This window comes from Campylobacter subantarcticus LMG 24377 (assembly GCF_000816305.1).
Lineage (GTDB): Bacteria > Campylobacterota > Campylobacteria > Campylobacterales > Campylobacteraceae > Campylobacter_D > Campylobacter_D subantarcticus.
This window is the reverse complement of sequence record NZ_CP007773.1, coordinates 634,387-690,489: the sequence shown is the minus strand read 5'-3', so window position 1 is coordinate 690,489 and position 56,103 is coordinate 634,387. Positions and strand designations below refer to the sequence as shown.

At 26.6% G+C, this 56,103-nt stretch carries 73 protein-coding genes and 1 tRNA gene (2 of these 74 cut by a window edge); 28 read left to right on the top strand and 46 right to left on the bottom strand.

Features of this window, described 5'->3' with window-relative positions; translation table 11 throughout:
• The 12 genes in view from CSUB8523_RS03735 to CSUB8523_RS03680 are tightly spaced (at most 55 nt apart) and all read right to left on the bottom strand, a layout consistent with a single transcriptional unit that may run on beyond the window.
• On the bottom strand, positions 1-1,082 hold the 5' portion of the coding sequence (locus tag CSUB8523_RS03735) for an N-acetylmuramoyl-L-alanine amidase family protein (protein ID WP_043019664.1). Its footprint begins 778 nt before the window's first position; the window shows 1,082 of its 1,860 coding nt (coding positions 1-1,082); its start codon is at positions 1,080-1,082; the stop codon falls past the left edge of the window.
• Positions 1,075-2,172 (bottom strand): nitronate monooxygenase, encoded by a 1,098-nt coding sequence (locus CSUB8523_RS03730; protein WP_043019663.1) that lies wholly within the window; start codon positions 2,170-2,172, stop codon positions 1,075-1,077. Before CSUB8523_RS03730 ends, CSUB8523_RS03735 begins: the two co-directional genes overlap by 8 nt.
• Positions 2,172-3,374 carry a tyrosine--tRNA ligase gene (gene tyrS, locus CSUB8523_RS03725; protein WP_043019662.1) on the bottom strand — a complete coding sequence of 401 codons (1,203 nt, stop codon included), beginning with the start codon at positions 3,372-3,374 and terminating at the stop codon, positions 2,172-2,174. Before tyrS ends, CSUB8523_RS03730 begins: the two co-directional genes overlap by 1 nt.
• Before the next feature lie 12 nt (positions 3,375-3,386).
• Positions 3,387-5,576, bottom strand: coding sequence for a RelA/SpoT family protein (locus tag CSUB8523_RS03720; RefSeq protein WP_039663340.1), 2,190 nt, complete (start codon positions 5,574-5,576; stop codon positions 3,387-3,389).
• Entirely contained in the window at positions 5,560-5,778 is a 219-nt protein-coding gene (locus CSUB8523_RS03715) for a DNA-directed RNA polymerase subunit omega (protein WP_043019661.1), read from the bottom strand. Before CSUB8523_RS03715 ends, CSUB8523_RS03720 begins: the two co-directional genes overlap by 17 nt.
• Positions 5,779-5,791: 13 nt before the next feature.
• Entirely contained in the window at positions 5,792-6,511 is a 720-nt protein-coding gene (gene pyrH, locus CSUB8523_RS03710; protein WP_039663335.1) for a UMP kinase, read from the bottom strand.
• 55 nt (positions 6,512-6,566) lie between these two features.
• Positions 6,567-7,745 (bottom strand): murein hydrolase activator EnvC family protein, encoded by a 1,179-nt coding sequence (locus CSUB8523_RS03705; protein WP_043019660.1) that lies wholly within the window; start codon positions 7,743-7,745, stop codon positions 6,567-6,569.
• On the bottom strand, positions 7,742-8,548 hold the full coding sequence (locus tag CSUB8523_RS03700; protein WP_043019659.1) for an ABC transporter permease: 807 nt from the start codon (positions 8,546-8,548) through the stop codon (positions 7,742-7,744). The genes CSUB8523_RS03705 and CSUB8523_RS03700 overlap by 4 nt, the downstream gene beginning before the upstream one ends.
• Positions 8,535-9,191 (bottom strand): cell division ATP-binding protein FtsE, encoded by a 657-nt coding sequence (locus CSUB8523_RS03695; RefSeq protein ID WP_039664784.1) that lies wholly within the window; start codon positions 9,189-9,191, stop codon positions 8,535-8,537. Before CSUB8523_RS03695 ends, CSUB8523_RS03700 begins: the two co-directional genes overlap by 14 nt.
• A 45-nt stretch (positions 9,192-9,236) precedes the next feature.
• Positions 9,237-10,427, bottom strand: coding sequence for a tRNA (guanosine(46)-N7)-methyltransferase TrmB (gene trmB, locus CSUB8523_RS03690; protein ID WP_043019658.1), 1,191 nt, complete (start codon positions 10,425-10,427; stop codon positions 9,237-9,239).
• Positions 10,427-11,641, bottom strand: coding sequence for a fibronectin type III domain-containing protein (locus tag CSUB8523_RS03685; protein ID WP_039663327.1), 1,215 nt, complete (start codon positions 11,639-11,641; stop codon positions 10,427-10,429). Before CSUB8523_RS03685 ends, trmB begins: the two co-directional genes overlap by 1 nt.
• Positions 11,595-12,557, bottom strand: coding sequence for an RluA family pseudouridine synthase (locus CSUB8523_RS03680; protein WP_043020368.1), 963 nt, complete (start codon positions 12,555-12,557; stop codon positions 11,595-11,597). The genes CSUB8523_RS03685 and CSUB8523_RS03680 overlap by 47 nt, the downstream gene beginning before the upstream one ends.
• A 70-nt stretch (positions 12,558-12,627) precedes the next feature.
• On the opposite strand from CSUB8523_RS03680, the gene CSUB8523_RS03675 reads away from it, so the two are divergent.
• The 3 genes from CSUB8523_RS03675 (at position 12,628) to CSUB8523_RS03665 (ending at position 15,262) form a co-directional block, all read left to right on the top strand.
• Entirely contained in the window at positions 12,628-13,737 is a 1,110-nt protein-coding gene (locus tag CSUB8523_RS03675) for an FtsW/RodA/SpoVE family cell cycle protein (protein WP_039663325.1), read from the top strand.
• Between the two features lie 52 nt (positions 13,738-13,789).
• Positions 13,790-13,866, top strand: a tRNA-Ile gene (locus CSUB8523_RS03670).
• A gap of 202 nt (positions 13,867-14,068) precedes the next feature.
• Positions 14,069-15,262, top strand: a complete 1,194-nt coding sequence (locus CSUB8523_RS03665; protein WP_043019657.1) for a tyrosine-type recombinase/integrase — start codon at positions 14,069-14,071, stop codon at positions 15,260-15,262.
• Positions 15,263-15,311: 49 nt separating this feature from the next.
• On the opposite strand, the gene CSUB8523_RS03660 is transcribed toward CSUB8523_RS03665, so the two are convergent.
• Together CSUB8523_RS03660 and CSUB8523_RS03655 are read right to left on the bottom strand one after the other, a co-directional pair.
• On the bottom strand, positions 15,312-15,554 hold the full coding sequence (locus CSUB8523_RS03660; protein ID WP_235362570.1) for a WGR domain-containing protein: 243 nt from the start codon (positions 15,552-15,554) through the stop codon (positions 15,312-15,314).
• A gap of 13 nt (positions 15,555-15,567) precedes the next feature.
• The gene (locus tag CSUB8523_RS03655) at positions 15,568-15,804 is read right to left on the bottom strand and encodes a mobilization protein (RefSeq protein ID WP_152822553.1); all 237 of its coding nucleotides are present in this window, start codon (positions 15,802-15,804) and stop codon (positions 15,568-15,570) included.
• Between the two features lie 260 nt (positions 15,805-16,064).
• Here CSUB8523_RS03655 and CSUB8523_RS03650 point away from each other — a divergent pair, with 260 nt between their 5' ends.
• On the top strand, positions 16,065-17,006 hold the full coding sequence (locus CSUB8523_RS03650; protein ID WP_043019655.1) for a tyrosine-type recombinase/integrase: 942 nt from the start codon (positions 16,065-16,067) through the stop codon (positions 17,004-17,006).
• A gap of 68 nt (positions 17,007-17,074) precedes the next feature.
• On the opposite strand, the gene CSUB8523_RS10165 is transcribed toward CSUB8523_RS03650, so the two are convergent.
• The 26 genes from CSUB8523_RS10165 to CSUB8523_RS03520 form a co-directional block, all read right to left on the bottom strand.
• Positions 17,075-18,781, bottom strand: a complete 1,707-nt coding sequence (locus CSUB8523_RS10165) for a DUF4209 domain-containing protein (RefSeq protein ID WP_043019654.1) — start codon at positions 18,779-18,781, stop codon at positions 17,075-17,077.
• Positions 18,782-18,911: 130 nt separating this feature from the next.
• Positions 18,912-20,429, bottom strand: coding sequence for a hypothetical protein (locus CSUB8523_RS10160; protein WP_167333022.1), 1,518 nt, complete (start codon positions 20,427-20,429; stop codon positions 18,912-18,914).
• A gap of 78 nt (positions 20,430-20,507) precedes the next feature.
• Entirely contained in the window at positions 20,508-20,783 is a 276-nt protein-coding gene (locus CSUB8523_RS03630; RefSeq protein WP_043019653.1) for a hypothetical protein, read from the bottom strand.
• Between the two features lie 16 nt (positions 20,784-20,799).
• A complete protein-coding gene (locus CSUB8523_RS03625) occupies positions 20,800-21,093 on the bottom strand; it encodes a hypothetical protein (RefSeq protein WP_043019652.1) in 294 nt (97 codons plus the stop codon).
• A 97-nt stretch (positions 21,094-21,190) separates the two neighbouring features.
• Positions 21,191-21,670 carry a thymidine kinase gene (locus CSUB8523_RS03620; protein ID WP_043019651.1) on the bottom strand — a complete coding sequence of 160 codons (480 nt, stop codon included), beginning with the start codon at positions 21,668-21,670 and terminating at the stop codon, positions 21,191-21,193.
• 3 nt (positions 21,671-21,673) lie between these two features.
• Positions 21,674-23,239 (bottom strand): DUF4942 domain-containing protein, encoded by a 1,566-nt coding sequence (locus tag CSUB8523_RS03615; RefSeq protein WP_043019650.1) that lies wholly within the window; start codon positions 23,237-23,239, stop codon positions 21,674-21,676.
• 84 nt (positions 23,240-23,323) lie between these two features.
• Entirely contained in the window at positions 23,324-24,475 is a 1,152-nt protein-coding gene (locus CSUB8523_RS03610) for a hypothetical protein (protein ID WP_043019649.1), read from the bottom strand.
• Positions 24,476-24,477: 2 nt separating this feature from the next.
• Entirely contained in the window at positions 24,478-24,684 is a 207-nt protein-coding gene (locus tag CSUB8523_RS03605; RefSeq protein WP_043019648.1) for a hypothetical protein, read from the bottom strand.
• Between the two features lie 92 nt (positions 24,685-24,776).
• Positions 24,777-25,358: a hypothetical protein gene (locus CSUB8523_RS03600; protein WP_043019647.1), complete on the bottom strand. Its 582-nt coding sequence runs from the start codon at positions 25,356-25,358 to the stop codon at positions 24,777-24,779.
• Between the two features lie 77 nt (positions 25,359-25,435).
• Positions 25,436-26,050 (bottom strand): hypothetical protein, encoded by a 615-nt coding sequence (locus tag CSUB8523_RS03595; protein WP_043019646.1) that lies wholly within the window; start codon positions 26,048-26,050, stop codon positions 25,436-25,438.
• Between the two features lie 101 nt (positions 26,051-26,151).
• Positions 26,152-26,442, bottom strand: coding sequence for a hypothetical protein (locus tag CSUB8523_RS03590; RefSeq protein WP_043019645.1), 291 nt, complete (start codon positions 26,440-26,442; stop codon positions 26,152-26,154).
• A 262-nt stretch (positions 26,443-26,704) separates the two neighbouring features.
• Positions 26,705-26,851, bottom strand: coding sequence for a hypothetical protein (locus CSUB8523_RS10045; RefSeq protein ID WP_158336967.1), 147 nt, complete (start codon positions 26,849-26,851; stop codon positions 26,705-26,707).
• 115 nt (positions 26,852-26,966) lie between these two features.
• Positions 26,967-27,338 carry a type II toxin-antitoxin system PemK/MazF family toxin gene (locus CSUB8523_RS03585; RefSeq protein WP_043019644.1) on the bottom strand — a complete coding sequence of 124 codons (372 nt, stop codon included), beginning with the start codon at positions 27,336-27,338 and terminating at the stop codon, positions 26,967-26,969.
• Positions 27,325-27,570, bottom strand: coding sequence for a hypothetical protein (locus tag CSUB8523_RS03580; protein ID WP_043019643.1), 246 nt, complete (start codon positions 27,568-27,570; stop codon positions 27,325-27,327). Before CSUB8523_RS03580 ends, CSUB8523_RS03585 begins: the two co-directional genes overlap by 14 nt.
• A 58-nt stretch (positions 27,571-27,628) precedes the next feature.
• Entirely contained in the window at positions 27,629-28,747 is a 1,119-nt protein-coding gene (locus CSUB8523_RS03575; protein WP_043020364.1) for a toprim domain-containing protein, read from the bottom strand.
• A gap of 29 nt (positions 28,748-28,776) precedes the next feature.
• Complete coding sequence (locus CSUB8523_RS03570; RefSeq protein WP_043019642.1) at positions 28,777-28,995, bottom strand: hypothetical protein; 219 nt, start codon at positions 28,993-28,995, stop codon at positions 28,777-28,779.
• Between the two features lie 103 nt (positions 28,996-29,098).
• The gene (locus CSUB8523_RS03565) at positions 29,099-29,683 is read right to left on the bottom strand and encodes a hypothetical protein (RefSeq protein WP_052243663.1); all 585 of its coding nucleotides are present in this window, start codon (positions 29,681-29,683) and stop codon (positions 29,099-29,101) included.
• Between the two features lie 101 nt (positions 29,684-29,784).
• Positions 29,785-30,174 carry a hypothetical protein gene (locus tag CSUB8523_RS03560; RefSeq protein WP_043019641.1) on the bottom strand — a complete coding sequence of 130 codons (390 nt, stop codon included), beginning with the start codon at positions 30,172-30,174 and terminating at the stop codon, positions 29,785-29,787.
• Between the two features lie 320 nt (positions 30,175-30,494).
• The gene (locus tag CSUB8523_RS03550; RefSeq protein WP_043019640.1) at positions 30,495-31,454 is read right to left on the bottom strand and encodes a Dna2/Cas4 domain-containing protein; all 960 of its coding nucleotides are present in this window, start codon (positions 31,452-31,454) and stop codon (positions 30,495-30,497) included.
• Between the two features lie 285 nt (positions 31,455-31,739).
• The gene (locus tag CSUB8523_RS10155; RefSeq protein WP_167333021.1) at positions 31,740-31,886 is read right to left on the bottom strand and encodes a hypothetical protein; all 147 of its coding nucleotides are present in this window, start codon (positions 31,884-31,886) and stop codon (positions 31,740-31,742) included.
• The gene (locus tag CSUB8523_RS03545) at positions 31,883-32,311 is read right to left on the bottom strand and encodes a hypothetical protein (protein ID WP_043019639.1); all 429 of its coding nucleotides are present in this window, start codon (positions 32,309-32,311) and stop codon (positions 31,883-31,885) included. The genes CSUB8523_RS10155 and CSUB8523_RS03545 overlap by 4 nt, the downstream gene beginning before the upstream one ends.
• Before the next feature lie 162 nt (positions 32,312-32,473).
• Positions 32,474-33,454, bottom strand: a complete 981-nt coding sequence (locus CSUB8523_RS03540; RefSeq protein ID WP_052243662.1) for a BspA family leucine-rich repeat surface protein — start codon at positions 33,452-33,454, stop codon at positions 32,474-32,476.
• 139 nt (positions 33,455-33,593) lie between these two features.
• Positions 33,594-34,418, bottom strand: coding sequence for a phage recombination protein Bet (gene bet, locus CSUB8523_RS03535; RefSeq protein WP_043019638.1), 825 nt, complete (start codon positions 34,416-34,418; stop codon positions 33,594-33,596).
• Positions 34,419-34,862: 444 nt separating this feature from the next.
• On the bottom strand, positions 34,863-35,318 hold the full coding sequence (gene ssb, locus CSUB8523_RS03530) for a single-stranded DNA-binding protein (RefSeq protein WP_043019637.1): 456 nt from the start codon (positions 35,316-35,318) through the stop codon (positions 34,863-34,865).
• 305 nt (positions 35,319-35,623) lie between these two features.
• Positions 35,624-36,055, bottom strand: coding sequence for a type 1 periplasmic-binding domain-containing protein (locus CSUB8523_RS03525; protein ID WP_043019636.1), 432 nt, complete (start codon positions 36,053-36,055; stop codon positions 35,624-35,626).
• A gap of 1,266 nt (positions 36,056-37,321) precedes the next feature.
• Positions 37,322-37,831 carry a helix-turn-helix domain-containing protein gene (locus CSUB8523_RS03520; protein ID WP_043019635.1) on the bottom strand — a complete coding sequence of 170 codons (510 nt, stop codon included), beginning with the start codon at positions 37,829-37,831 and terminating at the stop codon, positions 37,322-37,324.
• A gap of 292 nt (positions 37,832-38,123) precedes the next feature.
• Here CSUB8523_RS03520 and CSUB8523_RS03515 point away from each other — a divergent pair, with 292 nt between their 5' ends.
• The 7 genes from CSUB8523_RS03515 to CSUB8523_RS03485 are packed head-to-tail and all read left to right on the top strand — an operon-like array spanning position 38,124 to position 44,166.
• Positions 38,124-38,810 carry a hypothetical protein gene (locus CSUB8523_RS03515; RefSeq protein ID WP_043019634.1) on the top strand — a complete coding sequence of 229 codons (687 nt, stop codon included), beginning with the start codon at positions 38,124-38,126 and terminating at the stop codon, positions 38,808-38,810.
• Between the two features lies 1 nt (position 38,811).
• A complete protein-coding gene (locus CSUB8523_RS03510; protein WP_043019633.1) occupies positions 38,812-39,609 on the top strand; it encodes a hypothetical protein in 798 nt (265 codons plus the stop codon).
• An 8-nt stretch (positions 39,610-39,617) separates the two neighbouring features.
• Positions 39,618-40,979: a conjugative transfer system protein TraD gene (locus CSUB8523_RS03505; protein ID WP_043019632.1), complete on the top strand. Its 1,362-nt coding sequence runs from the start codon at positions 39,618-39,620 to the stop codon at positions 40,977-40,979.
• 10 nt (positions 40,980-40,989) lie between these two features.
• Positions 40,990-43,134 carry an HD domain-containing protein gene (locus CSUB8523_RS03500; protein WP_043019631.1) on the top strand — a complete coding sequence of 715 codons (2,145 nt, stop codon included), beginning with the start codon at positions 40,990-40,992 and terminating at the stop codon, positions 43,132-43,134.
• The gene (locus CSUB8523_RS03495; RefSeq protein ID WP_043019630.1) at positions 43,121-43,432 is read left to right on the top strand and encodes a hypothetical protein; all 312 of its coding nucleotides are present in this window, start codon (positions 43,121-43,123) and stop codon (positions 43,430-43,432) included. Before CSUB8523_RS03500 ends, CSUB8523_RS03495 begins: the two co-directional genes overlap by 14 nt.
• A 32-nt stretch (positions 43,433-43,464) precedes the next feature.
• Positions 43,465-43,644, top strand: a complete 180-nt coding sequence (locus tag CSUB8523_RS03490) for a hypothetical protein (RefSeq protein ID WP_052243661.1) — start codon at positions 43,465-43,467, stop codon at positions 43,642-43,644.
• Positions 43,645-43,665: 21 nt separating this feature from the next.
• Positions 43,666-44,166: a hypothetical protein gene (locus CSUB8523_RS03485; RefSeq protein WP_043019629.1), complete on the top strand. Its 501-nt coding sequence runs from the start codon at positions 43,666-43,668 to the stop codon at positions 44,164-44,166.
• 33 nt (positions 44,167-44,199) lie between these two features.
• Here the strand turns inward: CSUB8523_RS03485 and CSUB8523_RS09915 are convergent, their stop codons facing one another.
• The 5 genes from CSUB8523_RS09915 to CSUB8523_RS03460 form a co-directional block, all read right to left on the bottom strand.
• Positions 44,200-44,727, bottom strand: a complete 528-nt coding sequence (locus CSUB8523_RS09915) for a hypothetical protein (RefSeq protein WP_043019628.1) — start codon at positions 44,725-44,727, stop codon at positions 44,200-44,202.
• Between the two features lie 41 nt (positions 44,728-44,768).
• Entirely contained in the window at positions 44,769-45,338 is a 570-nt protein-coding gene (locus CSUB8523_RS03475) for a hypothetical protein (protein ID WP_043019627.1), read from the bottom strand.
• A gap of 87 nt (positions 45,339-45,425) precedes the next feature.
• Positions 45,426-45,878 (bottom strand): hypothetical protein, encoded by a 453-nt coding sequence (locus CSUB8523_RS03470; protein WP_043019626.1) that lies wholly within the window; start codon positions 45,876-45,878, stop codon positions 45,426-45,428.
• A gap of 20 nt (positions 45,879-45,898) precedes the next feature.
• Positions 45,899-46,225, bottom strand: a complete 327-nt coding sequence (locus CSUB8523_RS03465) for a hypothetical protein (RefSeq protein ID WP_043019625.1) — start codon at positions 46,223-46,225, stop codon at positions 45,899-45,901.
• A gap of 13 nt (positions 46,226-46,238) precedes the next feature.
• Positions 46,239-47,153, bottom strand: a complete 915-nt coding sequence (locus CSUB8523_RS03460; RefSeq protein ID WP_043019624.1) for a plasmid segregation protein ParM — start codon at positions 47,151-47,153, stop codon at positions 46,239-46,241.
• A 449-nt stretch (positions 47,154-47,602) separates the two neighbouring features.
• Between CSUB8523_RS03460 and CSUB8523_RS10040 the strand changes: the two genes are divergently transcribed.
• From CSUB8523_RS10040 to CSUB8523_RS03405, 14 genes are all read left to right on the top strand, one after another.
• Positions 47,603-47,776, top strand: coding sequence for a hypothetical protein (locus tag CSUB8523_RS10040; protein WP_158336965.1), 174 nt, complete (start codon positions 47,603-47,605; stop codon positions 47,774-47,776).
• The gene (locus CSUB8523_RS10035) at positions 47,763-47,924 is read left to right on the top strand and encodes a hypothetical protein (protein ID WP_158336963.1); all 162 of its coding nucleotides are present in this window, start codon (positions 47,763-47,765) and stop codon (positions 47,922-47,924) included. Before CSUB8523_RS10040 ends, CSUB8523_RS10035 begins: the two co-directional genes overlap by 14 nt.
• Positions 47,921-48,463 (top strand): hypothetical protein, encoded by a 543-nt coding sequence (locus tag CSUB8523_RS03455; RefSeq protein WP_043019623.1) that lies wholly within the window; start codon positions 47,921-47,923, stop codon positions 48,461-48,463. The genes CSUB8523_RS10035 and CSUB8523_RS03455 overlap by 4 nt, the downstream gene beginning before the upstream one ends.
• A gap of 9 nt (positions 48,464-48,472) precedes the next feature.
• Positions 48,473-48,733 carry a hypothetical protein gene (locus tag CSUB8523_RS03450; protein ID WP_043019622.1) on the top strand — a complete coding sequence of 87 codons (261 nt, stop codon included), beginning with the start codon at positions 48,473-48,475 and terminating at the stop codon, positions 48,731-48,733.
• Between the two features lie 14 nt (positions 48,734-48,747).
• Positions 48,748-48,870 (top strand): hypothetical protein, encoded by a 123-nt coding sequence (locus CSUB8523_RS10540; protein WP_256378641.1) that lies wholly within the window; start codon positions 48,748-48,750, stop codon positions 48,868-48,870.
• Complete coding sequence (locus tag CSUB8523_RS03445; RefSeq protein WP_043019621.1) at positions 48,867-49,259, top strand: hypothetical protein; 393 nt, start codon at positions 48,867-48,869, stop codon at positions 49,257-49,259. Before CSUB8523_RS10540 ends, CSUB8523_RS03445 begins: the two co-directional genes overlap by 4 nt.
• A 36-nt stretch (positions 49,260-49,295) precedes the next feature.
• A complete protein-coding gene (locus tag CSUB8523_RS03440) occupies positions 49,296-49,733 on the top strand; it encodes a hypothetical protein (protein ID WP_052243660.1) in 438 nt (145 codons plus the stop codon).
• Positions 49,733-50,131, top strand: a complete 399-nt coding sequence (locus CSUB8523_RS03435; protein WP_043019620.1) for a YopX family protein — start codon at positions 49,733-49,735, stop codon at positions 50,129-50,131. Before CSUB8523_RS03440 ends, CSUB8523_RS03435 begins: the two co-directional genes overlap by 1 nt.
• Entirely contained in the window at positions 50,128-50,574 is a 447-nt protein-coding gene (locus tag CSUB8523_RS09765; RefSeq protein ID WP_082019365.1) for a YopX family protein, read from the top strand. Before CSUB8523_RS03435 ends, CSUB8523_RS09765 begins: the two co-directional genes overlap by 4 nt.
• Positions 50,575-50,600: 26 nt before the next feature.
• On the top strand, positions 50,601-51,074 hold the full coding sequence (locus tag CSUB8523_RS03425) for a hypothetical protein (RefSeq protein WP_043019619.1): 474 nt from the start codon (positions 50,601-50,603) through the stop codon (positions 51,072-51,074).
• Position 51,075: 1 nt separating this feature from the next.
• A complete protein-coding gene (locus CSUB8523_RS03420) occupies positions 51,076-51,549 on the top strand; it encodes a hypothetical protein (RefSeq protein ID WP_043019618.1) in 474 nt (157 codons plus the stop codon).
• Positions 51,550-51,551: 2 nt separating this feature from the next.
• Positions 51,552-52,076, top strand: coding sequence for a hypothetical protein (locus CSUB8523_RS03415; protein WP_043019617.1), 525 nt, complete (start codon positions 51,552-51,554; stop codon positions 52,074-52,076).
• A 110-nt stretch (positions 52,077-52,186) separates the two neighbouring features.
• Positions 52,187-52,420 (top strand): hypothetical protein, encoded by a 234-nt coding sequence (locus CSUB8523_RS03410; RefSeq protein WP_148308415.1) that lies wholly within the window; start codon positions 52,187-52,189, stop codon positions 52,418-52,420.
• Positions 52,417-52,611 (top strand): hypothetical protein, encoded by a 195-nt coding sequence (locus CSUB8523_RS03405; RefSeq protein WP_043019615.1) that lies wholly within the window; start codon positions 52,417-52,419, stop codon positions 52,609-52,611. Before CSUB8523_RS03410 ends, CSUB8523_RS03405 begins: the two co-directional genes overlap by 4 nt.
• Before the next feature lie 115 nt (positions 52,612-52,726).
• Here the strand turns inward: CSUB8523_RS03405 and CSUB8523_RS09760 are convergent, their stop codons facing one another.
• A complete protein-coding gene (locus CSUB8523_RS09760) occupies positions 52,727-53,224 on the bottom strand; it encodes a hypothetical protein (protein ID WP_052243659.1) in 498 nt (165 codons plus the stop codon).
• A 913-nt stretch (positions 53,225-54,137) separates the two neighbouring features.
• Here CSUB8523_RS09760 and CSUB8523_RS03395 point away from each other — a divergent pair.
• The 3 genes in view from CSUB8523_RS03395 to CSUB8523_RS03385 are tightly spaced (each overlapping or abutting the next) and all read left to right on the top strand, a layout consistent with a single transcriptional unit that may run on beyond the window.
• Complete coding sequence (locus CSUB8523_RS03395) at positions 54,138-54,893, top strand: conjugative transfer system pilin assembly protein TraF (RefSeq protein WP_052243658.1); 756 nt, start codon at positions 54,138-54,140, stop codon at positions 54,891-54,893.
• Positions 54,893-55,537 (top strand): conjugative transfer system pilus assembly protein TraW, encoded by a 645-nt coding sequence (locus tag CSUB8523_RS03390; protein ID WP_043019614.1) that lies wholly within the window; start codon positions 54,893-54,895, stop codon positions 55,535-55,537. The genes CSUB8523_RS03395 and CSUB8523_RS03390 overlap by 1 nt, the downstream gene beginning before the upstream one ends.
• Positions 55,534-56,103: the 5' portion of a TraU family protein gene (locus tag CSUB8523_RS03385; RefSeq protein ID WP_043019613.1), read on the top strand. Its footprint extends 426 nt past the window's final position; 570 of the gene's 996 nt are visible here — the first part of the coding sequence; it begins with the start codon at positions 55,534-55,536; its stop codon lies off the right edge, out of view. The genes CSUB8523_RS03390 and CSUB8523_RS03385 overlap by 4 nt, the downstream gene beginning before the upstream one ends.

The following is a 56,103-nucleotide window of genomic DNA, read 5'->3' as shown; positions in this document are numbered from 1 at the left end:
TCAAGATTAGTTTTAAAATCACTAGTAGAATTTAAAACAACTCTTACTGTTGTTTTATTAAACTGCACTATCGTAATGGATTGATTTCTATTAATATCAATTTTTTTTCTATCGCCTTCTAAAATAGCTTCAAAACTCACAATAGAACGATATATTTTACCATCTTTAAAAGAATTGATTTTAATGTCTTCAAATTCAATATCGTTATTTAATTTTAGATTAATACCATTTTTATCTTTACTTGATTTTAAAACATACAAAGGTTTGTTTTTAACTTCTGTTTTTTTAACTTTATCTTGTCTTTTAACTATAGGCTTGAGCTCTTCTTTTTTTTCTACTTTTTCAAGTCCCATAAAAAGGCTTTGATCTTTAAGCTCTATTTTTACCTTTAACTCTTTTTTTGAACTTAAAACCAAACGCATACTTGTTGGATTAAATTGTGACACAATAATATCAAAATCTTTAAATTCGAAATTTTTCTTAGGTCCTTTTAAAATTCCATCAAAATCTGCAACATAACGAAAATTATTATCACCTTTAAGAGTAAAGTTTTTAATATCTTTTTGGTTGATTCTTTCACTCAAATCAAGTAAGATACCATTATCTAATTTTTTAACATCGAGCACAAAAAGCTCTTTTTGCACCGAAGTTTTTTTATCTTCTTTTTTATCTTCTTTTTTATCTTCTTTTTTATCTTCTTTTTTATTAATAGATATTGTAGTGGTACTAGTTTTATTTTTTACCTGTTCTTTTTTTATTTTTTGATCCTGTATAACCCTTAATGCATTTTTTAAACGTGAAATTTCTTCTTCGCTTACTCCACTTTCTTCAAGCTCTTGCACGTAAGCTTTATCATCAAAGCCTAAAGAATTTGAACTTATAATTAATCTTTTTAAAATCTCATTTTTTTCTTCATTATTATCATTAATCACACTTTGTATATACAAAGATTTTAATTGTTGATGCAATTGTAGTTTTTCTTCTGAATTGGAAGTTAAAAAAAATTGGTCAAATTTCTTAATTTCTACATTAGCAAAAACATTAAGATAAAAAAACAAAACAACAAAAAATATTCTAAGCATCTTCGCCATTAACTAATTTTTTCATTAGCTCTTCTACGCTGATAAGTTTTTCAAGCCTATATCCATTTGCACCGGTAAAAAACAAGCCTGTATCTTTTTTACCACTCCAAGCATCATATAATCTATCTGCTATGCAATAGCCCACTTTAGTAGCTTCTTTACCTCTACCACATGGTGCAACACAATTACTCACACAAGAAATTTTTGGCCCCATTCTTCTATCTACCAAATTTAAAAGATTAGTCCTTACTCCTCTTGCAGGATATCCAACTGGAGATTTTAAAAGCTCAATATCTTCTTTTTTACAATCAAGCAATATTTGTTTAAAATTATCACTTGCATCACATTCAAAAGTTCCTATAAAACGAGTTCCCATTTGAACACCACTTGCACCTAAAGAAATCATTTTTTCTATATCTTGCTTATCCCAAATTCCACCTGCAGCAATTAGTGGCATATCACCCCAACTTTTAATTTCTTGTGCAACTTGTGGTACCACATTTTCTAATTGATACTCATCCATTAAACATTGTTCATACGTAAAACCTTGATGTCCTCCGCTTTTTGGCCCTTCAACAATAACTGCATCAGGCAAACGATTATATCTACTTTGCCATCTTTTACAAATAATTTTTAAAGCTTTAGCTGATGATACAATGGGCACCAAAGCAACATCAGGATAATCTTGTGTAAATTCAGGCAAATTTGTAGGAAGCCCTGCTCCTGAAACTATCACATTAAAACCAACCTCACAAGCATTACGAGCAATTTGTGCATAATTATTACTTGCGTATAAGATATTACAGCCTAAAGGCGCATCTTTGCAAACCTTTCTAGCATTATCTATCAAAGCTTTCAAGCCCGCTTTAGAGTAAAAATTATCACTACCATAAGGCTTTGCGTTTAATTCTTTGTCAATGTGTGTTCTATTTTCATAATACCCAGTTCCCACTGAAGAAATAATCCCCAAACCACCATTTAAAGAAACTGCAGAAGCAAGTCTATCCCAGCTTATACCAAGACCCATACCACCTTGAAATATAGGATATTTTATCTCATGCTTTCCAATTTTTAAAGTTTTAAAACTCATCATACAACCTTTAATTTCGCAAATTTTCTTTTTCCAACTTGTAAAACATATTCACCATTTTCTAGCTGGAGTTGTTCATCTTGAACTTTTTCACCATTAATACTTACCGCGTTTGAATTAATCAGTCTTCTTGCAGCTGAAGTAGAACTTTCCATTTTACATTCCACTATGGCTTTTGCCAACCAAATTCTACCATCTAAAGTAAAACTTGGCATATCACTAGGAAACTCTTTTGCACTATGAACTTTATCAAATTCTTCTTTAGCTTTTAATGCACATTCGTTAGAGTGAAAACGCATAATAATTTCTACAGCCAAGTTTTCTTTAGCTTTTTTAGGATGCAACAAACCATTGTTAATATCTTCTTTAATTTGCGAAATTTCCATTAAACTTTTTTCACTCAAAAGCTCATAATATCTAAACATTAATTCATCACTTATACTTAAAACTTTAGCATACATATCTTTTGCATCTTCACTCACACCGATATAATTTCCCAAGCTTTTACTCATTTTGTTTACACCATCAAGACCTTCAAGTAATGGCATCATCACAACTGCTTGTTCTTTTTTACAGCCATACATCCTTTGAAGCTGCCTGCCCATCAAAAGATTAAACTTTTGATCAGTTCCACCCATTTCTATGTCACTTTTTAAAGCTACACTATCATAACCTTGCAAAAGTGGATACAAAAACTCACAAATTGATATAGAGCTTTGCTCTTTAAAACGCTTAGTAAAATCATCTCTTTCAAGCATTCTAGCAACACTAAAAGTTGAAGTTAACTCCACTATACCACTCGCGCCTAATTCATTTAACCATGTAGAATTAAAATGAATTTGAGTTTTACTAGGATCTAGAATTTTAAAAACTTGTTCTTCGTAAGTTTTAGCATTTTTTAATACCTCTTCTTTGTCAAGTTTTTTTCTCGTTGCGCTTTTTCCTGTAGGATCGCCTATTTGCGCAGTAAAATCGCCTATTAAAAACTGAACAATAGCACCATGCTTTTGAAGCAAAGCCATCTTATTCAAAACTACTGTGTGTCCTAAGTGCAAATCAGCCGCTGTTGGATCAAAACCAGCTTTTACAAAAAAGTTTTCACCTTTTTCATAGTAATTCTTTACCAAAGAAACTAATCTTTCCTCATCAATAATTTCTACAATTCCTCTTTTAATTTCTTTAATAATTTTGTTAATATCCATAAAAAACCTTTTTTAGTGATTATTATATGCATCATTTAAAGATGTAAAGTCTAAAATTTTATATCTAGCCTTTAATCTTTCTTTTACGCTTTCGACATCCATATTATTAGGCAGTTCAACCTGCACTTCAAAATAATTTGCCACCACAGGTTCTGAATCGGCTGAATTAATACTTAAAACATTAATCTGCATTTTAGCTAAAGTAGTTAAAAAATCTGCTAAAGAGCCTTTTTTATTTTCTATTGAAACAATAATTTTGTAACTTTTTATCGAACTATCATTCCAAAAAACAAAAATCATTTCTTTGTTATTTTCTATCATTTTCACTGCATGTTCACAAAGCTTATGGTGTATTGTTGCTCCAGCTGAGTGTCTAAAAGCAATGATCTCATCTCCTCTTTTAGGTCTACAACAATAATCAAAATTAATCGTGGTTATTTTATAATTAGAACCAATTACTATATTTTCAAATTTTTGCTCATTTTGCTCAAATTTAGCCGCTTGGTTTTGCCCCATATACTTTCTCAGAGCTATAATTACATCCTTAAAATAATTAAAGTCTAAAGCAATTTGTCTAAGTTTTTTATTAAAATTTTCTTTTTCAAGCCATTCTTCTATAAGTTTAGAATCTTTGTTAAATACCGTAGATAAAAGATTTATGGCGATTTTATTATTTAATTCTTTTTTCTTTTGCTTACAAAAATCTCTTATGCTGGCTCTAGCCTTTCCTGTTTTTACACTATCTATCCATGAACATCTATAAAATTCTTCTTCTGAAGTTTCAATACTAACTATATCTCCATTTTTGAGTACAGTTAAAAGTGGCACTCTCATGCGATTTACAAAAGCAGTTTTAGCATGAAGCCCTACTTTAGTATGAACCTCATAAGCAAAATCTAAAGCCGTAGCTCCACGCGGTAAAGTAAAAATTTCTCCCTTTGGAGAGTACACTGCAATATCTTCTATATATAAACTATCTTTTGCATATTCATAAAGTTCAATAGCATCGCAATCTTGCACAACATTACCATCTTCTTTTCCATGCATAGAAATATCTGCAAGCCAATCTAAATTTGGTGTTGTTATATTTCCTTCTTTATATTTCCAGTGCGCTGCTACGCCAAATTCAGCAGTTTTATGCATATCAAAGGTGCGAATTTGAGCTTCTATAATATTTTTTGCATCAAAAAGCGTTGTGTGTAAAGTTTGATACCCATTTTGTTTTGGCAAGGCTATATAGTCTTTAAATCTTGAGATTAAAGGATTAAAACGCGTATGTAAAATTCCCAAAGCCAAATAACAATCATAAACTTTTTCAACCAAAATTCTTACACCTAAGAGGTCTAAAACTTCATCAAGCCCCACACCTTTTCTTTGCATTTTTAAATAAATAGAATAATTATGCTTAATTCTTTTATGCACAATGAAGCTACCTTGTCTAAAACCATTTTCTAAAAATAACATCTCAATTTTTGTAATAAATTCATTAAATCCAAGTTGAATTTGTTGATCTTTTGCATTGATATAATTATCAATTTGTGCATATTCATCAGGAAGTAAAAATTTAAAACTTAAATCCTCAAGCAAATTTTTTATACTTGAGATTCCAAGTCTATGGGCTATAGGTGCATATACTACTAAGGTTTCTTCGCTAATTCTTTTTTGTTTATCTTCTCTTAAAAAATTTAAAGTAAGCATATTATGCAATCTATCGCAAAGCTTTATTACAAGTACACTTACATCTTCAACACCAGCTAGAAGCATATTTCTAAAAGTTAAAGCAGATTTTGCAAGTTTTTCATTGGAATTAGATCGTGTAAGATGATCTTCTCTAATGCTAACTATTTTAGTCAAACCTTGAACCAATTTGGTTACTTCTTCACCAAAATTTAAACTCAATTCTTCTTCATTACACTTTGTATCTTCTAATACATCATGCAATAATGCAGCTATAATCATAGACTGCACAGGGCTTAAAAAAGCCACAAAAGAAGCTACTAAAATAGGATGCACAGCATATGGCTCACCACTTTTTCTAAATTGCCCTTCATGTTTTTGAATACAAAAATCCACTGCTTTTTCCAAAACAACAGATTGAGGGAAAACCATAAAAAGAATTTCTTTTGCTCTTTGCAAATTCTTACAATTTTTTACATCATCAACAAGTTTGTCTAACAACAACTCATCATTTATCAGCTTCAATAAATCCCTCTAATACAATTTTATCTTCTGCTATCTCATGTAAAGCAATATCAGTATATTTATATTTATTTTTATCTAAATTTACTAAAGGTTCTGCGCCATTTGCAAGCTCTTCAGCTCTTTTAGCCACTACAAGAGCTAATTTATATCTATCATCTTTTAATTTTTTTAGTGCTTTTGCAGCTACTTGTTCTACTCTCATTATTTATCCTTAATTAATTTTTAACAATAGAGCATAAACTCATATCGCCTTGAATGATTTTTAATAAATTTCCCTCTTTAAACATATTACACACTACAATAGGCAAAGCATTATCTTTAGCTAATGCTATTGCAGTATCATCCATAACCTTAATATTATCATGCAAAGCTCTTTCATAGCTTAATTCATTAAGCATTGTAGCATCATCATATTTTTTAGGATCTTTATCATAAATTCCATCTACTTTGGTCGCTTTAATAATCATATCTGCTTGAATTTCCACTGCTCTTAAAGTCGCAGCCGTATCAGTAGTAAAATAAGGATTACCTGTACCACAGGCAAAAATAACTATACGTCCTTTTTCCAAATGCCTATGTGCTCTTCTCATAATATAAGTTTCACAAAATGCCTCCATTTGAATAGCGCTTTGAACTCTTACATCAAGTCCAGCACTTTCCAATGCTTCTTGCATAGCTATAGAATTAATCACAGTAGCAAGCATACCCATATGATCACCACTTGTTCTTTTTATAAGTCCATCTCTTGCTGCAGATACTCCTCTGATAATATTTCCACCACCTATTACAATACCTACTTCAACATTTTCATTAATCAAACTTTTTATTTCAGAAGCTATATATTTTAAAACAGAATTTTCTATGCCAAAGCCATTTTCTCCAGCCAAAGCTTCTCCAGAAAATTTAACCAATACTCTTTTTCTTTTATTGTTCATTAAATTTCTCCTTTGATTTGAAACTATATCAAAATTCGTATTAAAAAAAACTAATTTATTTAATCATCTCCAAAGGATTGATATGAAAATTCTTTTGGGTTACTTCAAAAGTTAAATCACTCTCAACCCTACCTATAATATAACCTTTTTTGATATTTCTACCCACTTTAACCCCAGGTGCAATTTTATCCAAATGTGCATAAATAGTATGTATACCATCTTTATTTTCAACAATCACAACTTGCTTTAGTGTTGGAGTTGCTTTTGCAAAAACTACCTTACCATCTAAAACATTTCTTACCGCAGCATTAGCACTATCACTTTTTAAAACTACATTTTCATTATAGATTTTTATATTATAAATAGGATCAATATAATTTCCAAATTTTTGTTTTACTGTGTAAGATTCTAAAGGAGCTATGGTCTTAGAACCACTATAACGCTTAACGCTACTTGTTTGATAACTCGAACCAACCTGCTTTACACTTGAACTAGGTTGTTTACTTTGTTCTTTTTTCTGCGCTAACTTTTCTTCTTCTCTTTCTTTGATGATTTGCAATCTATTTAAAGTTTTTCTTAGTTCTTGTTGCTGTGCTTGTAGATTAGAAAGTTTTCGTGTATAAATTTCCTTATCATTTTTTTGTTTTGTAATCTCTCTTTCTTGTTTTTTTCTAAGGTTTTCAAGCTCATCGATTTGTTCTTTATAAGCTTTTAAATTATTATTAATTGTGGTAATTTGTTTTTGTTTTTCTTCTATTTTTCTACTTACATCCTCATAGTCTTTTGAAATTTGGTAAAACTCTTCTTTGAAAATTTTATCCAAAACCTCAACTAGCTCTAAAGCTATAATACTATCTTCACTTTCAACATAACTTTTAGGAATTGCTAAATCATAAGCAAAATCTTTAGCAATTAAATCAATTATCTTTCCTTCGATCTTATTTTTATTTTGCAAAAGATCTTTATTTTGTGCATTAAGCTGCTCTAATGCTTTTATTTGAGTTTTCACAGATCCTTCAAGTTTAGAAGTTTTTGAAGTTAAGGTGCTAATTTCTAAAGCGATTTTTTTTAAATTTTTCTCATTATCTAAAATTTCACTAGCTAAATCTTCTAATTTTTTAGATAATTGCTTTACTATATGTTCATTTTCTTTAATATCTTTTTGCTTTTGTGCAATTTCATTTGCAAATAAAACAGAGAAGGAAAATAAAAAAAGCAAAAAGCATTTTTTCATTTTCTAACCTTAAACATCACAAAATTCACACAAGCAAAACAAACACAAAGCATTGCTAAAAAAATCAAAAATAAATGCGTGAAAATATTTATTTTAGGTAAGCTAATGCCTACACTTTGTAAAGCTAGCTTAATAGATTCAAGATCATAAACTTGGGTAAAAAATAATACAAGCAATAAAAATGCTATAAAACAATCAATAAAAACTATCTTATAAAGCATAAAAGATCTAAACCAAAATGGGGCACCAAGCAAGCACATGATTTCCACTCTTTGAGTATGCTCGAAAAGCCAAATTTTCATCTGTTTAAGCAATAATACAAAACTAAGCAATATTATAATAAACAAGAAAAACCATAATAAAAATTTCACCAAAACCAAAAGTTTATAAATTTTTGTATGCGTTTTTGCAAAAGTCTCCACTCTAGTAATGTTAGGATTTTTTAAAAATTTATCTTTTAAAATGTTTAACTCATCTTCTGACAAAAGCTTATTAAGCTTTAAAGTATAAAATTTTGGCAATGTAGCCTTTAAAACCTCTATGTTTTTAGCTGATATATCATTCTTAAGCCTATCTACCATTTCATTTGGATTTAAAATTTCCAAAGATTGAAAATGACTAACCTGCTCTTCTATGCTTTTTTTATCTAAGTGAGTTTTTCCTACTAAAATGATATTATAGTCTTTATTTAAAAGTTTTTCATAATATTCAATAGTTTTATTTGTGATAATCAAAAACTCAAAAGCAAACATCATCACCATTAAAGCAAATATCAAAGAAAGATGATTTTTAAAAGATTTCATTCATTCTCCCATTTTCTATATTAAAACGACGATAATCAAGTCTTAAATTAGTAGGAATTCTATGTGTGACAACTACCACACAAGTTCCAAGTATTTCTCTTGCTGATTTTAACAAAGTCCATATAATATCTGAAGAGTATTCATCTAGGTTTCCCGTTGGCTCATCACATAAGAGTAATTTTGGATTATGTGCTAAGGCTCTTGCCATGGCAACGCGTTGTTGTTCTCCACCTGAAAGTTGAGCTGGTTTTTTATCAGCCTTAAAAGTTAAATTTACATGTTTTAAAAGCTTTATAGCTTGTTCTTTGCATACATTTTTACTATATCCCTTAATCATTAAAGGCAGCATTACATTTTTTTCTACACTAAATTCTTGCACCAGACGATAATCTTGAAAAATAATTCCTATTTTTTGTCTAAGTTCTAAAAGCTCAGCATTAGAAATATCTACTAAATCATTATTACAAACCTTTAAATTTCCACTTATTGGCTCTAAATCTCCATAGAAAGATTTTAACAAAGTTGATTTTCCACTACCACTTTTTCCTGTAATAAAAACAAAATCATTATCTTTTAGAGAAAAACTAGCATTTTCTATAACAAGTTCATCATAACCAAGACAAAGCTTTTTAGCCTCTATCATCACTATTTTTCCTTATTATTCGTTATTTAAAAATTTAAATCATTATTATTTAATATAAGAATACAATATTTCTCTTAATTTTTCTATAGCTTTTAAATTTTCTTTAGTTTTAAAAGGTTGCTTAAAAATAAATTCTATCTTTTGTATATTTAAAGCTACATAAACATGCTCGGGCTTATAAAAAGCACCAAAAGCTATTTTAATGATAAGCTCATCATCTTTAATATACATTTTTTCAAAATGCAAGAAAAAATCCTCACCTTTAAAAACTTCATTTTTAAAATTCTTTTTTATACAAGCTAGTTCTTCTGTATTTAATCTTAAATCTTCAATAGCAAATTTTTGATCCTTACTTAAACTTTTACTCTTACTAAAACCACTGATGATTAAATCATATATATCTTTATTTTGTCTTTTCCAACGATCTTCGTATTTACTTGCAATTTCTAAATTTTCATTTTTCTTAATCAAGGCTTTCAAATGAGAAAAATTCAAAAAAGTTTCCAAAGTAAAATTAAAATACAAAAAGCTATCCGTTCTAAGCTCAAATTGACCACTTTCTTTTAAAACCCTAGCGCATTCATTTGCAAAGTTTACTCCAATCACCCTGCGATGAGGCTTTTTATCCCAAGGTACAGGAAAGTGCAAGAAAATTTTATCTACCAAGTTGGACTCAAGTACACTTAATAACAATCTAGCGTCTGTTTCTATCAATAAAATATTATTTAATTTTTCACTCAAAGCAAGCTTAGCTACTTGCTCTAATGCAGGAGTGTAAATTTCTATACCAACAACCAAAATATCAGGGTTTTGTCTAGCTTGGTAAAGCAAATGCCTACCACTACCAAAGCCTATTTCAATAAAAATTTGTTTTTTGTTTTTTGTTTGCTCTAAAATTTCTTTTAGATCATTAGCAATCAAAGGCGTTTTTTGGATTAATCTTGTATATTTTAGTGCCACAGCTTCACAAACCACATCTTGAGTAAAGTTTTCTTTAAATACCAACAAAGCTTTTTGCAAATACCCAATTTGAGATGGTTTTGTGTGTTTTTCACCCTTTATAAGCCATTCTTGTTTTTTTTTATCTTTTTTTATTTGTAAAAAAAAGTTTTCTTGCTCAATACGCGTAAAAAGCAAATCTACATTTTCACCCTTGGCCATCCATAAAAATTCAACTCCATCTTTTTCAAAAGGAAGTTGAATTTCTTTTAAAATTTTACACTTAAAATTTGGCATTATTTTACTACTGTAAATTTATCAGAAGCTTTCGATTCTATGCCATTTGCATCAATAGCAATAACTTCGTAGCTATATACTTTTCCAGGAACAGCTGTGATGTCTTTTAATTGTTTAGATTTAATCTCTTTAAACACAGCATTACTTCCACCGCCACTTCGTTTAACTATGTATTCTTTAGCTCTATCATCATTATCAACCCATTCAACCCTAATACCATCATCTTCAACAGCACATAAAATAATACTTGGAGCTAGTGGTGCTCCTAGCGTAATGCCCTCCACAGGCTCACTTGCTATAGGACTTTCCAAACCATCTTTATCCACCATACTAACCTTGTAATATCTTTTTTCAGCCACACCTTTAACCACATCTTCGTAAGTATTTTCAGAAGTTTTTGCTATTACACTAAATGGCAAAAAAGTATTTGAACTAGAATAAATTTTATAATAAGCAAAATCTGCATAATCAATTTTATCCCAAGTTAAAATGATTTTTCTTGGAGCATCTTTACTTGCTTGCAAATTGCTTACCATAGGAGGAAGTGCTTTAGTGGTAGATTCTACTATCTTGCTTGGGGCACTTTTAATGCCATCATAAGTTAAAGCTACAATTCTATACTGAAAACTCTCATCAGGTTTTAATGAATCATCTATATATTCAGCACTTAGGCGATTTTTGATTTTAGCTAATTCTTTAAATTTCATATCTTTCATATTTGCACGTTCAATAACATACGCATTAACTCTTACATCAGGATGTGGTCTCCATACTAATTTTACACGATTTGGCAAACCTACAATAGCCTGCACAAAAGGCACTGGATCAATCACTCTATTAGTAAAAGCCTCTATACTCACACCATCTTGAGAAACTTGTCCAAGCTCATTAAAGGTTTTCATAGAGTAATAATATCTTGTATTTGGCTCTAAGTCCGTATCGGTATAATGTGTTTGAAACTTATTTTTGATTTTTGCTACAAGCTCCATAGGTACACCAGCTGCATTTGCTCTATAAATGTAATATCCTGCTATATTTTGATCATACAATGGTTCCCATTCAAATGCTATACTAGTAATATCACTTATACTTTTAATACTTGAAATTTTTGGCAAAGTATCATTCACTTGAGCAATTTGCGGTGAACTCATCGTTGTACTACAAGCACTAAAAGCCAAAGCAGAACTTAAGATAATCCAATGAAGTTTTTTCATCTATCTCTCCTTGTGTAAAGTTTTCTTTTAAAATTTGATAAAAATCATCAAACATAGGAGCTTTTATAAACATCAACTCTTTAGTCCTAGGATGAATAAAATAAATCAAATACGCATGAAGCATTATTCTATTATACTTTATTTTTCCTTTATATCCGTATAATTCATCTCCTAAAATATAACGATTAAAATCAGCCAAATGCACTCTGATTTGATGGGTTCTTCCTGTGTATAACTTAGCAGCTAGCAATGAGTATTTTCCACTACTTAGCAAATTTACAAAGTCAGTTTTAGCGCTCTTAGCTAAAGCATTAGGATGGTTTGTGGTGATTTTTTTAAGCCTATTACTAGGACAACGCATAATAGCTTTTTCATTGCTCATTTTTTCATGTTTCAAGGGAAGATCACTTAATGCTAAATAAAACCTTCCCATGCTTTTATCTAAAAGTTGAGCAGCTAAAAGCTGGTGTGCTTGGTTGTTTTTAGCTATGACAATAGCACCACTTGTACCTTTATCTAGCCGATGTACAAGTCCTGCTCTATACTCTCCATTTAAATTAGACAAAGCATAACCCTTATGCAAAAGCCAATCCACTAAAGTTGCTTCCTTAACACTGCTTGCACCATGCACAACAATATTAGGCGCTTTATTTAACACCAAAATATCATCATCTTCGTATAAAATTTCTATATCAAAATCAGGTTCATAAATTTCTTTAGCTTCTTTGATCTGAGGAAAAACTATGCTAATTTCATCTTTTTGTTTGATTTTTTTTGCGATTTTATTTTCTATTTTTTTATTTATGTAAATACAATCTTCTTTTATCAATCTAGCAACTTGAGAACGACTTTGCTTAAGTATCTCCGATAAAAAAATATCCAATCTTTCTTCACAAAGCGATGAAATTTTTAACATATTATATTTCCTTATGATAAAATTTGCAATTTTAGCATATAATTGCATAATATTTTGTAAAAGGATAGCCTTGATAAAGCTTGATAGAAGAATTTTAACACATTTTGATTTTATACAACCTCTTCTTATATTGCCTATCATTGTCATATCATTTCTTTTAATCTATGAAGCCAATATACGCTTAGCTGAAAAACAGCTTATTTATACCTTGGTGGGTTTTACAGGCTTTGCATTTTTTTTCTTTTTGCCTTTAAGAAGATTAATGTGGCTCATACCTGTGCTTTATTGGATTAATATCATCTTGCTTGCAAGTGTTGATATTTTTGGCGTGGAAAAACTTGGAGCAAGAAGATGGCTTGAAATTCCTTTTACACATTTTACTATACAGCCTTCTGAAATTTTCAAGCCATCTTTTATCTTAATGCTAGCTTATTTGATTTATCAAAATCCACCTCCACCTAATGGCTACGGTTTAAAACAATTTCTTAAACTGAGTTTTTATATTATCCTGCCCTTTTTGCTCATTGCAGGCGAACCTGATCTAGGAACAGCTTTAGTGCTTTTAATAGTAGGTTTTGGAACACTTTTCATCATTGGGATAAATTATAAAATTTGGCTTAGTATTTTTTTAGTCATAGCTATTGCTTCACCTATTATCTACAGTGACTTTCTAAAACCCTATCAAAAACAAAGAATTCATGATTTCTTAGCCGAAGAACCAAGTTACCATGTAAAACAATCTATTATCGCTATAGGGAGTGGAGGTTTAAGCGGGAAAAAAGCAGATGAGGCCACGCAAACACACTTTAAATTTTTACCTATTTCTACAAGTGATTTTATTTTTGCTTATTTAACCGAAAGATTTGGTTTTTTAGGTGCTATGGCGATTATATTGCTCTATACCCTACTCATTTTCCACCTACTAAGTTTAAACTATAAACTCAAAGACGATTATTTTACTAGAGTGGTTACTAATTGTATTGCTTTGTTTATTTTTATATATGTTGCAGTTAATATCTCAATGACCATAGGATTTGCACCTGTTGTTGGTATACCTATGCCATTTTTTAGCCATGGAGGGAGTTCTTTTGCTACTTTTATGGTTTTCTTTGGAATTTTACAAAATTTAATCACCTTTAGATATTTAGCCATAGAAAAAGCAGTAAAAATAAAATTCTAAATTTAAATTAAGGAAATAAAGATATAATAACATTCTTATTTTAACTTCTGGCGGATTTATAGCTCAGTTGGTTAGAGCAACCGGCTCATAACCGGTTGGTCGCAGGTTCGAGTCCTGCTAAATCCACCATTACTTCAATCACAAATTATCAAAAACTCTTACAAATTATCAAAATAAATCCGATAAATAAGCACTTTGGAAAGATTTTAATTATCACTAATTATCACTAATTATCACTAATTAAAATCTTTTGACAAATTAAAAAATATGTGCAAAAGTGTGTGCAATTAAAAAAAAATTATTTTTTTGCACACACTTTAAAGGAAAATCAGTGATTATTGTAAATGATAGGCAACTTAAAAATTTAACTGTTGATAAAAAAACTTATATCAAAGACGCTTCTACTAAAAATTTATATATTGAAGCTAGGATTTCTTATGGAGATATTGATAAGAATTTTTATTTTAGATATAAACTTAATAAAAAGGGGTATTCTTTTAAAATAGGGAAATATCCTATAACCACATTAGCACAGGCAAGAGAGATTGCGAATGATTATAACGACATGCTATCACAAGGCATTAACCCAAAAGAACATATTCAAAAGGAAAATACTCAAAAATCAAAAACAATAGAAGAGGTTTTCAATGAATGGAAAGATATTGCTTATAAAGATAACTCTACTTATGGATTACCAAATAGATTAGACTATCACATTATTTCAAAATATAAAACCAAAAGCATTGTTGAGCTTACTAAAAGCGATATATTGTTTGTATTTGATAGACTTCATGCTGAAAATAAAATAGAAACAATCAAAAGAGTATTTCTAGGATTAAGAAAAATGCTACTGTATGCTATACATAGAGAATATATAGAAAACAGTAATATTTTAACTTTAGACATAAAAGCGCTTTATGGTACTAATAAAGTTCAAAGTCATAGAACTATTACAGATGAAGTAAGATTTAAAGAATTATTGCTTGCGATTGATAATTACGAGGGTAGTATTTTTACAAAAGTTGCTTTGCAAATTAGTCCATATTTATTTTTAAGAAGTGCCAATATTAGAAATTTGGAATGGGAAGAAGTAGATTTTGAGAAAAAACAAATCACTATTCGTGCCAATAAAGTTAAAGCGAGAGAGGATTTTATTGTTCCATTAAGTCAGAGTGTTTTAGACTTGCTTTTATATGTTAAAAATTTTTCTTACTCAGATTCAAAATATGTTTTTCCAAGTGATATAAGTAAATCTAAAACAATGAGTGAAAACACATTAAATCAAGCCATTAAAAGATTAGGTTTTGGTGATGAAATGGTGTATCATGGTTTTAGAGCTACTGCTTCAACTTTTCTTTATGAATATAAAAATATTCATAAACAAGATAGTGAGGTTATAGAACTATGTTTAGATCATAGAGAAAGAAATAAAGTAAAAGCGGTATATAATAGAAGCTTAAGACTTGATGATAGAAGAGAGCTAATGCAATGGTGGAGTGATTTTATTGATAAATTAAAAAATTAGAAAAAACTAAAACACATGGAGAATTAACAAATACTTAGAGGGATATACTTTATAGTGAAGCTTTTTTATATCCCCTTTTCTCTTTTAGTTTGATGATTTTTTCAAAAAACAATAAAGCCTCATCTTTGCTAGAAAAATAATTTACCCTTTTACCAGTAAAGCTTTTATATTTAATATTACCATAAGTTCTTTCTATAAAATAATCACCAAATAAATTTTTTGAAATTTCTATTTCATAATATCGAATATTATTTTCTTTGGTGGCTCTTTGCATTCTCTGATGAAATTGCATAAAAAACTTTTCTTTAAAAATCTTTGATTTTATTCAAAAAATCACTTTTAAATAAATTTTCTATTGCTATTTTAACAATAGCACCTATTTTCTCATTTTCTTTTGTATTTGGATCTATACCATAAGCTGGAGACATTATTTCTATCATTTTTAAAGTCTTTTCATCAAAATAAATTCTTTTTGAACTATTTTTTTCTATTTTTACTACATTTTTATTTTTTTCTTGATTATTTTCTATATTTTCACTCATTTTAATCCTTTTTGGTTTATTTATATTAATATTATAGCATTTTTGTATTAATTTATATAAATAATCGCATAAAAACATAATATTTTATATTTTTATTCTTTTTTTATTGATTATATTAAAAAATAAATATATAATTACATTATATGTAACATAATATTCCATTAGAATAAGAGTATTTTTTTAATTATCTTAGGGATAAACTTATATATTTTGTATAACATAATAGTATATTATGTTATACATTTTAAGGATAAAATAAAATGAAACTGAAAAAAGGTAATATTAGTCAAGATTTAGAAAGATGGGTAAGGGCTTATTTAAATCATTTAAAGACACTTTCTTATTCAAATAATACTATCTTACTTTATGAGCGTATTTTATTAGAATTTGTTGAGTATTCTTTAGATTTTCAAGATGAAATGCAGATAAATGATATAAAAACTCTATTTATTGTTAATTTCTTAGATTTTTTAGAAAAAAGAAGTAAAAATGTAGAAAAACTATCTAAAAAAACAAAATTAACATATTTAAGAATAATTTCTAGTTTTTTTACATTTATCAATGATAATAATGATGATTTCTGCCAATTTAACTTCAATTTGTCTAAATTAAAAATTAGAACTGAAAAAGCTGAAGAAAAAATAGAATATTTAAACGAGAATGAAATTACAAGTCTTTTGAATATTCTTGAGAAAGAAAAAGCCAGAAAAGATGATTATAATAGTTATAGAAATGCCCTACTTGTAAAACTTATGCTATTTGCAGGATTAAGAATCAGTGAGGCTTTAAAAGTTAGCTTAAGTGATTTTATAGAAGATGATGATGAAGTTACTAGGATTAGTATTTTTGGCAAGGGGGGTAAAGAACAATTTGTTTATATAAAAACGAGTAAGATTGCTGATGAGCTAGAATATTTCAAAGAACATTTAAATGTTAATGATTGTATTATGAAAACAGCTAAAGATAAGATTTTAAGTAGAAGTAATGCTTTTGTTATTATCAATAGAATTTATGCTAAAGCTTTAATAGCTAAAAAAGGATTACACTTACTAAGACATACTTTTGCAATGAGATTAACAAACAAAGGCACAAATCTTGTGTTTATACAAAAACTATTAAGACATAGCAATATCAAAACTACCACAATATACTCTAAAGCTGATAAAGAAAACACAAAAAAAGCTTTAATAGGAGTGAGTTAGCAGTGTATTAAAACACATAAAATATAATGTTAAATTCCTTTTGTGTTTATATTTTTAAGACATAAGCCCTATTTGGGCTCTTTATTATAGTTGCTGATAAAAAAATTCATCAAAAAACACCACATATAATCAGCCAACATATAATGTCCGTTAAAAATATCTTGTGAAAATCTTGCATGTGCTATTTTATTTCTAATGTTAAAACCATCTTTACAAAACAATAATCGCAATTCTTTTACAGTATCTTCCTCTAAAAGATTTTGTGATTCAATTTTGTCTAATAAATTTTCTAAAGTTTCATACTCTTGTATTCGGTGATTCTTTTTATCATTTTTTATAATATCTTCACCTATTATATGTCTTAATATAGCCTCAATGCTTACTGAAGCATATATAAAAAAATCCATATAATCTTTGTGTATCCCAGCACAAAACATTCTAGCTATAATCTCTTCATACCCTTTTGGAATTATATTATTATCGCAAGTTAAATAATAAAAATATTCTTTATTAGGATAAAATCTTTGTAATAATTTTGATTTTAAAATATTAATACAAGGATAAGATATCGTTATATAATTATAATATTTCCTAAATAATCCAGAATTATCAATATTTTCTCTTAAATTATCACTATCAAAATACATCACACTTCCAAATAAATCCACAATAGAATTCTTTTCTTCTATTTTTTTAAAATTTGTTTTTAAGCATGGATAAATTCCATAAAAGCATTGAAATAAATTACAATTAGAATTTAAAAAACGATCCACATCATTTTCAAATCGCCCTATTGCTTCTTGAATTTCTTTTGGAATATTAAAACATATGGGTTTAAATTTGAAAGTGATTTTTTTATTATTTTCTTGTATTAGTGAATTAATTTTTGATATTTGTTTTTTATTTTTTATTTTTTGAGCATATTTTAAAGCACTATCTAAAATTCCCATTTTCATATCAGATGATTTAATTTTAGAAAATATTAATAAAAACATTTTAACTATTTTTCGATAGTCGTTTATTTTATTATCTTTATCTATTAAATGTAAATTTTCATATAATCCGCATACAATATCAGAATTTAACAATAAATAATTATCTTGATTTGTTTTATTAATATTTTTAAGTTTTATTTCAATAATTTCATAAAGTTTTGATTTTATTATTTTTAATTCATCTTCAGTATAAAAATTTTTATATCTTTTAATTAAATTTTCAAATAATCTTATAAAAGTAAAATCTATATTTTCAGATTCTTTACTATACAAATAATTATTTATAACTTCTTTTAGTTTTTCCATATATTTATATTCTTTTTCTAATTTAAAGATATGATTTACATCAAGTGCAAATAGTACTCCTTCTTCTAACCCATAAGAATCTTTTAAAAATAGTTTTTCAAAAAATAAAATAGTATTTTTTATAATAAGCCTAGCTATTTCAGGCTTATTTTTTATATTTTTATATTCTATCAATAAGCATGTTGCAATTTTTAATTGCAATAAAGGATTTTTCACATCATAAATTGTATTATTAAGTCGTTCTAAAACTTCTTCTTTTAATGTATAATTATTATATTTATACTTAAAATAATTAGGATTATAGTTATAAAAATAATATAAAAACTCAATACTATCTTTATATATTATATTTTTTTCATTTTTATTGATTTTATCTACTAACTTGCTAAATGAAACTATATTTTCACAACCGCTAAAATCTATATTAAGCATATCATCTATTATTTTATTTTGTATATTGTTTGTATTTTCCATTAAAAACACCTTTTATCTTTATTTTGATAAGAGCTAGATCATTATAGTTAGTTTCCCTTTTAAAATATTATACATATTAATACTTTAAAAGAAAAATGATGAGAAAAATCTCATCATTAATATTTTTTATTTATTTTGATAAATTTAGCAATGTAAATAAATCACATTGTTTTAACGCGTCTAATGTCCTTCCAACTCTATCTTCCAACTGCTCTTTGCTTTGATTGTGATAAATGTCAATATTAAATTGATCATTTTGCACATACATGCGCTCAATGTAAAAATCACTCAAATAACTACCAAAAATTTCTTTATTTGTTTCAGATAAAATCACACTAAAGAAATTATTAGCAACATTTTGAATAAATTCATCATCACTGTTACAATAGACTCTATCGCTTACGATAAAATCATCAAGCAGTATTTCAAACTCGCCAAAACCGATCTCTTTTATCATAGAAATATGCTTTGAAAAAGTATTTTTAAGATAGTGAAAATATTTACTATCAGTAAAACAACCGTATTTTTTCAAAAAGCTTTCTAAAAACACTCCAACTTCTTGATTTTTATTATAAAAGTGGCAAGTATTATATAAGCTTTCTATATTAATATTGCTATTAAAACTTTCAATCTGATAATATTCAGACATTTTTTTAATAATAGTTTTAATAGTATCTAATTCTTTGTAGTTATGTTTTATACGATTGATATATTCCTCAAAAGATAAAACATAAACTTCATCTACTCTTTGCTCTGAAAAATCATAAGATAATGTAGAGCATTGATTAATTTCACTTGCATTTACAAGAGAATTGTTTGCATTAAAACAACCATTTTCTTTGTAAATGTAACCTGTTACAATACCATTAATGGTATTTTTATCTTGATTGACAAATAAAAATACATCTGCTGAACCTTCAAGATCTGTTCTATTTAATTGTCTTTTATTAAGACACTCTTGAATGATACTTTGCTCATGCTTATCAAGGGTTTTGAAAAATTCTTGATAATTAGGCAAACAATCAACTATAGATAGTATGTTAAAACCATCATAACCATGTTGATTATAAAAACTCTTTGAATATGTATTTTCACCTGTTGTAATTAAAATGTTTGTAATTGTTCTTGAACTCATATTTTTTCCTTTGTTATTTTCTAAATCTAAAGAATCAAAATAAAAGAAGTTATCTGTATTTCTTAAAGCAAATTTTGTAAATTCGTTAAGAGTATTTCCTTCTTTGATATAATTTTCAAGGTGTTCTAAAAGATCATAGCATTCAGAACACAAAAAACTAACATGATATTTCCCATCAAATCCCAACTTGACATCTTTAATCCTAAATTCATCATCAGAAATAAAGTCTAATTCTTCTGGAAAAAAAGCGGTAATCATAGAAAAATATAAGCTATAAACTATATCTTCAACATCTTGCAAATTATCGGCTTCATAATCACCTTTAACATGATAATCGATGATATAATCTTTAAAGCTTTTAAAATTATCTTCTTTCTTAACTTCGCTTTCATCATACATTTTATAGCAATCTTCCAAAGCATAATCCAAAGCTTTCATTTCTGTATTATTTGCTTTGTTAGATAAACCATAATGCTCTATTAGTTCTTGTGAGATTTTTTCAAAATTTTTCATTTTATTTCCTTTTTAACTATTAAAAAAAGGATAGAAATATCCCTAGTGGGATAGTCTATCCCGCCTAAGGGTTGTAAATTAGTTGAAACTATAAGTTCTACCTATAATTAAAACTGGATATATATCACAATTATCATCAATCATGATTTCGATAGACTCTTCAGTCTCATTTAAATTATTGATAAAATTATCAATATCTTCATGAGTTAAATCTGTCCATTCCAAATTAGCGTTTTCATCAAGGTATTGTTTTAATTCATTTTTTGCCACTTCAGGATCTTTGTAAATTAGAATTTCTCCTTGTTTAGCTATTATGATGATTTTATTTTCAGTATTTGATTTTATGTTTTTCATGCTTTTTCCTTTGTTATTAGAACCATTCAACTCTAACATAGCCGTGTTTTTTACTATAATCAGCTGTATTAGCAACTTCAATGGCTTCTTCTAGGAAACCTTTTAATTCTTCATGTTCAACTTGACTAATATCTATTGATAATAGTTTTTCTCTATTTAACTCTATTATAGAAGAATTTTCATCTTCAAATAAAATCAAATCACTATCTAATTCACTAAGCAATTCAACGCAGTCATCAAATCCATAATTAAAATAACAACCACCATACTCAACATCATACTTTCTGTAAATATTTCCTCTAAATCCCATTTTTTATCCTTTCAATTAAAATTATTTGTTTAAAATTAAGGATAAAGCACCCTAAAGCTAGGGTAACTTTACCCCAACTCGGGCTAATTAAGAGATTTTATTTCTCTATACAGTTTTTACAAACAACTTTATAATCATCGCCGATTTTTCCATTGCCAATATTAAAATTAGCATAGGAACAACCGCAAGTTTCACAAATTGAATGCAATTTAATAATTTTTTCTGCATAAGGCAAAACCTTAGCAATATTTTTCCAAATTTTAAAATGAATATCAGAACTTAAAGATGAAAGATAAAACTCTTTTTTAGCTTCACTTTCTAACACCCTTTGAACAATTTTTTCATCAAAAAATTGAAATTCATCAAAGAGAATATAATCGTAATCTTTAAAATCACAATCTTCATTTTGTATATTTAATTGCAACCTACTCTCAAATGATCTAGAAATAAAACCCCTATCATCACAAGAAGGACGAATAAAAACATAATTTTTATTCGCTATATGAAGTTTTTCAGCTTCTTGTAATAATCGATAGCTTTTTCCAGATCTCATAGGACCTAAAATTAATGTAATCATTACTTAACTCCCCAATAAAAGATTCTGGCAATTTTTAAAATCTAGCAACAGAGATTTTTCAAAGATTTCATCAATAATCTCATCTTTGACATTGCTAAATTCTTGTTTTGCTTCTTTTTTACTACTAAACCATTTTCTCAATCTACCAACAGCTAAATTAAACTTAGCCATAAATTCTTGAGAAAATTTAAAATGAACATTAGTGTTTTTATATGCTTTCCATTCAAAAAACACATCGCCATTTTCAAAATACATAGTTCCGCTTTCACCGCAACGAAAAACAAAGTTATAAGAAAATTTAAATTTATAGCCTAAATTATGAGCCATTACTTTTAAGTCATTCAAAAAAGATTGGCTACAGCTATAATTAAAATCTCTTGCGATATTTGGAACTACTATTCTATAATCTAATTTCAAAGGAACTTGACCAAGCTCCTTTCCTTCAGCTTCTTTTGTATATCTCCATTGAGAATACAAAAAACGCTCATTGCTTTTATACATTAAAGCATTGTCTTTGATACTCAATTTATCAAAAAACGCAAGATAAGATTTTTCAATGTATATGTTTGCGTTTTTAATAAACCAAATTAAAACACTTTCTAGGTTATCTCTAGTAAAATCAATACTAGAATTGCTAATAACACTAGAACTTATTTCATGGCGATATTCTTCAATAACTTTTGAAGTTATAACTTCTAATTTATTGAAAATTTCTCCCCAATATAAAGCTCTTAAATCTTTTAGCATTCTTTCAACACCTTTTAGTATTGTTTCTTTGCTAAGATCTAAATAGCTATAAATATTATTATCAATCATAGAAAGATTCTTGATTGAAATAATGCACTTTTGCATATCTTCGTTGTATTTTTGAATCAAAAAATCGATAATTTTTTCTTTATCGATAAGTTTTGTTTCATCAGAAAGACTTTTTCTTTCTTTATCTAATCTTTCATAAGAATAAATTTTTTCATTAAAATCCAAGCAAGATAATTGAAAGTGTTCTTTTAAAAAGTTTTCAAAAGAATTATCTTTATATTCCTTTTTAAAAATAAGTAACTCAACTTTTGCCCTAGCTCTTCTTTCAGCATTAAAAAAGTCAAAATTTTGTGAAAAAATTAAATTTAATTTTCTACTTTTAATAATGCGAGAAATATCTAAGTTGTCTCTCCACCTGCGTGGAATAACAAAAGCAAAATATTTAAAGTTACCTTCTTTTAAAATTCTGCAAACCCACTTTTCGTATTCGCTATATGGCGGATTGCAAAAGACCAAATCAACTGTTTTTTCAACAATGCTAGTTGTAAAAAAATCTCTACCAATGTTTAAGATACTCATATCCATTTGTTGAATAAGCGGTAATGATTTTTCTATGGAATAAAGCTCATCAATGTTTAATTTATTTTCCAAGCTTTTTAAAACTCTTCCATCTCCTGCACCAATATCTAAAACACTATGAATGTGCTTTAATTGCGAAGCAAGAGCCTCTATCATTTCTTCAGTTGTTGGATACCATTCAAAATCTTGATTTTTTTCTTTTAATATCTTAATTAATTTACTTGTATATGACATAATTACATTCCTTTTTTAATTTATTTATTAAAAAAGGAATAGAAAATTCCCTAAATAGGAATATCTATTCCCACCTAAGAGAAATTATTTAGCAAGCTTTTTGATTTCTTCAAAAATCATTTTAGCTTCGGTTGAAAAACCATTGCTGATTTTCCATAATTGAAGCATTTTTAACTCATCATCTTCATATTTAATTTTTAAACTTTCTAACTTTTCACCATTATTATAAATGATTATTCTAAAACCATTTAATCTAAAACATGAAAAATCATAATTTATTTCTTTAAAAAACTCTGCAATAGCACAAATCATTGAATCAATAGAATATATAGAAAAAGATTCATCGATAAATGCTGTTGTTTTTACATTGTTTTTTTCCACTTCACAAACACAAAAAATATCAACACTAAGAGTTTGACATTTTGAGTATTTATCAAAATTAGCATAAATATCTTCAAACGAAATATTAAATTGCTGAAGGTATTCAACTAAATTATCACTGTCAGAATTTTCAAATATGCTAAAGAAATATTTTTCAATAACACTTTGAATTTCATCTTCAAACACACCTATTAAATAAGTTCTTTCTCCAGATTCATAGATTTTGATAATTTCTCTTGCAATTATTTCTTTGTATTTTGTTTTATCGACTTGCTTAACTTCGCCTTCGATAATATTACAAATTAACTTATACAATTGCTCAGAACTTAATTTTAGTGATTTAAATTCTTCAATAAAACAATTATAAGCTTGCTCTTTATTAATAAAAGCTAGCTCATAGTCATAATTTAAAATTTTAGCAAGCACTGATTTTAAATCAATGGTTTTATTATTTTTTAAACAAAACTTTTTTAAATCTTGATATTGTTCTGTGATAGGACTTACAAACTTTAATCTTTGTGTTAATAAGTTACATTCCCCATCTTTAGAATAATACCAAGTATTGTTGGTAAAAAGATAAAAGTAATTAATCATATTGTTTTCTTCATTTGACATTTCTTCAAACTCAGACAAAGTAACTTCATGACTATCTTCAGTGGTTAAATACTCAATATCTTCCAAATTATCATATAAACTACTAATGTTTTTTAATTTTATTAGTTTGTTAATTTTTTCTTTATCTTGATAGTTCATCAAAAGTGTTTTTCCAACACATTCTACATGACTATCATACTGACAATAGGTATATTTAACAACACCTTTATCTTCAATTCCTATTAGAGATTTTGTTCCCATTTTTATCCTTTTTTAATCTTAACTATTATGATTTGAACTATCCACTTTAAAGGATAGAAAACCGCTGTAAAAAAAGCTAAGGCAAGACAAATAAAAGCTAATGGTGCTAATTTAAAGAATGCAAAAATTACCATAGATGTAAAAAATAGCACCAATAAAGCAACAAAATCCCAAAACTCAACATTGATTTTTTCTTTTAATTTTTTCATAATTTTTCCTTTTTTATTTATTTTTAAATGTAAAAAAGGATAGAAATATCCCTAGTGGGATAGTCTCTATCCCAACTTAGGGCTTTTAATTTTTAATAATCATTTGAAAAATATTTAGGGCGTCCATCATATTTACAAATATAACTAACAAAACCATTTTCTCTAATTTTTGGTGAGTTAGAAAGTGTTTTAAACACATTCTTATCAAATGTAAAAGAATTTTTAATAGGACTTTTTTTACCTTGACCCCAACTTTCATAATGAGCATTTGCTTTAATTTCTGCAACCCAAATAGTTTTTTTTGAGGTAGCTATAACTTGATAAAAATCGATATTTGTTTGCTCATAACCCCAAGATGAGTAAAATACATCACCAACCTTGTAACCATTTTCATTTTCTTCATGTTTTTTATTAAAAATAGTTTGGAAATTTGCAATATTTTCGATTTTGTTAAGCAAATCTGCGTGTTTATCATAAACTTCTAATCTCTCGTTCCATTCTGGACTTTTACAACTATACTTTTTATTTACAAAATTATAAAATTGCAAAAACTTACCAGAGGTTAAAAAGGTGAAAAGTTCTTGTTCGTTAGATTCTTTAGTAAATCTTTCAAACTCTTTAAGAAGTTTGCGTTTTTCTTTTTCTAGCTTTTGTATTTTTCCTTGTAAGTTCATTTTTTTCCTTTTTTTAATTGTTCAATAAAAAAAGGATAGAATATCCCTAGTGTGGGATAATCTATCCCACCTAAGGGTTAATTAATAGTCAAATTATTAGCTTTAATATATTCTAATAATTCTTTTTTTAACTTTTGAATACTTTCTGTAGGCAATTTGCTATTTCTACTAAAATTTTCATTCTTAGAAACAAACAAAATCATGTCTTTATTACGAATAGATTGAAGTTCTAAATAATCCTTGTAAAAACACACATAAGGAACACTACCTCTTTCTAGAGCAGTCAAAAATAATTTAACTCTATCTTGAGTACTATCAAAACCATAATCACGATAATACATTCCCAATTTCTCATAGAATTTATAGTGTCCTGCACCTGTTTTATCAAAGTATTTTCTTATTGAAAACAAAATCATATCTTTTATAAAAGTAATAAAACTATCACTATGTAAAAAAGTTTTGATTTCGTTTTTCTCTAACTTCAAAGCTTGTTTTAAAATAAAGTTTCTATTTTCCAAATTAGTGTTTAGGTAATAAGTTTTTTCATAATTTATCAACTTATCTACATACTCTTTAGAACCATAAGTGCATTCTTCATAACTATCTAAGCCGAGTATTTCCTTCTCACTAAGATATTTTTTTAAATTTTTTAATTCTGGAATTTCATTCCACATATTTACAGTAAATCCCATTTCATTTTCCTTTTTTTACTTATTTAACAAAAAAAGGATAGAATATCCCTTGCTGGGATAGCTTCTATCCCAACTAAGGACTGTGTTCTAAGTTTATTTTCTTAAAAGAAATCTACAATCACAAAACCACTTTTTCTAACATATTCAAAATTACTAGCAGCTTTTAGTGTTTTTGCTAAAATTAAAAGATCTCCTTCAAAATTATCAAGAGATAATCTATCAATTTCTTCAACACTTAATTCAACTCTTTCTTGATTAAACTCTGTTTGGTAATAATCAATATTTAAATCATCAAGCGCATTAAGAAATTCGCGGTAGTCATATTGTGGTATAGTTAAATCATAATCGTATGTAACTATATGTTCTGAAACTATGTTTGGGTAATATCCCATTTTTTATCCTTTCATTTTTTAAAAAAAAGGAAATATATCTATCCACAATGGAATAGTATATTCCCTTGTGGGTTAGATTTAATCAACTTTTATAAATACTCTATCTTCATCTCTATCTTAGGTTTTTCTGTAAAGAAAAGCTCTTTATCGTTAAAATGATAAAAATGAATTCTTTGGTATTCTTTTAATAAACTATCTAAATTTTTAAAGAACTCATATAAAATCTCTTTCGGATCTTTTATAGAATTGTTATTTAAATAATTTATATATAAATTCTCGCCATTATTAAAATAAAAAATGGCTTGAAGCTATCTAAGAAAATTTTAAATTCCTCAAATGATGAAATAATTATTTTTTCATTGTCTTTATAGCAATCGATACTTTTTTTCCAAAATTTATTTTTTTCCATTTTCATTTCCTTTTTTAATTTTTTAATAAAAAAGGATACAAGCATATCTGCATAGCAGAGAAAGAAGTCCCTAGTGGGATAAGCTTGTATCCCAACTTAGGGTTCTAGATAAAAATCAATCGTTAAATCTTGAATCTAAAATCTCATCAATTATACTTCTGACTTCTTTTAGAATATCCTCATTTACATCGCCTATTTTTTTAATTAATCTTTCTTTTGAAAAAGATTTTAATTGTGAGCAGTTAATTGCTGAATCAACATCTAAGCCATTTAATGCGTCTTTATTAATCTTTAAATACCAAACTCCATTATGAAATTTATCTTGCCAAGTTGTTAAAGGAACAACAAAAACAAGTTTTTGGTTGAGATTAAAAAGATTATTGCTTAAAATTAACGCTGGGCGTTTTTTGGTAATTTCTTCTCCAACTTGAGGTTCAAAATCAGCAATCCAAATTTCACCATATTTAGCATTTTTAGATGATACCATCACCTACTCCTGCTTCAGCAAGCTCTAATTGTTCTTTGTTAAATTCTTCATCATCTTTAAAAGCTTTAAAGCTTTTTATCCACAAAGCTTTTCTCTGCTCTATTCTTTTTCTTTCATACATATCTTTCAATGCATTTGAAATAACTTGCGTTTTATTCATATTTAAATCCTTTGTTAATTTGTTTAACATTGAAGTAACTTCATCATTGAGAGTTAAATTAAGTCTTTGCATGTGCATTCCTCTATGTATAAAATAACACATATTATAACACACAATAAAAAACATTTTTTTATTTTTTTAATTTTCCTTTTACTAAGAGATCATTAACATCTTTACCAAGCAATGGATCCCATTTTAAAATCTCATATTGAATATTTGCTTTCTCTAGCTTTTGGGCTAAAACATTTGAAGCGCTTTTTCCTGCGTCGTCTTGATCAAAGCTAATAAAAATTTTCTTTTCTCTTAACAATCCTAACTCTTCCTCTTTGTAAGAATAAATTCCACTAAAAGAAATAAAGTTTTTACCAATTGTTTTTAAGCTTAGTCCATCAATATGCCCTTCAGTTATATATATTTCAGTAGCATTTTGAATAAGATCATAAGTAAGATTAAACGGCAATGGGTGAATTATTTGAGAATTAGAAACATTAACTTCTTTAACTTTAGCATTCACATTTGTACTTCTTAGCATGAAACCAGTTACTAAATCAGTGTATAAATCGAAAGAAGGCACAACACAAGTGTTATATCCATACTTCCAATCTCCGACTAAATCAACAAGGTTAAATTTTTGCAAATCTTCAATAGGAAAATATTTTTTTAAAGCTTCATTTAGCTTTTTAATATCATTTTTTCCAATAAATCCAATGTTTCCTATCAGATCTTTTGAGATTTTTCTTTTATGATAATAACTTATCTTTTCATCTTGATTAGTTGTCAATGAAAATCTATAAACAAAAGAATACGCCATTTTAAGCTTTTGGCTTTCGTTCATATTATTGTAATTTTTCAAAAAATCATTTAAGGTAATTTCTTTAAAAGATTTTTTTAAATCAAAAGCAAAATATTCCATTTTTTTAATTTCTTGCTTTTTAACTATTGTTTTTTTGGTTTCAAATTGACCATTTTTATAAGGAATATTCCAAGTTTCATGCAAATATTCGCACGCTTTCTTAAAATCTCCAAAATATTCTTTAGCTAAAGAAACTGGATTACCACCAAAACCACATGCAAAACATTTGCAAGAGTTACCCTTTATACCCATAGATGGGTGTTTATCTCCATCTTTATGAGCTGATTTGTTAGGACATTGCATAAGTTTTGGAGTTTTGGTATAAGATCCACCTAAATTTGATATTAGTTCTTTAATATCAATCTCATTTAACAATTCTATATTAAATTCTTTCATAAAACTTCTCCTTAATATTGCTCCCATATTCAATTCCTTTTATTGCATGGATAACCAGTAATTAGTCTAATTTCACCTTTTTCTCTATCTAATTGAAAGATAATAGTAGTGTTATTACTTACTAATTTGAAAAGATCTTGATTAATGGGACTTTTAGCAATTTCTTCATATATTTTAGAAATAATAGAAAGATCAATTTTTCTATTTTGCAATCTTTCTGCAAAATGTTTTGAACTTATAATTTTCATAATTTTTCCTTTTTTAATTTTTTAATAAAAAAGGATACAAGCATATCTGCATAGCAGAGAAAGAAGTCCCTAGTGGGATAAGCTTGTATCCCAACTTAGGGTTTTATAATTTGCAAGAAATGAATGAATTAACGCAATTTTGCATTTCTTGATAAGAATCAACAAAACCTACAAAGGTTCTTTCATGTGTTCCATCTATAAATAAATCATACACATCGCCTTCAATATAAGCTTCCAAATCATTAATAAAGTTGTTCATATTTTCAAGCACTTTATCAATCAACTTAGAGCTAATTCTTTTCACACCAAACATTTCTCTAACTGTTTCTTTCTTGTAATAAAGATAGCCTGCTATTCCACTATCAAAGCCATTCCAAGGATCAGCAGGTTTTTTGCTATAAGGATACAAATGAACTCCACTATGAATAGTAGCGCCGATTTTAATCCATATATAATCTTTTTTATCAAGATAGTTTTCTATATCCTCTGGGCTTTCAAAATCTCTGGAAGTATAACCATCTAAAAAGTTGCTTCCGACATTATAATTTCTCAACAGATTGAAAAAATTCGGAGCATAATCATTTTCAAACGGATCATACCAATCAGAATGAGATATACTTAATATTCTTCCTTCTAAATTGATGATTTTTTCTTCATTGTATATTAATTTTTCAAGTTGTTTTTCCATGATTTTTTCCTTTTTTAATTTATTTTTAAAAGTAAAAAAGGATAGAAATATCCCTAGTGGGATAGTCTCTATCCCAACTTAGGGCTGTGTTTAGCAAATAATTAGTTTAACGAAACAATTTCATCATGATAAAAACTGCTACCAATTTCAGCAAATTTTTTACTGGATAATTGAATAAAATTTTTACAATCAAAAACTATGCGAATTTCTATAGGTTCAACAAATAAAGAACTTAATTTTTCAAATTCTCTACTTCTGATTGATTTTCCTTGAAAATTACCATTTGTTATCAAGTATGTGTTATTAGATTCTTGCATGTATGAAATTTCATCTTTTTTATTAATAAAAGATTTTTTTACGAAAGACAAGGCTTTTTCAAAACTTGAAAAAACACCAAGTCTCATTTTTTCATTACAATAATCTCCACAATAACATTCAACTAAATAACAATTTGCTATTTTTATAGTTTTAGACTTTGTTATAAAACTCATTTTAGTTCCTTTGTTTAATTGTAAAATTAAAAAAAGGATATAAGCTTAAATATTCACACTTAGTGAAGTTAATATCCCTAGTGGGATAGCTTATATCCCAACTTAGGGCTAATTTAAACAATTTTTAATTCTTCTGGAGTAAAAAGTTTAGGTTGTTTATCTTCTTCTAATTTAGAGATAAACTCTTTAAACTCTTTAGAATTTTTTGCTTTTTTAAAGAAAAATTCTTCCAAATTATCAATTGTCTTTTTAAACTCATTAAATAATAAAAAAAGCTCTCTTTCTTGGGCTTTTTTTTATTAGTTTTTTTTCTACTGAATTCATTTGATACTAATATAACCCTTTCTTGAAGAGCTTTTTTGGTACTTTTGAAATAAATTTGCATAAAGTTCAGGCTCATTCTTTTCAAAAGCTTTAGTATCAAAACTTACACTTGTAGTATCATTTGATAAAGAAATAAAATTTTCGCCAATATTGAGTTTTTTAGCTTCAGTTGAACGCATATATTCTTCAATAATAGCTTTTTTCTCTTCCAATTCTTTATCTAGTTCTTTTTTAAGTTTATTTAACTCAATCAATCTATTTGCTACATCAAGTAAATCACCATTTAAATCAATCTGAACTGATTTTTTCATCATTGCTGGGCAGTTTGATTTGTGAGGGCAAGTGCTACAATACAACTGCTCTTCACATTTAGGCTCAACCTTTTCTTTCAAAGCAATGGTTAATTCTCTTGCTTTATTTAAAGCAATGCCAGCCAATGATTTATTATGATCTACCTCAAAACTTTTAAACCAACCAGTATTTAAGTTAATAGCTACAATATAAGCTCTTACTTTTTTATTAGTATGTCTTGATAAAATCTCAAGTTGATAAGAAACTTGTAATAACCAAGAAGAATAAGGATTTTCCACAGAAGTAGAAACACTTTTTGCTTCAATTACTACAATTTCATCTTTTCTCTCTAATGCAAAATCTATATGACATTTTAAAGGCGTATCGTTATGAATAATTTCTTTTTCAAGCTGTTTTGTAGGATTTAATCCATCAAGCATAGCTTCAACAATTCCTTCTGCTATATGTCCTCTTTGAAATCTTATTAGAGTTGCAAGATCATGTTCTACATCATTAGTTTTATCAAGATAAGCTTTTCTTAGACAACCAGCAATATCAGAAGAACCTATATATTCTTTTCTATCGCCTAAGCTTTCTAATGTAGCTTTTTTTAATGCTTTTGGTAAGTTTTGTGCAACAAATGAGTCAAATTTATTTTTTTCCATTTTTATTTCCTTTTTTAATTTATTTTTAAAAGTAAAAAAGGATAGAAATATCCCTAGTGGGATAGTCTCTATCCCAACTTAGGGCTTAAAAAAAGATATTATTATTTAAAAAGAAGCTGAATGAACAAGATGAAAAATATCACCATATTTATTGCTCCAAAAACAACAAATGTTTTAAATATAATATCTATAAAGTCAAATTTTTTTTCCATGATTTTTTCCTTTTTTTAATAACTAAATATATCTGGTGGGATAATATATCCCAACTTAGTGTTGATATTTTTACTATCTATTATGTTTTTTGACATAATCTTTAAGAATTTTTACTATTTGAGTTGCTAAAGGGCGATATTCTTTATCTGCTATTTTTTGCAACTCTTCTTTTAATTCCAATGGAATTCTTATGCTTAATGGTTTTTTAACATTTCTCATAAATTACCCTTGAAATTTTTATTGTTTGAAAAATAGTGTTGCATAGCTTGTTCTAAGCTTTCGTCATTTTGATAGATAAATAGTGTATCATCTTCAATAAGATAATTAAACTCCATAGCTTTTAGCTCTTCTTTTGTAAGTTCTAAAACCATTTTGTAATCTTCAAAGATAATTGCACAATAATCATCATATATTTCAAAATTCTCAAAACCTAAATCTTGTAATTTTTCACTATCTATTTTTAGAGATTCTTCATATAAGCGACCGCATTCATGGATTTCATGATCACTGAGAAAAAACTCATAACCATCAACCTCTAACACTAATTTATTATCATAAGATCTTGCTTTAGCGTTTGTAAGTTGTTTATTAATCCATTTACTTGCATTATCTGCCATATAATCAAAGATTTTATCTGTATTCATTTTCATTTCCTTTTTTAATTTTTTAATAAAAAAGGATACAAGCATATCTGCATAGCAGAGAAAGAAGTCCCTAGTGGGATAAGCTTGTATCCCAACTTAGGGTTAATTTTTATTTTTTGCTAATTTGCAACATTAAAACCATTTAAACGCTGATTAAAATTATCACAACCTTTTGAATATTCCACACATATCCTCAACATTAGAAACATTCCAATTGTTTAATGGTTGATTAAATGATTTACAACCACAAAACATAAAGCTCATGTCTTTAACACTAGAAACATTCCAATTGTTTAATGGTTGATTGAAATTTTCGCAATAATCAAACATAAAGCTCATGTCTTCAACATTTGAAACATTCCAATTGTTTAATGGTTGATTGAAATTTTCGCAATAATCAAACATAAAGCTCATGTCTTTAACATTAGAAACATTCCAATTGTTTAATGGCTGGTTGAATTTTTCGCAATAATCAAACATTGATTTCATATTTGTAACATTTGAAACATTCCAATTGTTTAATGGCTGATTGAAATTTTCACAACCACAAAACATTGATTTCATGCTTTTAACATTTGAAACATTCCAATTGTTTAATGGTTGATTAAATAGTTTGCAACCATCAAACATTGCATACATATTTTTAACATTAGAAACATTCCAATTGTTTAATGGTTGATTAAATAGTTTGCAACCATCAAACATTAAGCTCATGTCTTCAACATTAGAAACATTCCAATTGTTTAATGGTTGATTGAAATTTTCGCAACCACAAAACATTGCATACATATTTTTAACATTTGAAACATTCCAATTGTTTAATTGTTGATTGAAATTTTCACAATCTTTAAACATTACATACATATTTTTAACATTTGAAACATTCCAATTGTTTAATGGTTGATTAAATGATTTACAACCACAAAACATAAAGCTCATGTCTTCAACATTTGAAACATTCCACTTTTCAATACCAGAAAAGTTTTTTCTCTTTGAATAGTAGAATAAATGGCTCATATCAACAATAGAAGAAGTGTCTATACTAGATAGGCAAATTTCTTCATTATTGATTAAGTCGATTAATTCTTCTTTTGTTTTTGGGTAATATTTTTTTGATAAGATTTTTTTTAAGAATTTTATCATTTCTGTTTCCTTTTTTAATTTTTTAATAAAAAAGGATACAAGCATATCTGCATAGCAGAGAAAGAAGTCCCTTAGTGGGATAAGCTTGTATCCCAACTTAGGGTTTTTAATAAATAATAAGTTAAATAGTTGCAAAAAACTATTCAATTTTTTGATACCAAACCTTTGTGTCTGGTTTGTATTTAAAACCTAGTTGTTTTAGATTTTCAGTTAAATTATAAGTATTGCCAGTTACTGTTGCATATTCACCTATAATTTCAATATCTAAACCTAGTGCCTTTACAGCATTTGTCAAATATTCCAAAGAAATTGCATTTTCTTCATCAGGAATGGTAGTATTTTGAACAGCTTCTGTATCAATAATGATTTCATCTTCTGTAATACCAACACCCATTTCTTCAGCAGAATATAACCCACTCACATTAAATGCTTTTCTTAAAGCTTGACTTTCTGCAACCTTTTTTAGCATAGTATCAGGCTTTGAAGCCCAAAAAGTTGTAGGTTTTTCATCTTTGGTTAATTGCACATATTCACTATATGCAACTTCAACTATAAAAGGCTTATTTGTATCAGTTCTATAAACTTCACAAATTGCAACCAAATCTTGAGTGTATTGCCATTGATTATTCACTAATTTTGGATAGTTTTTAATCTCACTATAAGAACGAATACCACCAAATTTTCCGCTTTTATGAGCAATAGCTAAAAAGCCATCTCTACCCACTAAAGGTTCTATTTTTTCAACCCACACATCTTTACCATTTTTTGTAACTTTTGCCTTACGAGGAACAAAAAATACTTGACGCAAGAAAGGATCTAGACCATATTTTGTTGCAACACTAAGACAATAATCCATTTCTGTTTTATTAATCTTAGTTTCAACAGGGAAGAAATGTTTTTTAATTAGAGCGATTCTTTCTTTGTTTAATTCTGTATTTTGATTTGTATTTGTTATTGCTGACATGTTTTTCCTTTTTTTTGATTTGATAATAAAAAAAGGAATAGAAAATTCCCTAAAGTGGGAATATCTATTCCCACCTAAGGGTTGAAATATTAAAAAATCGATTAATTTTTATTGTTATCGGTTTTTTTATCTTTATCAAAGTCATAAAATGTCACAAATATAGCAACTGCTATTGCAAAAGCTAATACAATATATTGTCCCATTTTACTCTCCTTTTTTAGCCATTTTCCACATTACATATAGCCCTATGAATGTAATTATATAAGGCGGTATGTCGTTAGTTAAGTTTATAACAGAATAGCTTCCATTAATAAACAGTCCTAAAGCTCTTTCATTTTTCTCCTTACCTTATAGCACATTGATATACCAAAAGTCAAGAGATATTGATATCCCTTAGAGGGATATTAATATCCCACCTAAGGGTTAAGATGAATTTAGAAAATCTTAAAATGGAAGATCTTCTGTTTCATCGTCTATTTGATTTACTGAACTTGTGTTCTTAGTAGCTGTTTGAGCTACTTTCGAAGCTTCAGGTTGCTTTTGTGTAGCTTGAGCTACTTCTTCTTGAGGTTCTTGTTTTGGATCTAAGAACTTAATTTCACCAACTCTAATAAAGTAGTTAGTTCTATTATTTCCATTACTATCAGTCCAATTGTTTTGAACTAATCTTCCAACAACTAAAACCTTACTTCCTTTTGAGAGATATTGATTAGCAATTTCTGCCATTCTTCCAAAGATAGAAAAGTCTAAAAAGCATGTTTCCTCATGGATACTTCCATCATTTGCTCTTGTTTTATGATTTGAAGCAATTGATGATTTTGCAACAGCAGTGCCGCTTGGTAAATATCTCATTTCCACATCTTTTGTAAGATGACCTATAACTTGAATTTGATTAAACATAATGTTCTCCTTGTAATTTATTTTTTAAGACATTGTCTTATAAAAATAAACACTAGAAGAAGAAACTTCTATTATCCTTTTTTTAGGATTTTGTTTATTTTTATAAAACAATAATCCTAAAATAGGATTTAAAAGACAAACTATTGATAATGGCTTACTTGGATATTCTATGCAAAACGCAACCTTGCATACTGCTCATTTAAGAACAGCTTTAGCTCACGCTAAAGAATGGACTATATTTTTATTAGTAAAAATACTAATTACTCTCCATTTGGGTTGTCTTTATATCTTCTTTATATATTCAATTATTTTTTTGTAGCTTTTTCTTGTTTTGCTTTGCTATTTTCCATAGCTATATCATTTTTTGCTTTTACAACCTTTCTTCTTAATGGCATAAAATTTATTTCACTAGCACTAGTTTTAGTTAAAACTTTAACACCTAATTGCCCAACATCATTTAGTGTATTTTGCAATTGTTGCAACTTATCACTCCATTCTTTAAACTCTTCATCATCAATGCTATATCCCCAACATCTTCTAATAGTTGAATCAGTAGCGTCAATTTCTTGAAAGATAGAATGGAAATTTTTTCCAAAATATGAACTTGCTTCAAAAACAATGGCTTGTGGATTTTTTTCTAAAGCTTGTTTTTTTTGATTTTGAATAAATGCTTTTCTTTCTTGATAAGAATAAGTAGTATTAGTATTTTCTTGATTTTTTTCTATGTTTTCACTCATTTTTATACCTTTTATTGTTTTATTTTTTGCTTTAAAATAAATTAATAAGAGAATAAAAGAAGATATATGCTTACAACCTACTCTACTCGATTGTGCTATAGCTTAATCTATTCTGCGCTATAACATCCTTTCGATAGTCTCTGAACTTTATTCATGTTTAGAATATTGAGTTTGCAGAATTTGTGAGTTGTAGTTATCTATGCAAAAAACTATAAGGAGTTCCATTTTTTAGAAAAAAAGAAAACTAAGGAAAACATAGACAACCAAACTCTGCAAACTCAATATTCTAAATTTAGAATCTTAGCTGCTGATCATCTCATGAATTAATAATTTTCACCATAACTTATAACTTTTCAGCTATAAGGGGGTATATTAATCCTAAATAAGATTAAAATCTTATTTGCGTATAACGAGCAACTTACGCAAAAAGTCGTTTAGCTACCTCTCTAAAAAAGAGAGCCAAAGATAGCTAAAAGTTTCCAGCAATTAAAAGAGTTTTTTATATCGGCTAAGAATCAACCGATACTCAATAGTTTGCTAACACACTGCTTCTTTATGAGTGATCTGACTCAAAGCACGGTAACAGCACGGAGTGCGATCGTGTTAATCTGTTACTGCTAAATCTATTCTAAAAAAGAATTGTAATATGTATGCAATTGTATATATTTTTTGTTAAAAAGTCAAGAGTATAAAAAAAATGGTTAAAATACTAATTATCAGAGCTTTGATAGAAAAATAATATTATATATTAAGTAATATTTAATGTTTAATTGTTATATTATTGAATACAAAGTGGCATTAATTTAATACCACAGAATGCCTATATATTAATATTTAAGCATTTTTTTTGAAATTTTCAAAATTCATCATATGTTTGAAAGTTCTTGTTTTTAGTATTTGGCATTAATTTAATACCGTAAAATATCTATATATTAAGATTTGAATAGTTTAAAATAGACATTTTTTAAGATTTTTAAAAAAAATCGGCATTAATTTAATACTTTTTGGCATTAATTTAATACCATCAAAAATTACTCCAAAGCACTATAAAATAGATATTTAGAAAGGTTTTTGCTTTTTTTGCGAAATTCAAAATCGCTCCAAAGCACTATAAAATAGATATTTAAACAAAAAAATCGGCATTAATTTAATACTTTTTGGCATTAATTTAATACCCCCTCTATAGTAAAATTTATAGATTAATATATATAAAAAAGAAAAAATAAAATTTAATATATAAATTTAAAAATTTATTATTAAAGAAATTTAGAAAAATTTCTTTTTAAAATTATTTTTTTTAATTATATTTTCTTTATATCCAGTAAATATAAATTGTGGTTCTTGATTTAAAAGAATGTAGTTTGGATTGATTCCATACTTTAAAAATAAGAGTGTTAAAAAGTGTATGTTTATTTTTCTTTGTCCTGATTCATAATAAGTCATTTGTGCTTGTGTATATATAGAACCACTTATAAATTGAGTAATACTTAAATTCATAGATTCTCTAATTTTTCTTATTCTTGAGCCTATTTCTTTATCATCAGTTTCAAAAGTTAATAAATATGTATCTTTTGTATTTAGCCCATCTGCCATATTCACCATGTCTTCTACTTTACATGTGTTTTTATATTCTATATATCTTCTTCTCCATGTATAATAAGTTGCTCTTGGAATCTTATATTCTTCTAATAAATCAGCAATAGGGTGATACTCTAATTTTTTTTCTATCTCTTGCATAATTTTAATTATTTTTCTCTTAGAAGCACTTATTCTCATACATAAAACTTTCTGGATAATAAAAATATAAATATAAAGTGTGAAAGATTTTACTATATAAAATTTTATTTATTCTTATGTATTTTAGACTTATATAACAAAATATATATACTTTTTGAGACATAAAAATTACTATAAATACCTATTTTATAATATATTTATTATTTTCTTATGTATTCATTTATATAACATTTTGTTAATTATTTGATATAATTGTTTTTTTTATTATTATTTATCAATAAAGGCTATTTATAGTGAAAAATCTTTTTTATTACATTTTGAAAAAAGAAGAATGTCTTTTTTAACATTTGATTCTTTAAAAGAAGTTGCTATCGAGAATAATCTTGATTTGTTTTCAACTATAGAATCTCTTAAAAAAGCTATTTGTCAATTGTATAAAGATAAAGAGATTTTGATTGAGATAAATAAAAATGGTGAGGTTTTAATTGAAGAAGTTATCAGACTTAAGTATGATTTTTTCAAGAAACAGTTAAGCATTAATGATAAAAAGTTGAAAAAACTAAAAAATAATTTTATTGAGAATATTCAAAAAGAACGTAATAAAATCATTACAAACGCTATTAAAAACGATAAAAACATAGTTTATGGTGAGGTTTTTTCAATAGAAAAAAACATAATAAAAGTCAATACTAAATATGGTATAGGCTTTTGCTTTAAAAGAAATTTATATATAAAAGACTTGAATATGTTAAAAATAAAAATAGGACAAAAACTATATTTTCATATTCACAAATACAGAAAAACTAAAAGCGGGATTGAGTTATTTTTAGATCGCAAGCATGACAGTGTTATTTTAAAAGAATCGCAAGAAATTTTAAAAGATTGTGGTGTTTATAATGCTAAAAAAATAGCTGGAGATAAAGTTTTAGTTTATTGTATGCACAAACCAAATAAAGCGCAAATTAAAAAATTAGCAAAAATAACAAATGAAAAAATTCAAATTGAACTAAGGAGATAAAATGAATGAAAAAAATATAGGCGGTATAGGTGATTTTAATTCTTATGGTTCTGGAAGATTTGCACACCCTAATATAAAATTTGATGATATTAAAAAAAGTAATTCTGCAAGCGGTAGAAATATATTTAATGCCTTAAGCGAAATTCAAAGATATCATGTTATTGAAGAAAGAAGCGAAGAGATTCCAAAAGAATATTTTACCATAGAACAAATCATTGATTATTTTAAAATAGGTTTTAAGAGTGGCTTTTTAGAAAGTTTTATTTTTGCTGGTTTAATATGCTTTTTACAAATTTTATACCCAAGTTACAAATACTACTTCTTAGGAAAAGAAACAACAAATATGGAAAATATTTTAATAAGCATAAGCACTTATGGACCTTTGATAGCTTCGACTTTTTTTATGGCATATATTTCAAAATACTACAAGGGCTTGCTAACAAAAAGAGCAATCTTTTCTTTAATGAATGGCAGAAGCTTTACATTTATTTTAAAAGGGGTTGGAATATTTTATCTTTTTATGTTTTTAAAATCTTATTCTTTGGAAAATCCAAGTGTTATTTATAGCTGGACAGACTGGACTTTATGGTTAGCGCAGTGGTTTAATCCTAGTATTAATGTAGAACAGCTTTATGTTTTTTATTATAGATTTGTAATTCCTTCCTTACATGATAGCGCGCATTATTTTCTTTATTCTATGATTATTTTTGCCCTACTACCTTATTTCACAATATTTTACAAAGGCTTTGTAAGAAAAAAACAAAAATTAGAAATAGAAGAAGAATATGAAAAATACTAAGGTTTAAAATGTCATTTTTCAATAAAAATAAAGATACTTTAAATAATAAAATGTTCATAGGAAAAGGTTTTTCGCTTGATGATAAAAAACGCGAAAAGCTTGTTGATATTTATTTGGAAGATGATAATTGTTTTAACCATTCTTTTGTATTTGGATCAACTGGGGTTGGTAAAACAAGATTAATTGAAGGCTTAATTGAACAAGATATACCAAAACAAAACAATATTGTAATTATTGACCCAAAAGGTGATATAGGATTATTTTCCAAAGTTACAGAAATAGCAAAAAAGCACAATAGGGAAAAAGATTTATTGTTTCTAAGCCCAATATATCCTGATTATTCCATAAAGATAAATCCTTTAAAAAATTATTCTATGGAAGAAGAAATCATTTCTCATATAGTTGCTAGCGTTCCTGCAAAAGATGAGTTTTTTTACAATATCGCACTAGAAACAACAACAGTGATTGTAAAATCTCTTTTGATTATACGAAGATATAATAAAGATGAGAGTGCTTTAAATTTTGATGAAGTATCATCAAAAGCTTCATATAATGGTTTAAAAGATTTAAGAGAAACACTCGAAAACATAAAAGATGATACAGAAGAAGAAAGAGAACTTGAAAAAATTTTAGAAACTCTTACAAGAGTTATAGAATCACCAGCTGATTATTTTTCCAAAGTTTCTTCCACCCTAAGAACAACACTTACTCAAATGACAACAGGTAATGTGGGAAAAATTATGGGAAATACTTTTGATAATGTTTTTATAAATCGCCTTGAAAAAGATGAAGGTGTTATTTTATATGTAATGACTGGATCATTACTTACAAGACAAGTTTCAAGTATTATCTCAAAAGTTACTCTATCTATGATTCAATCTTGCGTTGGTAGAATTTATTCATCAGGAAGAAAATTCAAACACCCATTAAAAATATACATTGATGAAGCCGCCTCTTCTTTGTATAGGGGCATAGAGGTTATTTATGCTCAAGCTAGAGGCGCAAAGGTTGCCATGATGGGTTTAACTCAATCTACGGCTGATATAGTTGAAGAAATAGGACAAGACGCTGCCAACAAACTATTAGAATTAACCAATACTAAAATCATCATGCGTTTAAATGATACAAAATCAGCAAAAGTAATCTCAGATCTAGGCGGAAAAAGAAAAGATTTTTCCTATTTTTTATCTTTAAATGGAGGAATTAATTCTAGAGAGGTTGAAGAGTTAAATATTGAAATTGATGATGTAACAAATCTACAAAAAAGGGAATTTTATTATTTTGGTTTTGAAGGGCGTTTTAAAGGAAAAACACTCCGAGTTAAAGATGGAAAATTACTCATTCAAATGCCTGATCTTACTTCAAAATAAAGGTATATAAGTGTTAGAAATTATAGAAAATTTAATGAAATTTATTTATACACACAAAAAAGTTAGGGAATTTATATATTATTTTATAATTTCTATTGCAGGCTTTTTATTATTTGTTTTTGTGCTTTTAAATATAAACATAGGAGTCCAAAAGTCAAATTTATCTTTATTGTTTAATTCTCAGACTTATTATTATCTTTTTAATATATACCAAAGAGAAATCGCTATATTTTTAATCATAGAACAAATTATACTCCTATCTTTTATTTATTATCAAAACCATAAGCTTAATCAGCACATTAAAAACTCAAAAAAAGACGAATTGCAAGTTATACACATAAAAGACTTATCAAAGCTTTGGATTGAAGAAGAAAGTATTATTTTAAATGATCCGTTAAAACAAAGTCTAAAAAGAAAATATCAACCATTAGCTCATACTAAAAACGAAGATTTGTTATCAATAGCACATTTTAAAAACGATAATATTATCCTATTTTTGGAAAAATCTATAAAGCCTTATTTGAATATTTTAGAATCAGAAGAATTAAAAGCCATAGTAAAACTTTTACATATTTTAGAGGATAATTCAAAAGCTCCAAGCGTTGTGCCAAATAAAAACGACCCAAACGCAACATATGGTTTTGGGCATTTAAAAAATATCGTAGAGCCATTAACTCTTGATGGTAAGACTAGATTTGATATATTTTATACCATAAGCTTATTAGATCATACACTTGAAGTAGCAAGAAATACTATTGACACTATTGAAAGTAACAAAAATTTTAAGAAAAAAGATATTTTAGCACAAGCCATTATTTCAGCATTAGCACATGATATAGGTAAAATAGAAAAATACAAAATGCAAGATAAAAGTAAAGATTTTATAGCATTAAAAGAACAACCTCATCATGTTATTTCAAACATTATTTTATACGATAGCTTTAAAACTCTTCCAAATTTAGATCAAATAGCTAAAGCTGTTATAAATCATCACTCAGGAGCTATAGCAAAAGAAGATGTATTATTAAAGCTTTTGGTTGATTGTGATAAACAAACAAGAGAAAAAGAAATACATAGCTATCTTGTAAAATACAATGCTTTTGAAAGCAATAAAGCAGTAACCTTTAGAAAAAATATTTTTACGCAATTGCAAACTTTAGAAGAAAAAAACAATTATTCTCTTTTAATTATTAAAAGCAAAGATGAGCAGTTAAAATCTACAGCAATAAAAGAATTCATTCAAGATGAAAGTATTATAAATTTTAGCAATGAAGATAATAAGCTTATTATGTTAATCCAAGAAAAATCAAAAAACAAAATAATGGCAAATATTCTCACACCTATAATTAGTTTCTGTACAGAAGAAGGCATTTTTATCAAAACAATTCTTATCAACTTGCAAGATATAGAATATTTAGATAAAACATATATGAAAAATATCATCAAAGAGCTATTTGATCATATACAAAACAAAGAAACAAATTTTATTCATTATGCAGATTATAAAAAGATAAAACATTCTAAAATATCCATATCAGATAATAGCACCACAGAAGAATCAAAAACGCATAACGAAGACAAATCTAGCAAGTCAAAAGAAATAATTACTCAAATAAAAGACAAATTACAAACCAAGACAGCCCAAGAAAATCAAGAAAAAATATTACAGTTAAAAACCGATGAAAGCGCAGAAGAAGGTTTTGATATACAAAATATAGAAAAACTGTTTCTTGATAAATTAAAGAATAAAATCAATACAATAGAATATTATGGAACAAAAAATGAAATTAATTCTATCTCTCATAAAAATTTTGTTCTTTTTAAAAAATCATGTTTAATTAAAATACTAGGAGAGCTAATCGGTGGTGATAGTGAAAGTTTGGATAGAAAGGTTAATTTTTTAATTAAATATTATAAAAATCATCAAGATGAAGATAAAAGATTAGTTTGGTTTGTAAATACAGATAGTGGCTTTTATGAATCTTTATTTTACATCTATGAAAATGGTGAAAAAGAAGTATTTTCTTGCATTCCATTTGAAGCCAAACTTGCTTTTAATCTAGATTCTTATGAGCTTGAAAAAATTAAAGAAAAATCTGATTTAAAAAAATACAACATAGGAAAATATAGAGGAGAAAAAAATGCCACAAAATAAAAAAACACATTTACTAAATAAAAGAGATTCGCAAATTGTTATTTTAGAAAGTAAAGAAGCGAAAATTTTACTTGATTTAGCTAAAAAAACAGATGAGATTTTTACATTAATAAGAAAAAATGCGGGAAATTCTATTAATATAGATAAGGCTAATAACACTATTAAAGCATGGAATGATTTTTTAATAGAAACATCTTGTTATATCAAAGAAATCAATAAAGATTTAAATATTGAATATTTAGAACCTATATCTATAGTTTTACTCAAAGAAGAAATGAAAACTCTAAAGCAAATTTGATATAATTAAAATATATTTTTTTAAGGATTAAAATGGCTAGTGAAGGCTTAAGTGATACTAGATTATCTGAAATAACGGGAATACCATTATCAACTTTAAATGAATGGAAAAAAGAAAAAGATAGAAAATTTATATACCGTATTTATAAAATTTTAAAAACCTCTAGCGAAAGTGAAATCGCTAAATTTTTTAAACCTAAAAAGAACCAATAAAATATATCAATAAGGATATTTATGCTTAACATTTTACCTCAGACAACTCAAGATCAAGAAAAGATATTCTTAATTGATGAGAATTTAGCTCTTTGTGAAAGTGGAAAAATTCTCTATTATGATGATTTAGGACAATTACAAGATACTGACTATGAGTGCATTTTAGATGAGATTAATGAGCATACTTCTTTGAAGGATATATTCAACAATATTATTAATTTAAAAGATTTTGTGGTAAATGGATATTATTTACTTAATTTAATTGATTTTAAAATTGACAATATAGATTTTAGCATTCAAGATGATATTGTTTCTTTTAGAGATTATAAGATTAATTTAGATTCTTTAGAAATTCAAGGAAAGATGATAGAACTTGATAAAGATTTAAGCTTAGTAGAAGAATTGCAAAATATTTCTGCTTATGATCTTGATTATATTAAAGCTATTGTTTGCGCTATATATAGAAAAAATATCACGGGTTTTATAGAAAAAGAAAAACTTTTAAAAAGTTTCTCTTCTTAATCAAAATAAACATATCCCGCATTAATCTTTTAATCAATGCCTATCTTGCATAATTTTCAAAATTTCGTTTTGATTTGATTTTAAAATCAATTCTTTATTTTGTAATTTTAATTCTTCAGCTATTAACTTTTTAAATAGCTTAATATAATACTCTTTAGTTTTATTGATAAAATCTTTGTCGATTTTGCCTTTCTCATAATCATTTTTGCATTTTATCAAAGCAAAAGATATAAAATTTATAGCATTGATATCAATGCTATAATTAATTTTTTCAAGCTCATATTTTAGTTCAATTTCTAAGGTTTTATTAAACTTTGAAATAAAATCATAACTTGATTTTTCAAATTCTTCTTTTAGGCAAAGAGCTAACACAAAAGTGATATAGAGGCAAATAAAAACAAATGCGAGTATAATTTGACTTTTGGAATTTTCTTCTAAATCGCTTAAACATATCAAAAAAGGCACTATAAAAATAGGGGAAAAAATTGCCAAAACCATACTAATATCAAAACTTGTTTGAGAAAATATTATTTTATTTTTTAGCGATTTTATTAATTTCATTTGATTATCCTTTATATAATTAACTTTTATTGTTTGAATTTTTACCTACCTACCACCCTGCAACTTCTTTCATTGTTTTCGCCACAAAAAACTTGCATTAAAATTTTGTCTTCTTTATCAAAAAAATCGATTTTAAAAACTCCATTTTCAAAGCTTTCTTTGTAAGATTTAAAATGGATAGCATTAGCTACATTCACTAATTTTCCTTTATAATAAACCTTAATATCATTGCCTCTTTCTACTACATAACCATTGTCAGAATTAAAAAGTGCGTAAGTTTCGTCGCCCCCAAAAAAAATCGTAATTATAAAACCAAAAAAGACGCAGTAAATTGGTATTGCGAGTAAAGGTGCATAAAAAATAAATTCTTTATTATTTGAAAATAAACTATCAAAAAATTTGTATGATGCAAATATAATCACTATTATAAGCATTACCAGAGCCATAATAACCATATTTATTACAGGATTAAATGAGTTTTCATCATTATTTATAGCTAAAAAATCTAATATCAATATTTTTAATCTTGATATAAACTCCTCGTTATTAAAAAACCAAATTAAAAACAAGATGGTTAGTAGAATATGAATAATTGCATTTATTTTTTTCATTTTTACTCCTTAGAGATTTTAATTAATGGGTTCGCAGATATGGAAGAACTTTTTTCAACATCTTTTTGTAGTAATGCCATCACTTTTTCATTCATTGTCCGCCTCCTTTGTTCTTTGATTATCACCAAAATACTTATCTATATTTTCAGTATTTCCATTTTTATATTCAATGAGTTTTTTCTCAAAATATTTTAAATATTCAACACATAAAGAATTTTCGTAATTACTAAATGAACAAACTGCAAATCCAATTGTTTGAGATTTTAATACTGATTTAAACAACTCTTTGTCTTTAATGTTGTCTAAATCATATTTCTTGACTAATTTTTCTACATAATATTTATCAGGCATAAATATAATATTATCCTTTTTTATAGCAAAAAAACTAGCAGTCGTTATTAATAATAATGCAAAGATCACTCTAAAAAGAAAAAAATTGTCTGTAAAAGAAAAAAATACATAAAGCAACATAGCTAATATAAAAAATAATATAAACAGTCCAATATCAGATAAATTTAAAAACAAATTAATTAAATCCATAATACTATCCTTACTTTTTTTTATTTTTTATCAAAATTAAACATCACTCGATTTTTTTTATTTCCTGCTTTATCATCTTCTTTGTTATCATTATTTATTGATTTGCAAGTATCTTCGTGAGTGTTTGTTTTATTGTTTTTAGCTTCTTGCATTTGAGCTTTTGTTCTGCGTGTTCTTTTAGTCTTAGTAACACCATCAAAATGAAACTCTATTTTTGGATTTCTTGAAGCAAAATCCAAAATAGCATTTTCAATAAAAGCTCCCCTAATAACCTTTGGAACTTGATCTAATATTTCCTTAACTTTTTCATTGTTTATTGTAATTTTTATTGAAGTTGATACAGCCATATTTTATTCCTTTTTATTCTTTAAATGCACCTAAAAAATATCCTCTTACATTAGAGAACTCATGTGGAGTTTTTGCCATAATCATATTTGAGTATTTATCTTTTATACTCTCTTCATCTAAAAAGTAAGCACCGCCACCGCCTAAAATAATCTTATCAGCTCTTACTAAAATATCATTGCAGTTGTTATAAACTTCATCTAAAATCATATCCATATAAGAAAAAGTCATGGTTTTAATGGTATCTTCCAAATCAACCACCTCACCTAAAACCTTAATGCTTTTATTAACAAAAGCTTTTTTAGCTTCTTGCTCGCTAATATTTGCTTTAAATTCTTTTGTTAGCATTTTTTGCAAATCAACTATAATCTTATTAGCTCCATTTTGATTAGCAAAGCAATAATCAGATCTTGGACTATCTTTATCAAATACTAAGAAATCCAAAGTGTTATAGCCTATATCTATAATACCTACTATTTCATCTTGCTCATTTTTATTTTCTAAAAAAATGCCCTGTCCTTGAGCAAACAATGTAACATCAAGTTTTATATATTCTTTATTGATAGAAAAATCATTTAATATCTCTATAAATTCTTTTGATTTATGAAAATTTAATAAAGAAAGACCTGTGGCTAACTCTATAGGTTTGTTTAAATCTACTCCAGCTAATTTAAAAGCATGAAATACTAATAAAGGGGAATATTTTGTTAAGAAGTTAAAACCCCTAGTAGCTATTGCATTCAATAAAGCCTTTTCACCTACTCTAAAATGCACCCCATTGTAAGAATATACATCAACTTTTTCTTCTTTTAGATCAACTTGTGTTTGTCTAACCTGCTCTATTGCTGATGGAAATTTAAAAAGTTTGTCATTGAAAAATACTTTTGTATCACCATAACCTATATCTATTGCAATTTTTTGTGTTTGCATTTTGAATCCTTTCTAAGAAAAAAAATTTCAATATTATATAACAATTTGTTATATTTTTGAATACATTTTAACATTTATAAAGGACTTTTTGGGGATATATAAAGGACTTTTTGGGGATATATAAAGGACTTTAAAGTTCTTTATAAAGGACTTTTTGGGGATATATAAAGGACTTTAAACAAAAATAAAAATATTTATACTTAATATTTACTTAAAAATTGAATATTTTAACATTTATAAAGGACTTTTTGGGGATATATAAAGGACTTTTTAATAGCTTTAAATATCTAAATTATAGGACTTTGTGTTTTTTAATTAAAATAAATAATAATTTTATTGTTAATTTTATATAAGTATATATTACATATATTTTTATACGAAATATATACTTTTTTAAGTTTTTTCTTTATATAATTATAAAACCAAAACACAATAAAGGATTAAAAAAAATGTCAAGTGAATTTGAATTACTTATCACTAAAAATGATTTACAAACACAGCAATATTACAAAAAGATAGGAAAATTGATTGCAAAAATATGTAAAAAAGAAAAGTTAAATATAGACAATTCTTGCTACATGATTACTCTAATAGCTAAGGAAAAATACAATGAACACAAGTAAGCTAAATCAAGTAGAAATTATCAATAAAGAATGTTTAGAGCTTGTAAACTACATGGAAGAATGTGATGAAGATGAATTAAGGGATAACCTTATGGATTTAAAAATTCTTTTGGTAAAAATAAAAGAAGTGTTGAAAGGCGAAAAATGATAAGAAAACAATTTAATGAAATTAAAGAAAGATTAACTAAATATAGAGAAATAAGGCATTTAACCTATGAAAATCAACAAGCAGAGTTTTTAGGTAATGCTTTTGAAAAAGTTAGCGAGTACTTTAGAGCTAAAAACGACTTAGAAAGAATTGACGCTTTGTGTGATATTGCAGTATTTTGCTTTAATGCTTTTGATTTTACTTATAAAATGCTAAAAGATTATGAGCCTAGATTTTATACTATTACATCTGCTAATATAGCATATATTACTAGGTGCGTTAGTGATTTTATATGTTATGATGATGATAGCAAAATAGATATAAGCAAATATAATCTAACTGCTATTATACTTTACTTAGAGCAAACTTGCAAAAAATTAGGCTTTGATTTCTATAAATGCATGATCGAAACTATAAAAGAGATTGAAAGTCGCACAGGTTATTATGATAATGAGTTAAAGAAGTTTGTTAAAGATACTTCAGATGAGGCGAAATCAAAATGGTATAAAGCTGATTATGAGGGTTGCAAGCTACAATAGGAGCATAAAGTGATAACTAATAAACAAATTTTTGATGAATGTGTAAAAATACATGAAACTATAATTAACAACGGGGAAGCAGAAGCTAAAGAAAAAATTCTTTGCTTACTTGATAAGATTAAGGATAAATCTAAATATCCACCTATATTGAATCATCTTTTAAGACAACTTGGTATGTATTCTTATATGAATGAAAACACATCAATTTTAACAGATAGAATAGCACTAGAATGTTTTAAAATAAAAAATAAAGAATCAAAATCTGAATAAAGGAATTATTCAAAATGCTAAATAATAACGAAGTTATAGAGCTTTTAAATGAGTTAAATAGCAATTTCAAAAGCATTGAAGAGTGGCAAGAAATTGTTAAAAGCATAAATAATAATACAATTAAAGGAGACATATGAGCAGTAGAGATTTTCTAAAAATTCCAAATGAAAATGGGGAATTTAACATAATAGTTAAAAGGTTTAGTTATGAAAGAGAAAATTATGATAGAAATAATGCTTTTGATCAAATACTAGGAAGATATGAAACTTATTATTTTCAACCTTGTTTTAGAGTTGATTATAATAGTGATAAAATCATCAGAAAAGATATTCTATGGGAAAAAGAATCTGTTCTTGGCTCAAAAAGCAAAGGATTTGCAATAGCTAGTGAAGATGATTTTAAAGAATATTGCAGAAAAGAATTTAATGAGTTTAGGGAAACTTTATGCTTAAACCCCTTCTCAAATAAAAAAGAACCTGAATATAGTGATGATTATATTTGCAGTTTGGAAGCTCATCTTTTTTAAACAGAATTCAAAATATTTATAGAAAGGATTTGAAAAATGAAGTTAGTTAAAATTAATAATACCTATATTGTAGCTGAAACGATTAAGAGTTTTAGGATATTTCAAGATGAAAATTTTATTGCACTTGAAATTTTTAATGGAAAAAAATATACAGAATACTTTGAAATATTTCAAAGTGGAAAAATGGAAAGATATTATCTTTTTGGTGCAAATCAAAATTCAAAGACTAAAAATATACTTAATGATATAGATATTTTAACTCAAAAACTTTGTGAGGTTATAAGTAATAATTTAGTTGAAACATTGGCACTTGTGGAAAGTAGAAAAGAAGATATAAGTTTTAGATTAGATGATGAAATTACAGAAATTTTAGAAAAAAGTGAATTAGTTAAAAATATTAAAAAACTTGTAAAAGAGTATGAAAATGAAAAAAGCAATAAATGCTTTTTAAAAATTTTTAAAGGAGATAAGTAATGAAATTAAAAGACTTTGATTTTAGGATTTGGGATGAAAACCATAAGAGTTGTGGTAATAAAGATTGTAAGTGTCAATCAAAATATACACTTGGAGAACACGCTAAGAATATGTTATCAGAATTTATTGGTAAAGATGTAGAAATAGAGCTATGGACTAGAATCATAGATAGGAATGGTAAGAAAGTATATGAGAATGATATTGTTAGAATGAAAAGTCCATATGATTGCTTTATAGCAAAAATTAGCATTCATAAAGAAGGAACTTTTTATCTTGAGGGAAAAAATGGAGACTATATGGGTTCTTTAATTTATTTAGTTGAAGATGAAGCATATACCATTGAAATCATCGGTAATATCCACGAGAATAAAAACTTATTAAAAAGGATTGAAGAATGAAATTAAAAGACTTTGATTTTAGGGTTTGGGATAATCATAACAAAAAATATATTGATAGTTTTCCATACTCAATAAAAAAATATCAAAACGAAAATGAAGTTTTTTTACCATTTAGCACAGACTTAAGGGAATACGGAATTAATGAAACTTTTAAAGATGAAATTCAAATGCCAAGTGACAGAGTTGAAATAGAACTATGGACTGGGCTTTATGACAAAAATGGTGAAAAAATATATGAGAATGATATATTGTATTTATTTGAAGATTGTTCAGAAGGTGAAGCTTTTAAATATAAAGTTGTTTTAAAAGAAGGAGCTTTCTATTTAGTTGAATGTGGTGATAATGGTGAAGAATATGATGAAGATTTAATAAGTGAATTTCAGTTAACAGAACTAGAAATTATGGGCAATATCCACGAAAACCATAAGCTTTTAGAATATTGAAAATTAAAATAGATAAAGGATTGATTATGAATGACAAAGAAATAAAACTAAAACTATCTTACAGTGAAGAGGTACTCAAAATTTTGATAATGATTTCACTATCAATTTTAATTATTTATAAAGTTGAAATTTTAACATTTTTAGGGGTTGATTTTTATTCTTTTGATAAGGGATATTTTGACTCTATTTTTGTTTATATCAACACATATTTTTTGTATTTAATGTTTTTGATACCACATCCTGATGAGTTGCCTTTGGTAGATGATAATACGAGTTTTATGAACTATTGCGGAATAGTAATAATTTATGGTTTCGTTGTAGCATTTTTATCAGTTGTTTTTTGCATAGGGTTTTTATTAATATTGAAAGAAGAATTTTTTGAATTATTTTTTGGCGATTTAAATAATAGTTTTTTGCTATATATTTTAATAGGTTTAATTTGGGCAGATTATCTAAACAACTGTATCCATATGATAAAGAGTGCTAAGGTAAAGGCTTAAAATGATAAATTTTATATTAGATTTAGAATACTTAATAGGAAGTATAATGGCTCCATTACTTATTGTATCTTTAGGATTTTATCGTTATTTCAATATAAAAGTGATTATTTCTTTATTTTTTATATGTTTTTTTCTTATTCTTGCTACCTTTTCAGCCAAGCCTGATGAAAAATTTATCAACTCTTTAAAAGAAAACAATATTAGCCAAGAATTATTAGAAAAATTAAATAAAAACGAGACTTTAGGCTTTAGATTCTGCAAAATGACTAGCTACAATGGAGAAACTTGCCACGACTATCTTAAATATGTTATTTCATCATTAAAAACAAAACAAGAAGAATTAAAAAAAAGAACATCAAAAAAACTTCAAAAAGAGCAATTTGAAAAACAAAAAGAACAATTTGAACTAAACAATAAAAACAAAAACATTGAAAACATAGTGGAAAATTCTTTTAAAGCAAAAGACAAGGAATGAAAATGTTAAATTTTATATTAGATTTGGATTTTCGCGGTTTTCTATTTTGTTTCTTCTTAATAACAATAGTTATTTTTTATTTTTTTTTAAAGAAAAAAGGTTTTATTATAAATAATATTACTACTACGGAATGGCTTAAAATTTTATATTTGACTTTTGGCTCCATTATAATAATACACATTATCTTTTCAGCCAAGCCTGATGAAAAATTTATCAACTCTTTAAAAGAAAACAATATTATTAATCAAGAAACACTAAGTGCTTATTTAAGTAACGATGGCTACCCTGTAAATACTTTAGGCTTTGGGATTTGCAAAAGAAACAATTATAATGGAGAAACTTGCCACGACTATCTTAAATATGTTATTTCATCATTAAAAACAAAACAAGAAGAATTAAAAAAAGAACATCAAGAAAACTTAAAAAAAGAGCAAGAGAAACTTCAAGAAAAACAAAAAGAACAAATAAAATTAAAGGAAAAAAATGAAAATATAGAAAATTTGATAAATGATTATTCTAAGAATTAATCATTCAAGATATATCAAAAAAAGAAAAGAGGCAAACAAAGCCTTGTTTCTTGTATATTTTGATTTAGTTTTAAGTATAATATATGCAATAAAAAACAATAGGAGGATTGATGAGTTCTATAGAGCAGATCAAAATGGAAAGAAAAATTAAATATATGGCTTGCGTAATATCATTAATTGTTATGGGGATAATATTGTGGAAGACAGAAAATTATTCAAATTTATCCATAATTTTTGGGAATATTTTAGTTCCAATAGTTTTTTTAACCATTTTTGTTATCGGTATTATAAGCGACAATAAAGCAATTAAACATTATGAAAATAATCAGCAGGAAGAAATATGATAGGAAGCGAACAAGAAAAACAAATTAAAGACACAGAACTTTCAAAAATAACTGGTATGCCACTTGCTACTATAAAATCATGGAAAAAGAAAGAAGATTATAGACTTAGCATTTACAATATGCTTAAATCAAAAAGTAAAGATGAATTAAAAAAGCTTTTTGAATATGATGAAGCTATTCAAGATAATTAACTTAAGTTTTACTAAACAAAATCTACAATCTTTCATAATCTAACAAAACAAGCTTATAAATCGATTTTAATTATTTAATGCTAGGTTGATATTGCTTTATAGTAGATTTTTGATTTTAGACTTGTTTTTGTTTGTTTTTAGCGGTATTTAATTGCAATAAAATCTTTATAATATTTTCAAAGTCTTCAATATCTTCATTTAATAAAGCGCATTTATTGCTTAATATGGCATATTTATAAGCATTGATAATATCTAAATCAGGATATTTTTCTTGTAAGCTTTTTATTTTACTTGATTGTTTTACTCTAGCAAATTTTGATTTATAGAGATTTTTATATTTATCATAAAGTGAAGAGCTAATGCCAATTAAAGCACCTTCATTTTTGGTTTTGTTAAATACTTTTAAGACAAATTTGATACAGCCATTTTTTCTGTTAATGCGTCTTGTATCATAAGGATTTTTTAAAGAATATTTAGTGCAATTTACTACCCAAGTGTGAATTATTTTTTCTAATCTATCACTTTTGTTTTGCGTAGGAGCTTCATCTAGTTTTATCTCATCTTTAGGATTATCAGCAGATATGATTTTTTTAGAAAATATGTTTTTAATCATGGGTGTGTTTGCCTTTTTCTTTAACAACAATTTGTGATATTTTATCATACAAAAATTACAAAATCAAAACCCGTTGCGTTTTTAAAAAAACACAGCAAATCTCAAAAAAATACTAAAGGTAACAAAAACATATAATCTAATACTTACGAAGTAATGTATTGCAAAAACGATTATTTTTAACAAAAATGACAAATTTTATAAAAATCTATAAAAAATACACCAAAAATTTATCAAAATATACGAAATATATACTTTTTAGGCTAAAGGTAACGAAAACGGTATATCTGCTTAGCATGGAGTAGTGATTATTTTAAAAAATGAGTTATTTTTTGATAAATTTTTAGCCTATAAAAGCCCAAAAAATAAAGCTTTAAAAGACGGCTAAAATTTCCATTTTTTACTAGATTTTTTTATCAAAATAAAGGGAGCGATTTTTGTTTTTTTTAAGAAAAAAATTAACTTGAATTTTTTGGATATTTTTTTCATAACTCTTTAAAAAAATGAAGATATATTTTAAGAAAAAAATGAGAGTATTTTTAAGCTAGCGATCCAACTAATATCAATTTTATTTCCGTAAAAAACAAGAATGATAATGTTAAGTTAATTTTGATAATTAAATCAAGATTAATCATGATTACCTCCTTATAATTTATTAAAATCATAAAAGGATCACAGCTCCAGCTAATTGCTAGCTTAAAAATACTAAGTAAGATAATTTTATAATAATTTTAAATTAAAAATAATTTATTTTTACTTAATTTTAAAAATAAAATTAACACTACATTTTAAAACATACATTCTAAAACTTTATTAAAGCTTAACTATTTTGAACTTTTTATTCAATTTAATAACAATATGTTATAATTTTCTATATTTTGTATAAAATAGTTAAGTTTATTTTTAGGATATAATCTTGTTTAAAAAAACATTTTTTGTTGTTTTGTGCTGTATTTCACACTTAAATAGCTCTAGCTTTTTTGATGAAAGTAAAAAAGGCTGGTTTTATTATGAAAAAATAGAAAACAATAAAACCAATGATATTAACGCTAGTAAAGATGAATTGTTTATAAAATCAATTCTTTTAGATTCATTAGAGAGTTATAGTGCTGAAGAATTTACTAAAACATTTGAAAAAGTAAGACAAATTGCTGTCATGAATCCAACTAAAGATAATGTTAAAACTCTACAAATAATGAATAAGTGGCAAACAGATCAATCTGAAAAATTTGCAAAAGTTTGGGCTTTAAATTTATTAGAAGATCCAAATTTAGAATATCCCGAAATAGGTTCAGATAAATTTAGCAGAAGTGCTGAATTTAAAGCAAGAGATGAAAAAATTAATACCTTTTTTAAAGAACATAAGAATGATTTGTCGTTTGTGGTTTTTCAAAGTGGCTTTAATAAAGATATTAATGAAAAACAAAAACTTGTTTATGATTCTTTAATAAGAGAATATAGTGCTAATGTTGAATATATAGATACAGATAAGCGCCCCGAGCTTATTAAGAAATTCAATCTCACTACAACTCCTGAAAGTTTTTTTATTTATAAGAACTCAAAAGGTGAAGCTATCTGGCAAAGAGTAAAAGCTGGGCTAGCAAATAGAGAAGAAATAATCAAAAATACTTTATTTTTATTTGACAATGCAATTTTGGAGAAAGACAAATGATGAAAAAAATTTTATTTGGCTCATTATTGTGCTATTGCAGTATGTTAGCTAGCAATGAATTATTTCTTGGGCAGACTAAAGATTTTGCAGAGAAAGATATGCTTATATTATTTAAAGAGCATTTGGTTAATAATAAAGATGAAATCCAAAAGAGAGCTAATCTAGCAAGAGAACAAATGAAAGAAAAGGCTAAAAATTATAAGCCTAAAGGATTGATACCGTTAAAGGCTGCCTTAGAAGATAGAACTTTCTATCCTGATTTAACATACACGCTAAAAGAAGATATAAAAGACCAAAACGGAAAAATAATCTATGCAAAAGGGTTGAAATTTAACCCTGCGCAATATGTAAAAATTTCTTATGCAATGGTTGTAATCGATGGAACTAATCCAAGAGAAATAGAATGGTATAAAAATAGCGATTTTGATTCTATTGCTTATAGATTATTATTATCAGATGGAAACTACTACGAATTAATGCAAGATATAAAAAAACCTGTATTTTATCTTGTACCACAAATAAGAGAAGCTTTGAAAATAGAAAAAACACCAAGTATTATCAAACAAGTTGGACAAAAAATACAAGTACAAGAAATATGCCTTCCTTGTTTAAATGAAAATAATCTTACAAAAGGTTATCAATGAAAATAAAAAAGTATATTTTAAGCGCTATTACAGCTAGTATTATTTTTTTAAATCCGACAGATTCAAAAGCTGTTTGCAATGCAAATCCAGCACAAATATTAAATACGCTAACGGATATTTGTTATTCATGTATTTTTCCACTCGCAATAGCAGGAATACAAGTTATACATGGACCTATGCCAGATCCTCAAGGTGTAGTTGGCTCTCCTATATGTATATGCCCTGCCCCACCACCATTATTCATTAGAATAGGAATACCTATAGGATATTTTGAACCAGATCGCATGATTGATGTTGTTAAAGATCCTTATTGTTTTATGGGTATGGGATTTGAAATGCCTTCTATGGGTAGTATTAGCTCGGGAACAAAAGGTGATGGTGCTGATAGACAAAGGGTTTTTTATCAATCTCACTACTATATATATCCTGTCTTAGAGGTATTAGGTGTATTAATGGATTTTTTATGCATGTCAAGCAATGGGATAGATTTAGCATATCTTACAGAAGTAGATCCTTTGTGGCAAGATGATGAATTATCAGCTCTTATAAACCCAGAAGCATTATTA

Coding starts and splice junctions, on each gene's coding strand:
- CSUB8523_RS03515 (WP_043019634.1), top strand. CDS start 38,124: ATGTCTTTTTTAACATTTGATTCTTTAAAAGAAGTTGCTATCGAGAAT.
- CSUB8523_RS09915 (WP_043019628.1), bottom strand. CDS start 44,727: ATGAAATTAATAAAATCGCTAAAAAATAAAATAATATTTTCTCAAACA.
- CSUB8523_RS03700 (WP_043019659.1), bottom strand. CDS start 8,548: ATGAAATCTTTTAAAAATCATCTTTCTTTGATATTTGCTTTAATGGTG.
- CSUB8523_RS09765 (WP_082019365.1), top strand. CDS start 50,128: ATGAAATTAAAAGACTTTGATTTTAGGGTTTGGGATAATCATAACAAA.
- CSUB8523_RS03705 (WP_043019660.1), bottom strand. CDS start 7,745: ATGAAAAAATGCTTTTTGCTTTTTTTATTTTCCTTCTCTGTTTTATTT.
- CSUB8523_RS03650 (WP_043019655.1), top strand. CDS start 16,065: ATGAAACTGAAAAAAGGTAATATTAGTCAAGATTTAGAAAGATGGGTA.
- CSUB8523_RS03655 (WP_152822553.1), bottom strand. CDS start 15,804: ATGAGTGAAAATATAGAAAATAATCAAGAAAAAAATAAAAATGTAGTA.
- pyrH (WP_039663335.1), bottom strand. CDS start 6,511: ATGAACAATAAAAGAAAAAGAGTATTGGTTAAATTTTCTGGAGAAGCT.
- CSUB8523_RS03495 (WP_043019630.1), top strand. CDS start 43,121: ATGCCACAAAATAAAAAAACACATTTACTAAATAAAAGAGATTCGCAA.
- CSUB8523_RS10040 (WP_158336965.1), top strand. CDS start 47,603: ATGTCAAGTGAATTTGAATTACTTATCACTAAAAATGATTTACAAACA.
- CSUB8523_RS03570 (WP_043019642.1), bottom strand. CDS start 28,995: ATGAAAATTATAAGTTCAAAACATTTTGCAGAAAGATTGCAAAATAGA.
- CSUB8523_RS03590 (WP_043019645.1), bottom strand. CDS start 26,442: ATGGGATATTACCCAAACATAGTTTCAGAACATATAGTTACATACGAT.
- CSUB8523_RS03575 (WP_043020364.1), bottom strand. CDS start 28,747: ATGAAAGAATTTAATATAGAATTGTTAAATGAGATTGATATTAAAGAA.
- CSUB8523_RS03580 (WP_043019643.1), bottom strand. CDS start 27,570: ATGCAAAGACTTAATTTAACTCTCAATGATGAAGTTACTTCAATGTTA.
- CSUB8523_RS03520 (WP_043019635.1), bottom strand. CDS start 37,831: ATGAGAATAAGTGCTTCTAAGAGAAAAATAATTAAAATTATGCAAGAG.
- CSUB8523_RS03525 (WP_043019636.1), bottom strand. CDS start 36,055: ATGAGTGAAAACATAGAAAAAAATCAAGAAAATACTAATACTACTTAT.
- trmB (WP_043019658.1), bottom strand. CDS start 10,427: ATGCCAAATTTTAAGTGTAAAATTTTAAAAGAAATTCAACTTCCTTTT.
- CSUB8523_RS03540 (WP_052243662.1), bottom strand. CDS start 33,454: ATGATAAAATTCTTAAAAAAAATCTTATCAAAAAAATATTACCCAAAA.
- CSUB8523_RS03715 (WP_043019661.1), bottom strand. CDS start 5,778: ATGAGAGTAGAACAAGTAGCTGCAAAAGCACTAAAAAAATTAAAAGAT.
- CSUB8523_RS03610 (WP_043019649.1), bottom strand. CDS start 24,475: ATGGGAACAAAATCTCTAATAGGAATTGAAGATAAAGGTGTTGTTAAA.
- tyrS (WP_043019662.1), bottom strand. CDS start 3,374: ATGGATATTAACAAAATTATTAAAGAAATTAAAAGAGGAATTGTAGAA.
- CSUB8523_RS03615 (WP_043019650.1), bottom strand. CDS start 23,239: ATGTCATATACAAGTAAATTAATTAAGATATTAAAAGAAAAAAATCAA.
- CSUB8523_RS03475 (WP_043019627.1), bottom strand. CDS start 45,338: ATGAAAAAAATAAATGCAATTATTCATATTCTACTAACCATCTTGTTT.
- CSUB8523_RS03485 (WP_043019629.1), top strand. CDS start 43,666: ATGCTTAACATTTTACCTCAGACAACTCAAGATCAAGAAAAGATATTC.
- CSUB8523_RS03695 (WP_039664784.1), bottom strand. CDS start 9,191: ATGATAGAGGCTAAAAAGCTTTGTCTTGGTTATGATGAACTTGTTATA.
- CSUB8523_RS03405 (WP_043019615.1), top strand. CDS start 52,417: ATGATAGGAAGCGAACAAGAAAAACAAATTAAAGACACAGAACTTTCA.
- CSUB8523_RS03455 (WP_043019623.1), top strand. CDS start 47,921: ATGATAAGAAAACAATTTAATGAAATTAAAGAAAGATTAACTAAATAT.
- CSUB8523_RS03415 (WP_043019617.1), top strand. CDS start 51,552: ATGTTAAATTTTATATTAGATTTGGATTTTCGCGGTTTTCTATTTTGT.
- CSUB8523_RS03410 (WP_148308415.1), top strand. CDS start 52,187: ATGAGTTCTATAGAGCAGATCAAAATGGAAAGAAAAATTAAATATATG.
- CSUB8523_RS03560 (WP_043019641.1), bottom strand. CDS start 30,174: ATGAGTTTTATAACAAAGTCTAAAACTATAAAAATAGCAAATTGTTAT.
- CSUB8523_RS03505 (WP_043019632.1), top strand. CDS start 39,618: ATGTCATTTTTCAATAAAAATAAAGATACTTTAAATAATAAAATGTTC.
- CSUB8523_RS09760 (WP_052243659.1), bottom strand. CDS start 53,224: ATGATTAAAAACATATTTTCTAAAAAAATCATATCTGCTGATAATCCT.
- CSUB8523_RS03435 (WP_043019620.1), top strand. CDS start 49,733: ATGAAATTAAAAGACTTTGATTTTAGGATTTGGGATGAAAACCATAAG.
- CSUB8523_RS03565 (WP_052243663.1), bottom strand. CDS start 29,683: ATGGAAAAACAACTTGAAAAATTAATATACAATGAAGAAAAAATCATC.
- CSUB8523_RS03630 (WP_043019653.1), bottom strand. CDS start 20,783: ATGAAAAACATAAAATCAAATACTGAAAATAAAATCATCATAATAGCT.
- CSUB8523_RS03595 (WP_043019646.1), bottom strand. CDS start 26,050: ATGGGATTTACTGTAAATATGTGGAATGAAATTCCAGAATTAAAAAAT.
- CSUB8523_RS03625 (WP_043019652.1), bottom strand. CDS start 21,093: ATGGGATTTAGAGGAAATATTTACAGAAAGTATGATGTTGAGTATGGT.
- CSUB8523_RS03620 (WP_043019651.1), bottom strand. CDS start 21,670: ATGATTACATTAATTTTAGGTCCTATGAGATCTGGAAAAAGCTATCGA.
- CSUB8523_RS03465 (WP_043019625.1), bottom strand. CDS start 46,225: ATGGCTGTATCAACTTCAATAAAAATTACAATAAACAATGAAAAAGTT.
- CSUB8523_RS03585 (WP_043019644.1), bottom strand. CDS start 27,338: ATGGTATCATCTAAAAATGCTAAATATGGTGAAATTTGGATTGCTGAT.
- CSUB8523_RS10165 (WP_043019654.1), bottom strand. CDS start 18,781: ATGGAAAATACAAACAATATACAAAATAAAATAATAGATGATATGCTT.
- CSUB8523_RS03440 (WP_052243660.1), top strand. CDS start 49,296: ATGAAGTTAGTTAAAATTAATAATACCTATATTGTAGCTGAAACGATT.
- CSUB8523_RS10155 (WP_167333021.1), bottom strand. CDS start 31,886: ATGAGAAATGTTAAAAAACCATTAAGCATAAGAATTCCATTGGAATTA.
- CSUB8523_RS03490 (WP_052243661.1), top strand. CDS start 43,465: ATGGCTAGTGAAGGCTTAAGTGATACTAGATTATCTGAAATAACGGGA.
- CSUB8523_RS10045 (WP_158336967.1), bottom strand. CDS start 26,851: ATGGAAAAAAATAAATTTTGGAAAAAAAGTATCGATTGCTATAAAGAC.
- CSUB8523_RS10035 (WP_158336963.1), top strand. CDS start 47,763: ATGAACACAAGTAAGCTAAATCAAGTAGAAATTATCAATAAAGAATGT.
- CSUB8523_RS03460 (WP_043019624.1), bottom strand. CDS start 47,153: ATGCAAACACAAAAAATTGCAATAGATATAGGTTATGGTGATACAAAA.
- CSUB8523_RS03680 (WP_043020368.1), bottom strand. CDS start 12,557: ATGTTAAAAATTTCATCGCTTTGTGAAGAAAGATTGGATATTTTTTTA.
- ssb (WP_043019637.1), bottom strand. CDS start 35,318: ATGTTTAATCAAATTCAAGTTATAGGTCATCTTACAAAAGATGTGGAA.
- CSUB8523_RS03390 (WP_043019614.1), top strand. CDS start 54,893: ATGAAAAAAATTTTATTTGGCTCATTATTGTGCTATTGCAGTATGTTA.
- CSUB8523_RS03545 (WP_043019639.1), bottom strand. CDS start 32,311: ATGAATACAGATAAAATCTTTGATTATATGGCAGATAATGCAAGTAAA.
- CSUB8523_RS03425 (WP_043019619.1), top strand. CDS start 50,601: ATGAATGACAAAGAAATAAAACTAAAACTATCTTACAGTGAAGAGGTA.
- CSUB8523_RS03470 (WP_043019626.1), bottom strand. CDS start 45,878: ATGGATTTAATTAATTTGTTTTTAAATTTATCTGATATTGGACTGTTT.
- CSUB8523_RS10160 (WP_167333022.1), bottom strand. CDS start 20,429: ATGAAAAATTTTGAAAAAATCTCACAAGAACTAATAGAGCATTATGGT.
- bet (WP_043019638.1), bottom strand. CDS start 34,418: ATGTCAGCAATAACAAATACAAATCAAAATACAGAATTAAACAAAGAA.
- CSUB8523_RS03660 (WP_235362570.1), bottom strand. CDS start 15,554: ATGCAATTTCATCAGAGAATGCAAAGAGCCACCAAAGAAAATAATATT.
- CSUB8523_RS03600 (WP_043019647.1), bottom strand. CDS start 25,358: ATGAACTTACAAGGAAAAATACAAAAGCTAGAAAAAGAAAAACGCAAA.
- CSUB8523_RS03685 (WP_039663327.1), bottom strand. CDS start 11,641: ATGAAAAAACTTCATTGGATTATCTTAAGTTCTGCTTTGGCTTTTAGT.
- CSUB8523_RS03445 (WP_043019621.1), top strand. CDS start 48,867: ATGAGCAGTAGAGATTTTCTAAAAATTCCAAATGAAAATGGGGAATTT.
- CSUB8523_RS03420 (WP_043019618.1), top strand. CDS start 51,076: ATGATAAATTTTATATTAGATTTAGAATACTTAATAGGAAGTATAATG.
- CSUB8523_RS03550 (WP_043019640.1), bottom strand. CDS start 31,454: ATGGAAAAAAATAAATTTGACTCATTTGTTGCACAAAACTTACCAAAA.
- CSUB8523_RS10540 (WP_256378641.1), top strand. CDS start 48,748: ATGCTAAATAATAACGAAGTTATAGAGCTTTTAAATGAGTTAAATAGC.
- CSUB8523_RS03510 (WP_043019633.1), top strand. CDS start 38,812: ATGAATGAAAAAAATATAGGCGGTATAGGTGATTTTAATTCTTATGGT.
- CSUB8523_RS03730 (WP_043019663.1), bottom strand. CDS start 2,172: ATGAGTTTTAAAACTTTAAAAATTGGAAAGCATGAGATAAAATATCCT.
- CSUB8523_RS03605 (WP_043019648.1), bottom strand. CDS start 24,684: ATGAAAAAATTAAAAGAAAAAATCAATGTTGAGTTTTGGGATTTTGTT.